This window comes from Chryseomicrobium imtechense, assembly GCF_041475995.1.
Lineage (GTDB): Bacteria > Bacillota > Bacilli > Bacillales_A > Planococcaceae > Chryseomicrobium > Chryseomicrobium aureum.
Genome location: NZ_JBGOBM010000004.1, coordinates 227,631 through 269,137, shown reverse-complemented (window position 1 = coordinate 269,137; position 41,507 = coordinate 227,631). Strand labels below are relative to the sequence as shown.

General features: G+C 42.5%; 38 protein-coding genes and 1 other annotated feature (1 of these 39 only partly in view). Of the genes, 11 read left to right on the top strand and 27 right to left on the bottom strand.

What is annotated here, in order from left to right; all coding sequences use genetic code 11:
- A partial coding sequence (locus tag AB5N96_RS06165; RefSeq protein ID WP_499704954.1) for a transposase occupies window positions 1–795 on the top strand: 795 nt, incomplete at its 5' end.
- 101 nt (window positions 796–896) lie between these two features.
- On the opposite strand, the gene AB5N96_RS06160 is transcribed toward AB5N96_RS06165, so the two are convergent.
- Window positions 897–2,204, bottom strand: a complete 1,308-nt coding sequence (locus AB5N96_RS06160) for a DRTGG domain-containing protein (protein WP_204590298.1) — start codon at window positions 2,202–2,204, stop codon at window positions 897–899.
- A gap of 48 nt (window positions 2,205–2,252) precedes the next feature.
- Window positions 2,253–2,930 carry a metal-dependent hydrolase gene (locus AB5N96_RS06155; RefSeq protein ID WP_499704953.1) on the bottom strand — a complete coding sequence of 226 codons (678 nt, stop codon included), beginning with the start codon at window positions 2,928–2,930 and terminating at the stop codon, window positions 2,253–2,255.
- A gap of 95 nt (window positions 2,931–3,025) precedes the next feature.
- Here AB5N96_RS06155 and AB5N96_RS06150 point away from each other — a divergent pair, with 95 nt between their 5' ends.
- The gene (locus tag AB5N96_RS06150; RefSeq protein ID WP_499704952.1) at window positions 3,026–4,111 is read left to right on the top strand and encodes a M24 family metallopeptidase; all 1,086 of its coding nucleotides are present in this window, start codon (window positions 3,026–3,028) and stop codon (window positions 4,109–4,111) included.
- Window positions 4,112–4,362: 251 nt separating this feature from the next.
- Here AB5N96_RS06150 and AB5N96_RS06145 read toward each other — a convergent pair whose 3' ends face one another.
- The 3 genes from AB5N96_RS06145 to ald are packed head-to-tail and all read right to left on the bottom strand — an operon-like array spanning window position 4,363 to window position 6,215.
- Window positions 4,363–4,683 (bottom strand): fluoride efflux transporter FluC, encoded by a 321-nt coding sequence (locus tag AB5N96_RS06145; protein WP_499704951.1) that lies wholly within the window; start codon window positions 4,681–4,683, stop codon window positions 4,363–4,365.
- On the bottom strand, window positions 4,680–5,036 hold the full coding sequence (locus AB5N96_RS06140) for a FluC/FEX family fluoride channel (RefSeq protein WP_499704950.1): 357 nt from the start codon (window positions 5,034–5,036) through the stop codon (window positions 4,680–4,682). Before AB5N96_RS06140 ends, AB5N96_RS06145 begins: the two co-directional genes overlap by 4 nt.
- Window positions 5,037–5,093: 57 nt before the next feature.
- A complete protein-coding gene (gene ald, locus AB5N96_RS06135) occupies window positions 5,094–6,215 on the bottom strand; it encodes an alanine dehydrogenase (RefSeq protein WP_392454057.1) in 1,122 nt (373 codons plus the stop codon).
- A gap of 168 nt (window positions 6,216–6,383) precedes the next feature.
- Here ald and AB5N96_RS06130 point away from each other — a divergent pair, with 168 nt between their 5' ends.
- Window positions 6,384–6,845, top strand: coding sequence for a universal stress protein (locus AB5N96_RS06130; RefSeq protein ID WP_204590461.1), 462 nt, complete (start codon window positions 6,384–6,386; stop codon window positions 6,843–6,845).
- 219 nt (window positions 6,846–7,064) lie between these two features.
- On the opposite strand, the gene AB5N96_RS06125 is transcribed toward AB5N96_RS06130, so the two are convergent.
- Genes AB5N96_RS06125 through sppA form a run of 5 tightly spaced genes read right to left on the bottom strand, consistent with a single transcriptional unit; the run spans window position 7,065 to window position 11,342 of the window.
- Complete coding sequence (locus tag AB5N96_RS06125; RefSeq protein WP_204590462.1) at window positions 7,065–8,258, bottom strand: acetate kinase; 1,194 nt, start codon at window positions 8,256–8,258, stop codon at window positions 7,065–7,067.
- 32 nt (window positions 8,259–8,290) lie between these two features.
- The gene (locus tag AB5N96_RS06120) at window positions 8,291–9,205 is read right to left on the bottom strand and encodes a class I SAM-dependent methyltransferase (RefSeq protein WP_499704949.1); all 915 of its coding nucleotides are present in this window, start codon (window positions 9,203–9,205) and stop codon (window positions 8,291–8,293) included.
- Window positions 9,206–9,262: 57 nt separating this feature from the next.
- Entirely contained in the window at window positions 9,263–9,772 is a 510-nt protein-coding gene (tpx, locus tag AB5N96_RS06115; protein WP_204590464.1) for a thiol peroxidase, read from the bottom strand.
- A gap of 35 nt (window positions 9,773–9,807) precedes the next feature.
- Complete coding sequence (locus tag AB5N96_RS06110; RefSeq protein ID WP_204590465.1) at window positions 9,808–10,317, bottom strand: RDD family protein; 510 nt, start codon at window positions 10,315–10,317, stop codon at window positions 9,808–9,810.
- A gap of 11 nt (window positions 10,318–10,328) precedes the next feature.
- A complete protein-coding gene (sppA, locus tag AB5N96_RS06105) occupies window positions 10,329–11,342 on the bottom strand; it encodes a signal peptide peptidase SppA (RefSeq protein WP_204590466.1) in 1,014 nt (337 codons plus the stop codon).
- Between the two features lie 108 nt (window positions 11,343–11,450).
- On the opposite strand from sppA, the gene AB5N96_RS06100 reads away from it, so the two are divergent.
- Window positions 11,451–12,257: an NAD kinase gene (locus AB5N96_RS06100; RefSeq protein ID WP_499704948.1), complete on the top strand. Its 807-nt coding sequence runs from the start codon at window positions 11,451–11,453 to the stop codon at window positions 12,255–12,257.
- Here the strand turns inward: AB5N96_RS06100 and rarD are convergent.
- The 5 genes from rarD to ezrA all read right to left on the bottom strand — a co-directional run bounded on the left by rarD (window position 12,252) and on the right by ezrA (window position 18,451).
- The gene (rarD, locus tag AB5N96_RS06095) at window positions 12,252–13,145 is read right to left on the bottom strand and encodes an EamA family transporter RarD (RefSeq protein ID WP_499704947.1); all 894 of its coding nucleotides are present in this window, start codon (window positions 13,143–13,145) and stop codon (window positions 12,252–12,254) included. The two genes, AB5N96_RS06100 and rarD, sit on opposite strands and share 6 nt — an antisense overlap.
- 934 nt (window positions 13,146–14,079) lie before the next feature.
- Window positions 14,080–14,283: an alpha/beta-type small acid-soluble spore protein gene (locus AB5N96_RS06090; RefSeq protein ID WP_499704946.1), complete on the bottom strand. Its 204-nt coding sequence runs from the start codon at window positions 14,281–14,283 to the stop codon at window positions 14,080–14,082.
- 79 nt (window positions 14,284–14,362) lie between these two features.
- Entirely contained in the window at window positions 14,363–15,568 is a 1,206-nt protein-coding gene (thiI, locus tag AB5N96_RS06085; protein ID WP_499704945.1) for a tRNA uracil 4-sulfurtransferase ThiI, read from the bottom strand.
- Window positions 15,565–16,707, bottom strand: coding sequence for a cysteine desulfurase family protein (locus AB5N96_RS06080; RefSeq protein WP_499704944.1), 1,143 nt, complete (start codon window positions 16,705–16,707; stop codon window positions 15,565–15,567). Before AB5N96_RS06080 ends, thiI begins: the two co-directional genes overlap by 4 nt.
- Before the next feature lie 43 nt (window positions 16,708–16,750).
- Window positions 16,751–18,451, bottom strand: a complete 1,701-nt coding sequence (ezrA, locus tag AB5N96_RS06075; protein ID WP_499704943.1) for a septation ring formation regulator EzrA — start codon at window positions 18,449–18,451, stop codon at window positions 16,751–16,753.
- Window positions 18,452–18,560: 109 nt separating this feature from the next.
- Between ezrA and hisJ the strand changes: the two genes are divergently transcribed.
- Together hisJ and AB5N96_RS06065 are read left to right on the top strand one after the other, a co-directional pair.
- Window positions 18,561–19,364, top strand: a complete 804-nt coding sequence (gene hisJ / locus AB5N96_RS06070; protein WP_204590473.1) for a histidinol-phosphatase HisJ — start codon at window positions 18,561–18,563, stop codon at window positions 19,362–19,364.
- A gap of 9 nt (window positions 19,365–19,373) precedes the next feature.
- Window positions 19,374–19,853 (top strand): free L-methionine (R)-S-oxide reductase MsrC, encoded by a 480-nt coding sequence (locus AB5N96_RS06065; RefSeq protein WP_204590474.1) that lies wholly within the window; start codon window positions 19,374–19,376, stop codon window positions 19,851–19,853.
- Between the two features lie 254 nt (window positions 19,854–20,107).
- Here AB5N96_RS06065 and megL read toward each other — a convergent pair whose 3' ends face one another.
- On the bottom strand, window positions 20,108–21,340 hold the full coding sequence (gene megL, locus AB5N96_RS06060) for a methionine gamma-lyase (RefSeq protein WP_499704942.1): 1,233 nt from the start codon (window positions 21,338–21,340) through the stop codon (window positions 20,108–20,110).
- A 303-nt stretch (window positions 21,341–21,643) separates the two neighbouring features.
- Between megL and rpsD the strand changes: the two genes are divergently transcribed.
- Window positions 21,644–22,246 carry a 30S ribosomal protein S4 gene (gene rpsD / locus AB5N96_RS06055; RefSeq protein ID WP_204590475.1) on the top strand — a complete coding sequence of 201 codons (603 nt, stop codon included), beginning with the start codon at window positions 21,644–21,646 and terminating at the stop codon, window positions 22,244–22,246.
- A gap of 378 nt (window positions 22,247–22,624) precedes the next feature.
- On the opposite strand, the gene AB5N96_RS06050 is transcribed toward rpsD, so the two are convergent.
- Together AB5N96_RS06050 and tyrS are read right to left on the bottom strand one after the other, a co-directional pair.
- Complete coding sequence (locus AB5N96_RS06050; RefSeq protein ID WP_204590476.1) at window positions 22,625–22,813, bottom strand: hypothetical protein; 189 nt, start codon at window positions 22,811–22,813, stop codon at window positions 22,625–22,627.
- A 102-nt stretch (window positions 22,814–22,915) separates the two neighbouring features.
- Entirely contained in the window at window positions 22,916–24,184 is a 1,269-nt protein-coding gene (tyrS, locus tag AB5N96_RS06045; protein ID WP_499704941.1) for a tyrosine--tRNA ligase, read from the bottom strand.
- A 53-nt stretch (window positions 24,185–24,237) separates the two neighbouring features.
- Window positions 24,238–24,431: a binding site (T-box leader), on the bottom strand.
- Window positions 24,432–24,531: 100 nt separating this feature from the next.
- Between tyrS and AB5N96_RS06040 the strand changes: the two genes are divergently transcribed.
- Window positions 24,532–27,489 (top strand): transglycosylase domain-containing protein, encoded by a 2,958-nt coding sequence (locus tag AB5N96_RS06040; RefSeq protein WP_499704940.1) that lies wholly within the window; start codon window positions 24,532–24,534, stop codon window positions 27,487–27,489.
- 86 nt (window positions 27,490–27,575) lie between these two features.
- Here AB5N96_RS06040 and acsA read toward each other — a convergent pair whose 3' ends face one another.
- Window positions 27,576–29,294 carry an acetate--CoA ligase gene (gene acsA, locus AB5N96_RS06035; RefSeq protein ID WP_499704939.1) on the bottom strand — a complete coding sequence of 573 codons (1,719 nt, stop codon included), beginning with the start codon at window positions 29,292–29,294 and terminating at the stop codon, window positions 27,576–27,578.
- Window positions 29,295–29,439: 145 nt separating this feature from the next.
- On the opposite strand from acsA, the gene AB5N96_RS06030 reads away from it, so the two are divergent.
- From AB5N96_RS06030 to AB5N96_RS06020, 3 genes are read left to right on the top strand one after another with little or no spacing between them, the layout of a single operon-like run.
- Window positions 29,440–30,072: a GNAT family N-acetyltransferase gene (locus tag AB5N96_RS06030; RefSeq protein WP_204590480.1), complete on the top strand. Its 633-nt coding sequence runs from the start codon at window positions 29,440–29,442 to the stop codon at window positions 30,070–30,072.
- 11 nt (window positions 30,073–30,083) lie between these two features.
- Window positions 30,084–30,725, top strand: coding sequence for an acetoin utilization AcuB family protein (locus AB5N96_RS06025; protein WP_392454090.1), 642 nt, complete (start codon window positions 30,084–30,086; stop codon window positions 30,723–30,725).
- Window positions 30,701–31,888 (top strand): acetoin utilization protein AcuC, encoded by a 1,188-nt coding sequence (locus AB5N96_RS06020; protein ID WP_204590482.1) that lies wholly within the window; start codon window positions 30,701–30,703, stop codon window positions 31,886–31,888. The genes AB5N96_RS06025 and AB5N96_RS06020 overlap by 25 nt, the downstream gene beginning before the upstream one ends.
- 912 nt (window positions 31,889–32,800) lie before the next feature.
- Here AB5N96_RS06020 and ccpA read toward each other — a convergent pair.
- From ccpA to AB5N96_RS05980, 8 genes are all read right to left on the bottom strand, one after another.
- Entirely contained in the window at window positions 32,801–33,799 is a 999-nt protein-coding gene (ccpA, locus tag AB5N96_RS06015) for a catabolite control protein A (RefSeq protein ID WP_499704938.1), read from the bottom strand.
- Window positions 33,800–33,939: 140 nt separating this feature from the next.
- Entirely contained in the window at window positions 33,940–35,025 is a 1,086-nt protein-coding gene (locus tag AB5N96_RS06010; protein WP_392454094.1) for a bifunctional 3-deoxy-7-phosphoheptulonate synthase/chorismate mutase, read from the bottom strand.
- Window positions 35,026–35,203: 178 nt separating this feature from the next.
- On the bottom strand, window positions 35,204–35,749 hold the full coding sequence (locus AB5N96_RS06005; RefSeq protein WP_204590485.1) for a YtxH domain-containing protein: 546 nt from the start codon (window positions 35,747–35,749) through the stop codon (window positions 35,204–35,206).
- An 11-nt stretch (window positions 35,750–35,760) separates the two neighbouring features.
- The gene (locus AB5N96_RS06000) at window positions 35,761–36,249 is read right to left on the bottom strand and encodes a DUF948 domain-containing protein (protein WP_204590486.1); all 489 of its coding nucleotides are present in this window, start codon (window positions 36,247–36,249) and stop codon (window positions 35,761–35,763) included.
- Between the two features lie 158 nt (window positions 36,250–36,407).
- Window positions 36,408–37,703 carry a UDP-N-acetylmuramate--L-alanine ligase gene (gene murC / locus AB5N96_RS05995; RefSeq protein ID WP_499704937.1) on the bottom strand — a complete coding sequence of 432 codons (1,296 nt, stop codon included), beginning with the start codon at window positions 37,701–37,703 and terminating at the stop codon, window positions 36,408–36,410.
- A gap of 12 nt (window positions 37,704–37,715) precedes the next feature.
- Window positions 37,716–39,986 carry a DNA translocase FtsK gene (locus AB5N96_RS05990; protein ID WP_499704936.1) on the bottom strand — a complete coding sequence of 757 codons (2,271 nt, stop codon included), beginning with the start codon at window positions 39,984–39,986 and terminating at the stop codon, window positions 37,716–37,718.
- Between the two features lie 130 nt (window positions 39,987–40,116).
- Window positions 40,117–40,734, bottom strand: a complete 618-nt coding sequence (ytpR, locus tag AB5N96_RS05985; RefSeq protein WP_499704935.1) for a YtpR family tRNA-binding protein — start codon at window positions 40,732–40,734, stop codon at window positions 40,117–40,119.
- A protein-coding gene (locus AB5N96_RS05980; protein ID WP_499704934.1) for a DUF1444 family protein crosses the window boundary here: on the bottom strand, window positions 40,735–41,507 show its 3' portion. The gene runs 37 nt beyond the window's last position; only the last 773 of its 810 coding nucleotides appear in the window; its start codon lies off the right edge, out of view; it ends in the stop codon at window positions 40,735–40,737.

The window sequence follows — 41,507 nt, the reverse complement described above, 5'->3', positions numbered from 1 at the left end:
GGTGAGCGAAACAGTTATTCCAAGACGGACAAGGACGCCACATTCATGCGGATGAAAGATGACTATATGAGGAACGGGCAATTGAAACCTGGCTACAACCTACAGATCGCAACAGAGAATCAGTACACTCTCGCTTACGCAGTATTCCCAAATCCCAGTGACTCGAAGACGATGATCCCTTTCCTAGACAAGATCGAAGAAGAGTTCTTCGAACTCCCTGAACATATCGTGGCCGATGCGGGATATGGCAGCGAGCCGAACTACAACGACATCTTAGTGAAACGCCAAAAGACACCACTCATCACCTATGGTCAGTATCTTCGAGAACAGAAGAGATCGTATAAAAACAACCCATTCCAGACAGCGAACTGGACCTATGACGAATCAACCGATTCTTATGAATGTCCAAACTCTAAACGACTCAACTTCTCCCATATGAGCGTCCGCAGAGACAAGACAGGCTTCGAACGCCATTTCAAAGTATATCGAGCAGAAGACTGTGGTGGTTGTCCATTCCGGTCGCAGTGTACAAGGGCATACGAGGGAACGAATCGCACGATGTCTGTAAATGTCACCTGGGAAGAGCAAAAAGAATATGTAAGAACAAAGCTTTCAGATGAAGAAACCGGTTCTATCTATCGTCGTCGCAAGACGGACGTGGAACCAGTTTTTGGATTCTTGAAGGCTAATTTGGGTTTCACTCGCGCCTCTGTCCGCACCCGACCGAAGGTCGAAAACGACATAGGGTTAGCGCTCATGGCGGTGAACCTAAGAAAATATGCGGTCAGAGTGTAAGAACTCTGACCGCATATTTGAAATTATCCATAAAAAATGGTCATCACTCAATCGCGATGACCATTTTTTATATTATTGGCCGAGTTTTGTCCCAGCCTCTTTTAATGGTCGAATATTTGATACGTAATAAGAGCTTTCCCTACAAGTTGTTTATCGTTATATGCCTCAACATCCACTTTCGCCATACGACGAGTAAAATCGAGAACTTTCGGATACAATTTGATATTCGCTTCTAGTGGAACCGGCTTGGTATGGTAAATCGTAATATTTTCAACAACACTTTCGATGCGCTTTTTCGTGCGCAATGCTTGAGATCCTGCTTCTGCCAAAACAGTAGTAAAAGCTCCATAGGACAAGGTTCCAAAATGATTCGTCATTTGAGGTGTCACCGTAAAAGCTGTTCCTGATTTTTCATCAGTTGCAGGCGTCATTTGAGACTTGATCAAATCATCAATCGTCTCTCCGTTTTGTGGCTGGCGTGAAGATGCTTGCAATGCTTTTAAAACATCTTGCCTACTGATGATACCTTTTAGTCGGTTCGAGTCATCAACGACCGGAAGAAGGTCAATACTCTCCCACACCATTCTGTGGCTCGCTGCTGCAACACTCGTCGTCAATGTGATAACAATCGGGTTTTTCGTCATCACCTTGTCGATTGTATCCATACTTTGTGCGTCCATTACATCTCGTGCCGTTACGACTCCTACAACTACATCTTTTGAATCAAGAACTGGATACCCTCCGTGGCTTGTTGTGCTGTTCAGTTCACGATATTTCTCAACCGTATCTGTGACATGCAGATATGCAGTCTGTTCTTTTGGTATAAAGATGTCTTCTATTAATAGCACATCTTTTTTGATCAATTGATCATCAATTGCGCGGTTAATCATTGTTGCTACAGTGAATGTATCGTAGCTTGTTGAAATTAAAGGCAGTTCTAGCTCGTCGGCTAAGCGTTTAGACGATTCCGGCACGTCAAATCCTCCGGTTACTAGCACAGCCGCTCCAGCTTTGAGCGCATGTTCATGAACTTTGTAGCGATTTCCGACAATCAACAAGTTTCCAGGATCCACATAGCGCATCATGTCATCGACTTGCATGGCACCGATCACAAATTTACTTAATGACTTATGTAAACCTGATTTCCCGCCAAATACTATTCCATCTACAATGTTCACAACTTCTGCGAAAGTTAAACGCTCGAAGTTTTCTTTGCGTTTCACTTCAATACGAATTGTCCCCACGCGTTCAATCGTTGAGACGAGTCTACGATTCTCCGCTTCTTTTATAGCGCGGTAAGCAGTTCCTTCACTAACTGTTAAATCCTTTGCAATTTGCCGAACCGAGATTTTATCTCCAATAGGTAACGACTCGATGTAACTCAAAATTTGCTCGTGCTTTGTTGCCACTGTCTTTCACGTCCTGTCTGATTGGTGCTCTTATCTTACCACAGTCTACTAAAAACGAACCTCTTCCCCGGCTTTAAGAATTTGAACATCAGCACTGTGTACAAGAGATTTGAAATGTTCAGGGTCTTGTTCGATTGGTGGAAAAGTATTGTAGTGCATAGGCACAACGATCTTTGGTTCAATAAATTCCACCGCGCGTGCAGCATCACGAGGTCCCATCGTAAAGTTATCACCAATTGGTAAGAAAGCAAGATCAATGCCGTGCTCCCCGATTAATTTCATGTCACTAAACAACCCTGTGTCTCCAGCATGGTAAATCGTTTTACCTTCAATCTTCAAGAGTAATCCCGCTGGCATACCGGTATAGTGTACTGTCCCCTCATTGTCTGTATAAGAAGAACTGTGGAAGGCTTGTGTAAACTTTACAGTTCCAAAATCAAACTCTCGGCTCCCGCCAATTCCCATGCCATGTGTGTCTGCACCTTGAGTAGCTAAATAATCCGCCAGTTCAAATGTTGCAATAACAAGTGCACCATGGTCTTTGGCCAGATGAATTGTATCGCCAACATGATCATTATGGCCATGAGTTAAGAGAATATGTGTAGGTTTTTCATTCTTCGCTTGCAAATCTGTCTGTCCGTTCCCCGTAAGAAATGGATCAATTAAAATTGTGTGGTCTCCAGTTTCAATTTTTACAACCGAATGTCCATGGTACGAAATTTTCATAGGAATCACTCCAATAGTCAGATTTTACTGCTAACTTTTATTCTACTATGTTAGGATGGAAAATAGGTAGTCATATACATAGGAGGTCTTTTCACATGCAGAAGATTACAGCTCTACAATATCAATTGAAAGAACATCAGGTCGACGCAGCTTTTATCACACATCCCGATAATGTTTTCTATTTCACAGGGTTTCGTAGCAATCCCCACGAACGATTACTCGGGGTATTCATTCCTGCTGATGGTGAAAGTTTTTTAATTTGCCCTCAAATGGAAGTACCAGATGCAAAAGAATTCTTTAGTGGCCAGTTGATAGGACATGTAGATACTGAAAACGCTTGGGATAAACTTGTCTCATCGTTTACAGTTCCTGTTGCAAAGCTTGCGATTGAGAAAAGCCACATGACGGTTGAACGGATGGAATTTTTAGAAAGTCGCATCCAAGGCGTGACATTCTCTGGTATTGATGACGTCGTGACGGAAATGCGTTTAATCAAAACGGAAGAAGAACTCGTCCATCTTCGTAAGGCAGCAGAACTTGCCGATTATGCGATTGAAGTTGGATGCTCACTGATTGCAGAAGGAAAAACAGAGATGGAAATTTTGTCTGAAGTGGAGACCGCAGTTAAAGCAAAAGGTGCGGATGGCATGTCCTTTAGTACGATGGTACTGAGCGGATTGAAAACAGCATCTCCTCATGGAACGCCCGGTAATCGAAAAATCCAAAAAGGCGACTTCATCCTCTTTGATTTAGGTGTTATCGTGAATGGCTATTGTTCGGATATCACGCGTACCGTAGCATTTGGTGAACCAACGGAAGAACAGCGAACGATTTATGAAACAGTGAAAGAAGCGGAAGAAAAAGCCGTATCACTTGTTAAAGCTGGAGTGCTCGCGAAAGATTTGGATAAAGCAGCACGCGACATTATTACGTTGGCAGGATACGGAGAGTATTTCACACATCGTCTTGGACATGGTCTTGGCATTTCGGTTCACGAATTCCCATCGATTCACGGGGAAAATGATATGGCTTTACGCGAAGGAATGGTCTTCACAATTGAGCCAGGTATTTACCACCCAGAAGTAACGGGTGTGCGAATTGAAGATGACGTTGTGGTTACGGCAGATGGTGTGGAAGTTTTGACGAAGTTTACGAAGGAATTACTAGTTTTAGATGTGTAGAACGGCACTCTAGCTGGCCTCAATCTCTGGCGCTGCGGCAGGCACCAAATAGGAAATGCTGGTAATTGGTGACAGGCACCTATTTTAGATAGAACGCCACTCGTAATTTTGCGGGTGGCGTTTTTATGGTTATTCACCAATTGTGTCGGGAGATTCGCTGGATAAGTGGAAAGATTCGCTGCCTAAGTCGAAAGATTCGATGGCTATTTGCTGACGTTCACCACTTCCTGCTATTATGGAAACTATTTGATTTAAATGATGGTGATGAAATACCCCAAACTTACAGCAATAAGTGTCGAAGCCCATGTGACTAGGCCGTAGCGAAGCGGTCGATCACTTGTAGCTGCTTCTAGCGCAAATGTTGAAACCGTACTCAGTGCGCCGCAAAACCCGACAACAAAAAATGCCAGTCCCTCCCCCGATTGGGTAGAAGGAATGCATATGCCGATAGAAAAAGAAGCAAGGAGATTTGCTAGGAGTGTTCCAAATGGGAAACTTCTATTAAAACGACTGAACGCGTAACGAACACCCGCCCCAAGACCTCCTCCGATTGCAAGAAATACGATAATCATGCCGCTCGCCCCCTCTTTAACACGAAGCGCGCAACAAGCACACTACCATGCAGTGTTAATCCCACATAGACGGCGTACACTAGAAACTCCCCTTGCTGAATCATTTGCAATGCTTCCCAATTAAAAATGGACATCGTTGTAAAACCACCGAGCACACCCGTCATCCAAAATTTCCGCCAATTGTCTTGAAGCATTTCAAAACGAACAAGAGAAATTCGTGCCATCATCGCACTCCCGAGAAGGTTCGCAATCAATGTGGCAATGGGAATCCCGAACAGTCCAAACGGAATACAATACGACAAACCTGCTCGCAACAAAGTGCCAACAGCCCCACCTAGCATGACAAATAGCACTCGAACCCCTCCTTCCAAAAAAGAAAAGCTGATTCACTAAGAATCAGCTCTACATCATTAGATAACTGCAAGTACATCATTTACATCGCGGTACTCAATGCCTTGTGCATCTGCTACTGCTTTATAGACACATACTCCGTTTAATGTATTTAATCCTTTTAATAGAGAAGGATTGTCTAAACATGCTTGCTTGTAGCCTTTGTTTGCGATTTGTAGTGCATAAGGAACTGTTGTATTCGTCAAAGCAATTGTTGACGTACGTGGTACAGCTCCAGGCATATTTGCTACTGCATAGTGAACGACTCCGTGTTTACTATACGTAGGCTCATCATGTGTAGTAATGCGGTCAGATGTTTCAAAAATACCACCTTGGTCGATTGCGATATCAATCACAACAGAACCTGGTGTCATTGACTTAATCATTTCTTCTGATACTAATTTCGGTGCTTTCGCCCCCGGAATTAGAACAGCTCCGATCACTAAATCTGCATTTTTTACAGACTCCGCGATATTGTAAGGATTTGAAATCAATGTATGAACAGTCGCTCCAAACATTTCATCTAATTGACGAAGACGCTCTGGGCTAAGGTCGATAATTGTTACGTTTGCTCCAAGGCCGACTGCCATCTTCGCAGCGTTCGTTCCTGCAATTCCGCCACCGATGATTGTTACATTTGCACGCTCAACGCCTGGAACCCCACCTAAAAGAATCCCTTTTCCGCCGTTGATTTTTTCAAGGTATTGGGCACCTAATTGTGTTGCCATACGACCAGCTACTTCACTCATCGGAGTTAGGAGTGGAAGTGAGTTGTTTGGTAATTGAACCGTCTCATAAGCAATAGCTGTAACATTTTTCTCAAGTAACACTTTTGTTAATTCTGGTTCTGGAGCAAGGTGAAGGTATGTAAACAGAACTTGATCCTTTTGAATCAATTCATATTCAGACGCAACCGGTTCTTTTACTTTCATCACCATTTCTTGTTGCCATGCTTCTTGCGCAGTCGCTACGATATGTGCACCTGCTTTTGTGTAATCTTCATCTGTAAAACTAGAACCAAGTCCAGCACCTGCTTGAATATATACTTCGTGACCGCTTGAAACTAGAGTTACGACTCCAGCTGGTGTCATCGCGACACGGTTTTCATTGTTTTTTACTTCTGTTGGAACGCCAATTTTCATTCGAACTGCCTCCCTTTCTTCAAATCAAATCCATTTTAGCAAATTGTATAAAAAAAAGCTCTAGTTATTTTTTTAGTAGTTTCTTAAATTGTTCACAAATTAAAAAAGGAGATTTGGAAAGTCTTGTCGAAAGGTATAAGTGAATTCAATTATAAGGAGGATTTTCAAATGACACTAACGTACAACGAAATTTTAGTAGCAGTGGATGGTTCAAAAGAAGCGGAGCTTGCCTTTAAGAAATCAGTAGCGATTGCTTCCCGAAACAATGCAACACTTCACCTCGTGAACATTATTGATACACGTTCATTTGCGGCAATTGAAGCGTATGACCGTTCGATTGCAGAACGTGCACAAAATTTTGCAGAAGAGCTACTAGATGGATACAAGAAAGAAGCAGAAAAACATGGTGTGGCGAATGTTCACGTTATGGTTGAGTACGGTTCACCGAAAACGATGATTTCGAAAGATCTTGCGAAGAAAGTGAACGCAGACTTAATCATTGTGGGTGCTACTGGTTTGAATACAGTAGAACGTTTCTTGATCGGTAGTGTTTCTGAAAATATTGTTCGCTCTGCGAAGTGTGACGTATTGGTAGTACGAACAGATTCTCAGTTTGATGATGTAGAATAAGTAAAGTTAAAAAACAGCGCCATCTCTGGAGTAATTTCTAGAGATGGTGCTGTTTTTGGTTGGATAAATAAACTTGAGTTCCATTGCGGGTCTGCTTTCCGAGGGCGCGCGTGAGTCTCCTCGGCGGAAGAACGCGCCTGTGGGGTCTCACGTTCCGCTTTTTGATCCCTCCGGAGTCAGCCCCTCCACTCCACTCAACTTCATTTTAATAAAACTAGTTTAATCTAAATCTGCAACACGCACGGTGTCACGGACAATCATGATTTCTTCGTTTGTAGGGATGACAAGCACTTTAACCGGTGAGTGCGGATAATTGATTGGTGTTTCTTTACCAATCTGCTCGTTCAACTCTGGGTCCATGTAGACACCCATGAACTGAAGACCTTCGAGTACTTTGGCACGAATGATTGAACTGTTTTCTCCAATACCTGCCGTGAAAATAATTGCGTCTACACCATTCAAGCGGGCAGCATACGAGCCAATGTACTTATGAATACGATCCGCGAAAACATCTAGTGCAAGCTGCGCACGGTCATTGCCTTTTTCAGCTTGTTCGACGATATCGCGCAAATCACTAGAGAACCCTGAGACGCCAAGCATCCCAGACTTTTTATTTAATACATCCAGTACTTGCTCCGCACTTTTTCCTGTCTTCTCCATCAAAAATGGAATGAGTGACGGATCGATATTCCCTGAACGCGTTCCCATTGTTACACCAGCAAGTGGTGTGAACCCCATTGATGTATCAATAGATTTTCCATATTGAATCGCCGCAATACTTGCTCCATTCCCGAGGTGACATGAAATAAATCGTGTCGTCTCAATCGGGCGGTTTAATAGTTCAGCCGCTCGCTCTGAAACATATTTATGCGACGTGCCGTGGAAGCCATATTTCCGAATGCCGTAGTTTTCATAATACGAATACGGGATTGAATACAAAAATGAGCTTTCTGGCATTGTTTGATGGAAAGCTGTATCAAATACAGCAACAGCCGGCACATCTGGCAACGCTTTTTTAAAGCTTTGAATGCCTGTAATATTCGCAGGATTATGAAGAGGTGCAAGTTCTGAAAGTTCCACGAGCTTGTCAATAATCTCATCTGTAATCATGACCGAATCACTATACACTTCCCCGCCATGGACGACGCGGTGGCCGATTCCATGAATATCATGTAAGGAAGAAATAGCGCCTGTTTCAATCAAAGCGGCCATCAATAAATCTACAGCTACTTCATGATTAGGGATCAGCTCTTCTTTTTTCACTTTGTTACTGCCAACAGAGACTGTAATGTAGGAATCAGCGAGTCCGATTCGCTCAATCAAACCTTTCGCTACAATTTCTTCGTCTGGAGTGCGAACAAGCTGAAATTTTAAACTAGAGCTTCCTGCATTAATGGCTAAAATATTTTTCATAAGATCTTCCTCTCCACACCATTTCTTTTAGTTTACTTCCACTGACGCACTTTTTCAAAGAACAACTCCATGCCTTTTTTATTGGACAGGGTTGGAACTTGCGCAAGTAAAACATCACGTTTCGGTCGCGTTTTCTCCCTGTCTTTTCGTAGCACGATCAGTGCTTTAGCAGAAGCCTCTGATTTGAAAAGCTCTTTTGGTAGTTGGAAGACAGCCTCTAACTGGCCTACTTTTGAAATGAACGTATGCAGATTTTGTGCTTCTTTAGACGAGAACAAATTGGTTGGTACAAAAAATATCAATGTTCCCCCGTCTTTTGTGTAGTTCATAGATTGTTCAAGAAAGAGGTGATGGGCGTAGGCATGTTGTTCAGACCCACGCAGCTCGAAAGTTTCTGCGTGCTCATCGTCTGGATAATAGCCAACAGGTAAATCACTGACAACAACATCAACAGGATCAAGTAACAATGGACGCAGTGAATCCTGTAAAAACAGCTCAACAGGCTGATAGAGAAGCTCGGCTGTCTGGGAAGCCAGTTGAATGAGTAGTTCGTCAATCTCACTGCCATAAAGGCCAACTTCTTTTCCTTCTAGATGATTCGCGACTGTAAATAACAGATTGCCTGTTCCAATGGCGGGATCAAAAATGCGGACTGAAGATTGTTGTTCGGTTAGTTCTTGTACTAGAAATGCAACGAGCATCCCAAGAGCATCAGGTGTCATCTGGTGATTCGGTTGTGATGATTTGCGCATACCCTTTAATATAGCTAACTGGATGGCACGGCGTTTTTCCTCACGAGATGCCTCGATGCCGGTAAATTCTTCACTTCCAAGTAACCAGCGTTCAAGACCAAAGACAACACCTTCTAAATACGTGCCTTGTCCTGAGTTCTCAATTTGTTCAGCTGCTGTATTGAGTTTTGTAAAATACTGTTCTACTGCGTTCATAGTCTACTCCTTTTCGTAACGTAAAAGATGCCCACTTCGAGGAAGTGGGCACGTCTATTATTTCCCTGCTGCTTCTTTCACAGCTTCAATTGCTTTTTCATAATCCGGGTGGTCTGTTCCTTCAGGCACATACTCGACATATGTGACTGTGTCGTTTGCATCCACAACGAAGATTGAACGTGCTAGTAAGCGAAGTTCCTTCATCGTAACACCGTATGCTTCACCGAACGATAAATCGCGGTGATCAGACAATGTACGCACTGCATCGACTTCGTTTGCTCCACACCAGCGCTTTTGTGCAAATGGAAGGTCGTTTGAAATCGTTAAGATTTCTACATTGTCTCCCATGCTTGCTGCTTCACTGTTGAACTTATTCGTTTGTGTTGAGCAGACGCCTGTATCTAAAGAAGGTACTACACTAATCAAGCGTACTTTTCCTGCTGAATCAGCTAGTGTCACTTCAGATAAATCGTTTGCAAGTACTTTAAAGTCTGGTGCTTTGTCTCCTACTTTTACCTCGTTTGCTGGTAATGTCATAGGATTTCCTTTAAATGTTACTGATGCCATCTATGAACCGCCTCCTTTTTCACTCTGCTATCATCTTACTGTACAGGGTTCGGTTGGTGCAACTGATTCGGTTGTTCCACCGGTTTTGGAAGCTGAAGTTTCGCGTAATCTTCTTCATGTAGGACAATGGTATCTGCAATGAAGTCGTGGATTGCCTGCTTTTTCGGTGTAAATCCGACAATAATGTACGGCAAATTGAACGGAATGACCGACAAAATTCGCCCAACAGTCTCACGGAATAGCACGGTCACAAAGTTTGGTTTTTCATATGTTACGGTAGATACCCGAATTCCCATAATCATTTTTCCAAGCGTTTGTTGCAGGAAGAATGTCATCAATGTGAAGTAGGTATAAAAGATGATTACCGAGACAATCGTAATCGGCGCATACCAGAGCGATTCGTTTAAATCGAGTCCTGTTAAACGAAATATCGGACGCACAACAAGCCAGCCAATACTTGCAACGATCAATAAGTCAAAAAGATACGCCCAAAAACGCGTCCAGAATCCTGCATATTTTGGTCGAAAATCTGTGATTGTTTCCATCAGCGGCCTCCTTACTGCTCACCGTATAAGTACATCATGCGAGGAGCTTGATTGTCTGTGATCAACTTTGAGATTAATTGTGTTTCAATATCTAGACCTAGGAATGAACGGGCTTTGACACCAAATAATGCGCTCAAGCTTTGATCTTGTGTAAATTCGAACACTTCTGCATTTGGAATATCTAAGTCTTCTTTGAGTGCTGCGATGACATCTTCTTCGAATCCATAATCATCTGCAAGGTTCGCTTCAATTGCTTGACGACCATTTAGAATTCGCCCATCTGCGACTGCACGGACCTCTTCTTCTGTCATATTACGTCCTTCTGCAATGATACGGACAAACTCTTCGTACGAATCATTGATCATTTCTTGAAGCATTTCTTCTTCTTCCGGAAGCATTTCACGTGTTGGACTTAAAATATCTTTGTAAGGACCTGTTTTAATTGTCACGAAGTCCACGCCATAACGTTCTGCAAGTTCTCCATAATTGATGCTTTGTAAAATAACACCGAGTGAACCTGTCATCGTTTCGCGCATCACGAAAATCTTATCAGCAGGTGCTGAAATGTAATAGCCGCCTGAAGCTGCCATACCACCCATTGACACATAAATCGGCTTTTCAGTTTCATCTTTAATTTTCATAAGTTCTTTATAGATTTCAGCTGATTCCACCACGCCACCGCCTGGAGAGTCTACAGATAGTACAATTCCTTTTACAGACGGATCATTTTTCGCCTCTTCCAGTTGTGCTAAGAAAAATCCGTGGTTATAGCCAGTTGTTCCTAATAGGCTTGATGCAGATCCCGTGTCTTGAATGACTCCTTCCACACGTAACACTGCGATCCGGTCTGTCACGTCTCCAGGTTCAATGACCGATGTTGTCATTGAATTCATGAGTGTCGCCTCATAATCATCTAACCAAGATGAAAAATCTGTAGAAAAAGCTGCGGATACTGAGTTGACGATGATGGATACAGCGACGAGTAGTGTCGCAATTCCTAGTGCGACCCAACGTTTTACATTCATAGTTGATTCCTCCTTGTTGTCTATTCCTTACTGTTTACGTAAAACATGCAGAAATGTTTCATTCCGTGGTAAATTAAATATAGAAACCTCATGAAAGGGGCGAATAGAGTGAAAAAACGTAACGCTCTTTATATTTATGCCAAAAACGACAAAGCTTCACAACAACTTCGACAAGAATTAGGAACTGCGATTGATGCTCAAGGGTTACAAGTAGTGCTATCTCCTGAGGAAGCGTCGATCATTGTAAGCGTCGGTTCAGACGGAAGCTTCCTTCAAGCTGTGCGGAAAACAGGGTTTCGCCAAGACGTATTATATGCAGGTATCTCCACTTCTGGAACACTTGCGATGTACTGTGATTTTTTATTAGAAGAACTGCACTTCCCGAATATGGCAGATGCGATTATCCAAGACCGCGTCGAAGTGCGTAAATATCCAGTCATCGAAATATCCGTTAACGGAGAACCGCATTTTTATTGTTTAAATGAATTTGCGATTCGTTCAAACATCATGAAGACTATTGCGATGGATGTTAAGATTGACGACATACTTTTAGAAACGTACCGTGGTGACGGAATTGTAGTTTCAACACCTACGGGAAGCTCTTCTTATAATAAATCATTAGGCGGTGCTGTTGTGGATCCTCAGCTTCCATGCTTCCAGGTGACTGAAGTAGCTTCTATGAACAACAATGAATACCGTTCATTAGGTTCGCCATTTATTTTAAGTGGCAATCGCACACTGCGTCTAGAACTTCACGACGATTGGAACGACTATCCGACGATGTCTACAGACAATGAAGCACTCAGTATTCAGCACGTGAACACGATTGACATTCGATTGAGTGAGCGCGTTGTGAAAACGGTGAAATTGAAAGACAATAGCTACTGGGAAAAAGTAAAACGCTCATTTTTATAACGAGCGTTTTATTTGTATAAATTTGGATACCGAAAACAAAACAAGCGCTACCCAGATAAAACTAAAGCCCGTCCATTCCATGTTTGAGAACGGTTCATTGTAAAGAACAACACCGAGCACCAACATGATGGTCGGAGCAATGTATTGAATAAAGCCTGATAAATACAGGGGAATTCGCTTTGTTCCGCTTGCATAGAGTAGCAGCGGTAATGCAGTAGCTACGCCAGAGAACATTAACAAAAGCATTGTAATCGGCTCGCTTTCAACGAATTGAAGAGAGTCTTGCGTGAATAAGTAGGCTAAATAAATGAAGGCAAACGGTAAAACAAAAAATGTTTCAATGGCAAGGCCTGTAATCGCTCCTACTTTTGCTTGTTTTTTAATCAATCCGTAAAATGCAAAACTCCCTGCAAGCACTAGGGAAATCCAAGGCAACTCTCCATATGTATAGGTTAAAATCATAACTCCAGCAGCTGCAATTCCTACGGCTGCTTTTTGTGCGTCACTTAATTTTTCTCCAAGAAAAACGATTCCTAGTAACACAGAAATCAATGGATTGATGTAGTAACCTAGACTGGTCTGCACAAGTTCCCCACTGTTCACAGCGAAGATAAATGTGAACCAGTTCGCCGTCACTAAATAAGATGCAATCATCAAGCTAAAAAATGCTTTTTTGTCTGCCCACAGATTCGTCAAGTCCGTCTTTAGTTTCGGAATATCACGAAGTACAGTGATTAAGAGGACTGTAAATATGAATGACCAGACGATGCGGCTTGCTAAAATTTCATCACTAGAAATGTGCTGTACAGTCTTCCAGTAGATCGGCATGAGTCCCCAAAGAAGGTAGGCTAGAAAAACCTGTGCGATGCCTTTTTGTTCAGTTGTCATGATGAGTACCTCGTATTTATTTTTAGTTTCGAAATAATGGTTTCAGTGTATCACTTCAGTTTGTTGAAGTAAACGACAGAATTTCAGGATTATTTATGGTGGCTCTTTTGTGGTGACAGGTACGTTTTGGGAACTGCTGGTAAACCACAATGTTGTTAAATGGGGATTTTCAATAAATATCGAGGCAAAATGGTGCCTGTCAACGAGTTTAGATTTGACGTGCAATTTTTGAGTTTTAGTGATGCACTTTTGTGATTTGCTGCTGGCATTTGTTTTTTGTGTGCAACTTTCCGCGTTTTGTGTGCAACTTTTGAAATTTAGTGATGCACTTTTGTGATTTGCTGCTGGAAATTGTTTTTTGTGTGCAACTTTTTGCGTTTTGTGTGCAACTTTTGAATTTTAGTGATGCACTTTTCGGATTTGCTGCTGGAAATTGTTTTTTGTGTGCAACTTTCCGCGCTTTGTGTGCAACTTTTGAATTTTAGTGATGCACTTTTGTGATTTGCTGCTGAATTTGCTTGTGGGGGCAACGCTTGGTTGCTATATGCTTTTCTTCATTGCTGAAATGGTGACAGGATCCAAAGAAACTCCCGGAAGTCAGGGCGCTATTTCCCGGGCCGTTGGAGTTTTCACGAGACCCGGCAACGAAGATGAAAGTGCTGTTCTTTCATCTTACGTGGGGAGGCTCGGGGAAACTCCCCCAGGAAATGGCGTCCTGGGTGGAGGGAGTTTCTTGAGTGGCGTTCCCCACATCTAAAATGTAATCGAGTTGCGAACGCCAGAAACACGCTCCGGAATCAGCCGCACTCGCAAAGGCTGAAGAGCGCCTTCACGGGCACGTCTGATTTCTTCGGAGTTTCTTGAGTGGCGTTCTCCACATCTAAAAAATAAAAAAATCCGAACAACTCACAGTGTGAGTCATTCGGATTCTCCGTTAGCTTTGACGACCGTTGTTTAATTGTTGCTCAGCCATCTGAACCAAACGTTTCGTAATTCCGCCACCAACTGAACCATTCGCACGTGAAGTGGCATCTGGACCTAACTGTACGCCAAACTCTTGAGCGGTCTCATACTTCATTTGATCAAGCGCTTGTTTTACACCAGGTACCGCAAGCTTATTTGAGTTGTTGTTTGCCATGTGTGTGTCACCTCCTTGTGCAAATAGAATGAACCGAATTCGCGAATTCATACATTTTGCTACAAGGAAATTTTTTCATTTATAATAACTCGTCAAACTCTGGCTTTTGTTCTTTTTGTGGGAAGCGGAACACTTCACGATTCGCCACTGCTTTTTCGATACGCGCATCGAATGTTTCAAAGCTTTCGTAGAACGTCACTTTTTCAAGTTTTGGTTTTGTTTTCGGTGCACTTGGCACAAAAATGGTACAGCAATCTTCGTATGGTAAAATCGACGTTTCATATGTGCCAATCTGTTCAGCAAGTTGAATAATCGTCGATTTATCTTCTGCAATCAATGGACGTAAAACAGGAGTCGCCGTAACTTCATTGATAGCTGTTAATGATTCCAATGTCTGACTCGCCACTTGACCAAGGCTTTCCCCAGTAACAATTGCAAGAGCTCCAATGTCTGCACGCACTTGATCCGCAATTTTTAACATCATGCGTCGGGTAGTGGTCATTGATACATTTTTTGGAATTTGCTGTTGAATCGCTTCTTGAATTTCAGTAAATGGAATGACATGGAGACGCACAGTCGCACCGAAGTGACTTAACTTTTCGGCTAAGTCCTTCACCTTATCTAATGATCGCTCACTCGTATATGGCGGACTATGAAAATGGATGGCATCCAAACGCACGCCACGTTTTAACATCATATATCCTGCTACTGGACTATCGATTCCACCAGACAACATAAGTAACGAGCGACCATTTGAGCCAACTGGCATTCCACCAGCACCTGCAATAGTTTGTGCAGAGATATACGCTGCATCTTGCAAAATTTCAATTTTAATCGTGTAATCTGGATTTTTCATCTTTGCCGTTAATCCATCAAAATGACGCAGTACTTGACTCGCAACTAGATGCTGAATCTCATTCGTTTCATGCGGGAAGCTCTTATCCGAACGCTTAACTGTTACTTTGCATGTCTTCCCTGCTGTTTCTAATTCCTCTAAAATTGCAATTGCAGTTGCTGCCATTGCATCAATTGTTTTCTCAGTTTTCGCGACGGGACTGAATGATTGAATTCCAAATACTGCTGGAAGTCGAGTTAACAGCTTTTGCATGTCTGCATCTGTATCTGTCATTAAAAACATTCTGTCGCGCTCTGCTTGCAAGCGAAGCGTTGGAATATCCTCAAATGAAAAACGAATATTGTCTCGTAGTCGATTCGTAAATTGACGACGATTACGTCCTTTTGTTGAAAGTTCCCCGTAGCGAACTATAATTCGATCCCAATTCATACTTTTAAATTCCTTTCTAATTGCCGGAGGATTTCGTTCATCACATCTTGAAGCGTCTGAACATCCTGCTCGGTCGTGTCCTTCCCCATACTAATCCGAATCACACCATCAATCAACTCTTTTGAAAGTCCAATGGCTTCGAGCACATGACTTCTTGTCGTTTTTTTCGATGAACATGCACTGCTTGTTGAAACATAAATCCCCTTCTTTTCTAGTGCATTGACAAGTACTTCTCCCGTCACGCCTTTCACTGCAATCGTTACAATATGTGGGGCAGAACTGGCAGGTGTCAAAACAGTGACAAATGGGTGGTCATGAAAAAAAGTCACCAGAGACGCTTTTAACCTTGCTAAATGGGTGGAAGTTTGTTCTAAAGATTCCACAGCTATACGAAAAGCTTTAGCAGTCGAGACAGCTTGTGCGACAGCAGTAGTGCCGCTTCTTAAGCCGAACTCTTGTCCACCTCCATGAATGAGTGGTTCTAAATGGATGTTTGAATGACATGCCACTATGCCAGTACCTTTTATCCCGTGAAATTTATGCGCGGATAGTGTGATCCAATCTACCGGAAGACTATCAAAATCTACAACTACCTTTCCAACGCTTTGTACGGCATCTACATGAAACACTGCTCGAGAACGTGCTCGTGCCACTTTCACTAAATCACGAATAGGCTGTAATGTGCCCAATTCATTGTTTATATGTTGAACAGAGATGACGGACGTATCCTTTCGAATCTTGCGCTCGAGCTCTTCTACAAGCACCATACCGTCAGTGTTCACTTCTAACCATTCCACTTCAAATCCTCTAGTAGATAAATACTTCCCCACTTCTAAAACAGACGGGTGCTCTACTGCGGAAATGAGGATGTGCTTTCCTATAGATTCACGGTCCACAGCCGCTTGTTTCAATACAAAGTTCGCGCCTTCTGTTCCTCCCGAAGTAAATAGAACAGATTTGGAGTCTGTTTTTAAAAGACTGGAAATTTGCGTTCGGGCTGATTCCAATAATTTGTTTGCCTTTTCTCCACCTTCATGAATAGAAGATGGATTAAACCAAAATTCTTCATTGACCTTTAGAAATGCAGCTAAAACTTTTGGGTCCGGTTTTGTTGTAGCACTATTATCTAAATAAATCATCGTGTTCCACCTCCATAACAAAAAGCTGCCAAAGCGGCAGCTTTTAGTGATTCCATTGTTGTTCTTTCATCATCTTTTGAATCTTTTTTAGTGCCCCAGGTTCTGCTTGTTCCACCGCAATTCCAGCTTCTTCAAGAGCCTTTGAGTAGCGTTTTTGACGGAAGGCATGTTCCGCTTCAAGTAGCTTCACATTGACAGCCGTATTTGTAGTCCGGTATCGATTTCCGTATTGAATGATGCGCTCAACTAGTAAGGCATTTTCAAGCATTTCATCTGCTTTCGCAACTGCTTCTTGAACAGCGCCTTCTGCCTTTTTCATATTCGTGTCAACAGTGGTCATATTAAGAGGTACCTCTTGCAAGTTCTGCTCAACGACAAAGATGTTTTCATCCGCTTCTTCAAAGCGTGCATCGATTTCTTCTGGAACGCCTGGTAAGTTCGCCTTTTGCAGGCTGCGTTCTTTTACGTGCAACGTCCGCTTAAGTTCGACAATTTTCGCACGAGCGGTATTCTCATCAATTCGTAAGTTCTTTAAACGGTTGTGGAATTCGCTTTGAATTTCATCTTGTTCACCTGTTAATTGGTCGAGTTCACGCAATTCTTCTTCTAAAGAAGAGTAAGCCGAACGCTCTTCACTCAATCGTGTTTGAATAAGTGTCATTTTTGATTCAGCTGTCGCTAATTTTTCTAAACACTTCACAGGAATCGCTAGTTGCTCGTCTGTTAGATGATAGCTCTGACGGACATAATTCGCTTCTTCTTGTGCTGTGAGTGTTTGTTGTTTTGTTTGATCTAAACGCTCTGCAATTGCAAGGTGATGGTGATCGACATAAGCTTTTGCTTTCACTTCTTTTTCAAGCAAATCATATACTGATTCCAATTCATCTTTCATTTCTTCGACCCGGCGTTTAACTGGCCCAACCGTCAGCTCTGCAATTTGTAGCTTTAGCTGAACTAATTCTGATTCCATCGCATCAAGTTTATGTGAGATTTCTAGATGATCTAAGAAGTACCCTTGTGACTCCATTTCATTTTTACCTGAGCGCAGTTCATGCAGGGTTGCAGGAATCTTTGTGGACACTTCCGAAAACAATGTTGGAATGTCATGAAGTTTCGGGAATAATTGATCGCCTTTTTCACGTAAACGCATCACGACTTCACGTGCACTCATGTAATTCCCTTTCGATGTCAGCTCGTTGTATTCTGCCATCTCAGGTTGGAAGCTTTCAAGTTCTTTTTCAAGCGCTGGAAGAGCCTCTCCAAATGAATATTGATGGGCAAGTACATTTTTACGAGCACTTCGATATTGTTCTTGGATTTGTTCCATCTCAATTCGGTTCTTTTCTTCACTGCCAATCAGGTTATGTAATTCTTCCAAGATGGAATTCATTTTCTGTTCCGCTTTATGTAAACGGTCTCGAATATCTTGTTCGGTTTTCGATGCTTTTCCGAAACGCATTTTGTCGACAAACTCTTCTGTATCAAAAAGTAGGGAGTCGACTTCAGGAATGTCGTGGTCCATTACTTCATTCCAAAGGTTGCGCCAACGCTCAAACATCTCTTCTGTCTGCCCGTTCATATTGAGTTGCTTCACTTTTGTCATCTCTTCAAGTATCGGTTTGTGTTGAATCTGTTGTTTTTTATTGTCCAACTCATTGATTGTGGCGTTATGTTTTCTTCGAAATACAAGAATAACGACAATGGCCACAAGGATGACAATGAGTAGTGGGATAAGATATTCCATTAGAAGCCCCCTGTTCCTTTGTTCCAAACGCTTGTTGTTCTTCTAGTTTACCATGTTATGTTAAGATTGTTTCAATCTATTGTAACTATTTTTTGAGAGGATTTTCAAGATGAGACGTGACGGACATATTCATACACCGTTTTGCCCACATGGCTCTAAGGATAGTTTTGCCTTATATTGTGAACGAGCCATAGAGCTTGGCATCAAAGAAATCAGTTTTACCGAGCATGCCCCCCTTCCAGAAGGCTTCGTCGACACAACGCCAACTCGTGATAGTGGAATGGACTTACGAAATTTAGAATCCTATGTTACAGCTGTACGTTATGTGCAAAAAGCCTACTCTACTGACTTGGTCGTGAATGTGGGCTTAGAGGTAGATTATATCGAAGGATTTGAACGTGAGACAACCAGCTTTTTAAACACGTACGGTCCTGAGCTTGACGATAGTATTCTATCTGTACATTTCTTAAAGCTTCCTATGAATGAGTATGTTTGCATTGACTACTCAAAGGAGCTTTATTTAGAGACAGTCGCGCAACTGGGTTCTGCCGATCAGTTCTATTCACTTTATTACGCTACTGTGCTAAAATCTATTACAACTTCTCTCGGAAACTGGAAACCCAAAAGAATCGGACACTTTTCACTCATCCATAAATTCCAACACGCTCTGCCATCCTTCCCTGATGACACTGAGCAGTTGTTGCGCATTGTCGAAGCAATTAAGGACGCGAATTTAGAGATAGATCTGAATAGTGCAGGCTATGCAAAATCATTTTGTAAAGAGCCTTATCCTCCTCTACATATAGCACGCATTGCGAAATCTAAAGGAATCCCACTTATCTTTGGGTCCGACGCTCACATTGCACGTGATCTTCACCAGTTTTCGGAGCACTTTACTGAATTAGAGAAATGAGGAATGATGATGTTCACACAACAAGCTTATTCGGCTTCATTAGAAGAAAATTACGCACTTCTTGCTAAACAATTGGATGCGCTACTAGACGGTGAAACGAATCAAATCGCAAACTTGAGCAATGCTTCTGCTTTGTTAAATCAATTTTTGGATGATACGAATTGGGTTGGCTTTTATTTGATGCAAGACGGTGAACTGGTCCTCGGGCCTTTCCAAGGACTTCCGGCTTGTGTACGAATCGCAGTTGGACGCGGAGTTTGTGGAACAGCTGTAGAGAAAAACGAAACACTTCGTATTGAGGACGTTCATGCCTTCCCTGGACATATTGCATGTGACGCGGCTTCGAACTCTGAAATCGTTATTCCGCTTGTGAAAGACGGCGAAGTCATCGGTGTATTAGATATCGATAGTCCTTCAAAAGCACGTTTTACGGAAGTGGATCAAGCTGGTCTTGAAACGTTTGTTGATCATCTGATGAAACATATCTAATTTTAAGTATAATTCGGAAAACCCTACAGCCAGAACGGCATTTCCTGGGTGAGTTTCCCCGAGCCTCCCCACGTAAGCTGAAAGAAGAGCACTTTCATCTTCGTTGCCGGGTCTCGAGAAAACTCAGATGGCCCGGGAAATGCCGTTCTGGCCTCCGTGTTTAATCAAAACAAAAAGCCTTACTCATATAAACTATTGAAAAGGGAGTTTCTCATGATAATTGAGAGACTCCCTTTGTGCGTGTTTTTTTTAAATTAGAATTGACTGGTGCCTTCTTTCGTAATAGCTTGAAAAGCTTTTTGTAAATCTTCGATGATATCATCCATGTCTTCAAGACCGACTGATAAGCGCAGCATGCCATTGTCGATTCCCATCGCAATTCGATCGTTTTCTGGTACTACAGAATGTGTCATCGTAGCAGGGTGTTGAATCAAAGTCTCCGCGTCGCCTAAACTTACTGCTACGTGGATTAGCTGCAACTGATTTAAAAATCGCTGGGCCGACTCGGTTCCTCCTTCTACTACAAAAGAAATCAAACCTCCCCCAGCAGTCATTTGTTTTCTCGCAATTTCCACTTGTGGATGGGCATCATCAAATGGATAGAATATCTTGGTGACACTCGGCTCAGTTTTCAAATACGCGAGCAATTTCTCAGCATTTTTCACATGGCGATCCATACGTACGTGAAGAGTTTTCAAACCACGCAAAATGAGCCAAGCATCAAATGGTGAAATAATTCCGCCGTAATCTTTTTGAACGGACATTCGAATTTGCTGCATCTCGTCTGCATCTTTTCCAACTAAAATACCTGCAATGACATCCCCATGACCATTCAAGTATTTCGTTGCACTGTGCAATACGAAGTCTGCGCCAAGTTCAAGCGGCTGTTGTAAGTACGGTGAGCAAAATGTATTATCCACAACCACCCGTATTCCACGTTCAATTGCCACTTCACACACCAGCGCTAAGTCCACGATTTCCATCGTTGGATTGATTGGTGACTCTACATAAATTACTGTCGTATTCTCTTGGATCGCCGCTTCGATTTGCTCACGTGAAGCTAGTGCTGATAGTGAATGTGTAATAGCGTATTTCGTTTCAAAAATACCGAGCAGTCCAAATGTGCATCCATAAAGACCTTTTGAACAAAGTATATGATCTCCCGTCTTTGTGAGATGAACAAGAATGGTACTAACTGCTGCCATTCCTGAACCGAATGCTAGTGCGCCTCCACCTTGCTCAAGCGCCATCATACGTTTTTCCAATACATCGACTGTCGGGTTACCAAGGCGTGAGTAAATCCCCCCTGTTTCTTCCCCTGCAAATCTTCGTTGTCCTTGTTCAGCACTGTGAAAAGTAAATGTTGACGTTTGGTAGAGCGGCACTGTCAAACTGTCTTGGTGGTTGGCAGGATCCATCCCCTCATGGATCAAGCGTGTATCTTTTCTCATATGTTCAAGCACCCCTTTGAATGTAAACGCTTTCATTATTAGTTTACTCCGATAGAGGAAGTTCTGGCAATGGTTTTCCAAGAAGTCAGACCAGTAAAACTTGCTTGTCTAGCGAATCCTCTTGACAGTCAACAGTGGAAGTTATACAATGGTCTTTGTGTAAAATAAACGCAGCAGTTGTATGGCCATGAGCCGCTAGTTTGTCCCACTCTATGTGGATGTGATACGTAACCCTTCGGCTGCATGGGCGAAATCACCAGATGACAAAATAGCCTTTTGACTGAATACAATTGGTTTTTATTTTACAACAAAATAAAACCAACAGAGGAGGAGACTACTATGTCTCGTTATACAGGTCCATCATGGAAACTGTCTCGTCGCCTTGGAATTTCTCTAAGCGGCACAGGTAAAGAATTAGAAAAGCGTCCTTACGCACCAGGTCAACACGGCCCGAACCAACGCAAAAAAATCTCTGAGTACGGCTTACAGCTTCAAGAGAAGCAAAAACTTCGTCACTCTTACGGATTAAACGAGCGTCAGTTCAAAACTTTATTCAACAAAGCTGCTAAGTTACAAGGTAAGCAAGGTGAGAACTTCATGATTCTTCTTGAAACTCGCTTAGACAACTTAGTTTACCGTTTAGGTCTTGCTCGCACTCGTCGTGGAGCTCGTCAACTAGTAAACCACGGTCACGTTATGGTCGATGGCGCACGCGTTGATATTCCTTCATATTTAGTAAAACCAGGTCAAGAGATCTCACTTCGTGAAAAATCTCAAAACCTTACTGCTGTAAATGAAGCGATTGAAGTAAATAACTTCGTACCTGAATACTTAGAGTTTGACGCTGACAAAAAAGTTGGTAAATTCACTCGTCTTCCAGAGCGTAGCGAATTATCTGCTGAAATCAACGAAGCTCTTATCGTTGAGTTCTACTCTCGTTAATCTGAGTAACTGCCTCCCTTTATGGGGGGTTTTTTTTATTTATCTTGTAAGTCGTCCACCTATCGAAACTGACCGAACAGTAACAAGCACATGAAAAATTCATTTTCACTGATTGCTCAAGGTTTTATAAATGGTTGGTAAATGGTGACAGGTACCAAATGGGAGCTGCTGGTAAATGGTGACAGGCACCAAAGGCTAAATGGTTGGTAAATGGTGACAGGTACCAAATGGGAGCTGCTGGTAAATGGTGACAGGCACCAAAGGCTAAAGAAACCCTCCCAGGAAATGGCGACCTGGGTGGAGGGATTTCGTAACTAAAAGCACCAGAACGAAATACAAAAACCCTGCCGCTCAAAATTTGAGCGACAGGGTTTTCAATTACATAATTTCTTTAAAGATATAGCCATTCAAACGCTCATCACGTGTTACTTCGAGCTCGTCTCCAGGCTTTGCTTTGATCGTAAATTTATCCTTAGGAATAAAAATTCGTTCATTTGTTTCTTTCTCATTTAAAATGACAAAGAAATCATCAATTAGATTAACTACACAAATTTTTGTTTGAGACATACCGGTACTCCTTGCATAGGTTCATATATACTGTAAGTGTACCACATATACATCACAAAAAATTAGTCAATTTTGATTTTTTTCACTAATTATTACTACCATCTACTGTAAGAAATGTATCATCTTATAGTTTTTCTTTCCTCTTCTTACAATTAGGAATTGATCGTCTAGACGATCTGAACCACTCACCATATATGCAACATCCGTTACTTTTTCCCCATTTAGTGAGATAGCCCCATTTGATACATCTTCACGTGCTTGACGTTTCGATGGGGAGACCCCTGCTTCAATCAGCAAATCCACAATGTTTTTCTCTTCTTTTGTAACTTCTGCGGACGGTACATCTTTGAATGCATCTTTCATTTCCGCGACAGATAGTTCTTTCAGGTTTCCACTAAACAATGCTTGTGAAATACGAACAGCCTGCTCGTGTGCATCCACCCCATGAATCAATTCTGTCATCTCTTTTGCAAGGCGCTTTTGTGCTTCTCGAAGATGTGGCTGCTCTTCTACTGCTTTCTCAAGTTCTTCAATTTCAGTACGCTCGATAAACGTAAAGATTTTCAAGTATTTAATCACATCTGCGTCTGCAGTGTTGATCCAGAATTGGAAGAATTCATATGGAGAAGTTTTAGAGGCATCTAACCAAACTGCTCCTCCTGCTGTTTTTCCAAATTTTGTCCCATCTGCTTTTGTTACTAGTGGAATCGTGATACCGAATGCTTTTGCTTCTTCATCATGTGTTTTACGAATCATTTCAAGTCCTGTCGTAATATTCCCCCACTGATCGGATCCACCAATCTGCACACGACAGTTGTGGTGATTGTACAAATGATTAAAGTCAATTCCTTGAATAAGTGTGTATGCAAATTCAGTGAAAGAAAGACCAGAATCTAAACGAGATGAAATCGAATCTTTTGCAAGCAAGTAATTGATATTCACAAGTTTACCGTAATCGCGTAAGAAGTCGATGATCGTCATCGAGCTGATCCAGTCTTTGTTGTTGACCATCTTGGCACCGTTGTCTGTGTCAAAATCAAAAATTCGTTTCATTTGTTCAGCAATCGCTGCGACATTTTGATCGACTTGTTCCATCGTCTGCAGTTGGCGTTCCTCAGAGCGTCCAGATGGATCTCCGATTGTTCCTGTTGCTCCACCCACTAACAGGATAGGTTGATGCCCATGCATTTGAAAGCGACGCAACGTAAGTAGTGGCACAATGTGGCCGATATGCATACTGTCAGCTGTAGGATCAACTCCACAGTAAAGGGCTACTTTCTCTTTCTCAAGAAGAGCGGCCATTCCCTCTTCATCCGTTTGTTGATATAACAAGCCTCTCCAGCTTAAATCGTCTAGTAATTGTTTTGACATTGTTTTTCCTCCTTTTTGCGATTCTCAACAAAAAAGTCCCTGCATCAAAAAGATGCAGGGACGCTTGTTTGCGCGGTACCACCCAGTTTAGAAAGGAGCTATCTCCTTCTCACTCGAATGACGTTAACGCCGTCATACGTCAAGCTCCTAAACTGTACTTCACTTATGGGAATGTCTGGTTTGCAGCACCCACCAGATTTCTAATGGCATCATCCAAAAGCTACTCGCATTTATTCATCGCTTAAATATACCCCTATTTTACCGATTTCCATAGAGTTGTCAATAACTATCGAAATTTACTTGCTAAATATGGTATAATGAAGTGATTTTTTAGGGGGTGCACGACCTTGAGTTTGAAGGAACGATTAGATAACTGGACCCGTTCGAAATGGGCCAAAGCATTACGTATCACTGGAAGTGTTTTTTGGAATCTGGCATTGATTGTTCTCGTTCTGTTTCTAGTACTTGGTGCGTTTGGTGCATCTGTTGGTGCAGGTTATTTTGCAGCTCTTGTCAAAGACGAGCCGTTGCGATCACCTGAACAGATGAAAAACGCCGTATTTACGTATGAAGAGACATCTGAAATCTATTTCAAAGATAATAATTATTTTGGGAAGATGCGAACGGATCTCGAGCGAACAGAAACAAAGCTCGATGCCGTCTCTGAGAATGTCTTAAATGCAGTATTTGCAACAGAAGATGAATATTTTGAAGTACACGATGGAATCGTGCCGAAAGCTGTTCTTCGCGGATTAGTACAAGATATTACAAATGCGGACACTCAGACAGGTGGATCCACACTGACGCAACAAATCATTAAAAACCAAATCCTCACTAATGAAGTTTCTTACTCTCGTAAAGCAAAAGAGCTACTATTGGCTATGCGCTTAGAAGAATATATGGGGAAAGATGAAATTTTAGAAGCATACTTGAACATCATTCCGTATGGTCGAAATTCAAGTGGACGCAATATTGCTGGGATCGAGACGGCTGCGCAAGGGATTTTTGGTGTAGAAGCAAAAGATTTGAACCTCGCCCAAGCCGCTTACATCGCAGGAATTCCACAAGCTCCTTATCGCTACACACCTTTCACTAGTAAAGGTGAGTTAAAAGATGCTGAAGGATTACAACCTGGAATCGACCGGATGAAGACGGTTCTCTTCCGTATGAATGAGACAGAGTATATTACGGATGCTGAGTATCAAGAGGCTCTAGCTTATGACATTACAAAAGACTTTAAACCACGTGAAGCTTCTACGTATGAAGACTTACCTTGGTTAACGATTGAAGTTGAAGAACGAGTCACGACAATCATGGCAAAAATCTTAGCCGAGCGTGACGGTCTTGATCCAGACCGCGTAGATGGCGACTCCTCTCTTCGAACAGAATATCGTCAACTAGCACGTCAAGAAATTGCTACTGGTGGATACCGCATCCACACAACGATTGACGAAGGCTTAATGCGAAAAATGGAAGAAATAAAAGACTCTTACGATATGTATGGGTATACACGTGTGAAAGAAGTAAAGAACGAAGAAACTGGTGAAATTGAAACAGTTGAAGAACCGGTTCAAGTTGGTGGAATGCTTTTAGAAAACCAAACGGGTCGTATTCTTGCCTTCATGGGTGGTCGTGACCATAACCTTGAAGCCTTGAATCACTCTACGACTGCCTTCCGTTCTCCTGGTTCCACATTCAAACCTTTAATGGTCTATGCTCCAGCCATTGAGTACGGACTTGTAGGTGCAGGTTCACCGGTGGTCGATGTAAAGTTCTCATTAACAGATGCATCGAATTCTGGTTGGGAACCGTCGAACTACAATCCGAACCAAGAAAAAGGAATCATTTCTGTACGTAGTGCTTTGACAACTTCTCAAAACTTAACTGCGGTTCGCTTGTATGATGAAGTCAAACAACGCCAACCGATTGATTTGCTACACAAAATGGGCTTTAGCAGTGTAGAAAAGAAAGAGAATGACTACCCTTCTATCTCTATTGGAGGAACAACGACAGGCGTCACTATTGAAGACAATACAAATGCATTTTCGATGTTTGCGAACAATGGATCATTTGTCGATGCTTACTTAATTGAAAAAATCGAAGATTTTGACGGCAACGTCGTATTTGAGCACAAAGCTGAGCCTGTTCAAGTATTTAGTCCAGCGACTTCTTACATCATGAACGATATGATGCGCGATGTATTTGATGAGGGAACAGCAACTGTTGCCAATTCTCGTCTAAAATTTAACTCAGACTTTGCTGGAAAAACTGGTACAACACAAGACCATAAAGATTCTTGGTTGATCGGCTACAATCCAAACGTGACATTGAGCGTATGGCTCGGATATGACAATTACAACTTTAAAGCAGGAGATAACACACTGTTCTATATGAACAACACGTATGGTCATCCTTCTGTTCGCTCGAATACTTTATGGGCGAATATTATGAACGGACTGTATGATGTAAATCCAGAATTGATTGCTGCACCGAATAAAACGTTCCAACGTCCTGAAGGTGTGGTAGAACGATCATTCTGTAGTATTTCTGGTCTTGCACCATCATCTGCTTGTTCTAATGCAGGACTTGTACGTTCCGACTTATTTAACGCAGCTGCTTTCTTACCAACTAAACCTGATGATAGTTTAGTGAGCTCATCGTATGTAACAATCAATGGCAATCGCTACCGTGCTCTTGACAGCACACCACAAGAGTTCGTTGTGAGAGGCGGATTTGGTGTAAGCGAGTCCTTCATTGAACGTATGCTTGGTCGCTTCGGTGGCAACGCGAGTAAGTTATTCCCTGAGAACTCAGGTTTTGCTTCAAATGTAGTTTCAGAAGATGTATTCCAAGCAGATGATGCAGCTCCATCTGGTGTAACAGCTTCCGTTTCAGGAGATGTTATGACATGGACAGATTCTGGTTCTGCTGATGTTGTCGGATACTATATTTATCAAGGCTCTACACGAATCGCAGCTGTTCCACAAGCTAGCGCAAACCGATACACACTTGGTGGATTTGGAGATTACTCTGTTCGTGCAGTCGATATTACAGGTAAACAATCTGCGCCATCAAATGCCGTTACGCGTGAGCGCCCTGAGCCAGAGCCTGCTCCAACTCCTACCCCAACAACTCCACCTGCAACTGGTGGCGGGGATGGCGGCGGAAATTCTGGTGGTGGTAACTCTGGCGGTGGCAACTCTGGCGGCGGGAATGGCGGAGGCACTGGCGGTGGAGATGACACGGATCCAGTCGACCCGGTAGAACCTGAAGAGCCAGAAGAACCCGAAGAAGGTACTGAATAGAATAAAAGTTAGAGCATAAGTGCATCATAGAACATACGAAAGGGAGTTTCTCAAAATTTGAGAAACTCCCTTTTTGCTTTACCTTTTTAATCTTCCATTGTCGATAAGTCACCCGTCGGTAGATTCAATTCCCACGCTTTTAAAACGCGACGCATGATCTTTCCACTTCGTGTTTTTGGAAGTTTGTCTTTGAATTCAATTTCACGAGGAGCAGCATGTGCAGCCAATCCTTTTTTCACGAACTGCTGAATCTCAGCGACCAGCTCATCCGATTGCTCATAGCCTTCGTTTAAAGCGATGAACGCCTTTATGATTTCACCGCGGACCGGATCTGGTTTTCCGATGACGCCAGCTTCCATAACAGCCGGATGTTCAATTAATTTACTTTCTACTTCGAACGGCCCTACTCGCTCACCTGACGTCATGATGACATCATCCACGCGCCCCTGGAACCAGAAATACCCGTCTTCATCCATATACGCCGAATCTCCCGAGAAATACCATTCATCGTTCATGAAATACGAGTCATACTTCTCTTTATTGTTCCATACTTCTCGCATCATCGATGGCCAACCTTTTTTAATGGCTAGATTCCCCATTGTTAGCGGTGGTACTTCATTTCCTTCGTTGTCGATGATAGCTGCATACACGCCTGGAATTGGTTTCCCCATCGAGCCTGGCTTGATTGCCATCGTCGGGTAATTACAAATCATCTGACCTCCTGTTTCAGTCATCCACCATGTGTCGTGGATACGAAGCCCAAATACTTGCATGCCCCATTTCACAACTTCTGGATTTAACGGCTCCCCAACCGATAACAAGTGGCGAAGAGTTGATAAGTCATACTCTTTTACAAGGTTGTCCCCTGCTCCCATCAACATGCGGAAAGCTGTCGGTGCACTATACCAAACTGTCACACCATAGTCTTGAATTGCTTTATACCACGCATCTGGTGAGAAACGTCCACCTAAAATAAGAGATGTTGTTCCTGTCAGCCAAGGACCAAAGATTCCGTATACAGTACCCGTAACCCAGCCTGGATCCGCAGTACACCAGTAAATATCATTCTCTTTCACATCCATGACCCACTTCATCGTGTGGTAGTGTTGAACCATCGCACCATGTACATGTAAGATTCCTTTTGGCTTACCAGTAGAACCCGATGTGTAATGAAGCACTAAACCATCTTCTTGATCAACCCACACCGTTTCAAACTTGTCACTTGCTTCTTGAAGGCCTGCTGTAAAATCAACATACTTCTCATCAAATGAATCATACTCCCCAACGAGGAAGATTGTTTCAAGTTTTGGAAGCTTGTCGACAGGTACGCGACTGAGAAGTTCTGGAGTAGTCACTAATACTTTCGCATCGCTGTCATCTAAACGGTCATACACCGCGCCTTCCATGAATGCTTCAAACAAAGGCCCTACAATTACTCCCATCTTTAATGCACCTAAAAGTGCAAAATACAACTCCGGTGAACGTGGCATGAAGATGAACATGCGGTCCCCTTTTTCAAGAGATGAATATTTAGAAAGCGTATTTGCCGCTCGGTTTACATTGCGCATCATTTCGTAAAACGTATAGCTTTCCTTACGATCATTGTCTTGATAAAAGAGCGCCACTTTATTCTTGTTTGAAGAATATGCATGACGGTCAATCGCCTCATGTACAATGTTCATTTTCCCCGTCTTGTGCCAGTCAAATACCTCAGATGCACTATCCCATGAGAAATCTTTTGAGAACGATTCATACTCCGAAAGATTATAGTTTCCTTGAACTGCTGCTAATGTTTCCAGTTTCATACTGTCACCCCTTCTATGTAAGTACCCCCTTATTTTACCTAAAGTTATTTCGTTTGTACAACTATTCTGAATGTTTCTTGAAAGCGCACACATTTTCTAGGGTATACGGTATAATGGATAAGAGTAAAATGAAGGTGGTGTGCATGTGATTCATAAAAAAACCTACAATGCCATTGAAGTGAAGACAAAACACGGAACTGTAATCGTAGAAGGTCCTGTGCCAAGTGAGGAAATTGCTTCTTTGCAGTTTCACGAGGATTTGACCTCTTTCCGTGTCCCCGATCAACAACATAAAGCAATTATCGATATTGCAAAGTTACCGGAAGGCCGTTTGATTATTGTTCGAGAGCAAACAACTATTGTCGGGTATGCGACATTCTTGCACCCAGACCCTCTTGAACGCTGGTCGAAAGGAAACATGGAAAATTTGATTGAACTCGGTGCAATCGAAGTGATTCCGAAATACCGAGGAAGCGGAGTAGGAAAAAGTCTTTTAAAGGTTTCGATGATGGACGATGCGATGAACGATTACATTGTCATCACAACGGAATATTATTGGCACTGGGATTTAAAAGGAACAGGTTTAAACGTATGGGAATACCGAAAAGTAATGGAAAAAATGATGAATGCGGGTGGACTTGAATATTTCGCTACAGATGACCCAGAAATTAGTTCGCACCCGGCAAACTGTTTAATGGCTCGCATCGGCTCACGCGTCGATAATGATTCTATCCAACAATTTGATCAGCTACGATTTATGAATCGTTTCATGTACTAGGAGGCTCGCTCATGATTATCGAAGAAATTATGAATACGGATGTGGCTACGCTCCTTCCCACGCAAACATTGAGAGAAGCGGCTGCCACACTTCGAGAAAAAAAAATACGCCACATTGCAGTTGTGAATGACGAACGCGAAGTACTCGGTGTCATTACTGATCGTGATATCAAACAAGCAACACCTTCAAATCTGTTGGATTCAGATGACTATAGCGTGCTTGATACACCGATTGAAAAAATCATGACTCCAAACCCTATTACTGGTCATCCTCTTGACTTTGTGGAAGAAACCGCTACCATTTTTTACGACAATCGTATCGGGTGCTTACCAATTGTCAGTAAAGGAAAACTTGTGGGAATGATTACAGAGTCCGACATGCTTTATAAATTCATTGAGTTAACAGGCGTTACGCAACCCGGTTCTCAAATTGAAATCCGTGTTCCAAATAAATCAGGTGTATTGTTTGAAGTCTCTAAAGTATTTTACGAACACCGTGTAAACGTCTTGTCTGTACTGGTCTATCCTGATAAAAAAGACGAGCTCTACAAGATTCTTGTAATTCGAGTAAAAACGATCAATCCCCTAAAGCTCGTTTCTGCTCTTGAAAAAGAAGGGTTTGACGTCATATGGCCAAGTCACCCGACACTGTAAACGAAGCTGTATTTGTCTATTCAGAAGACCAATTGGGGTACCGGTTTTCAGATACACATCCATTCAACCAGAAACGTTTGACACTGACGGTTGATTTATTAACAAAAATGAATGCGCTTTCAAAACAACATATAGTCGAACCTCGTATGGCCACTGACGAAGAACTCGCGTTGGCACACGACATGCGCTATATCGACGCTGTAAAAAAAGCGAGCGAGCCAGATTGCAATGCAGAGGAATTTGAAGCGTACGGCATTGGCACGGAAGATACGCCACTATTTGTTGGCATGCACGAAGCAAGTGCCCGTCTTGTCGGAAGTACATTGACTGCAGTCGACTATGTAATGGAAGGTAAAGCGAAACATGCGGTTAACTTGGGTGGTGGCCTGCATCATGGATTCCGAGGAAAAGCTTCAGGATTTTGTGTTTATAACGATAGCTCTGTAGCAATTCGGTATATGCAGCAAAAATACAATGCTCGCGTTCTGTATATCGATACGGATGCGCATCATGGGGACGGTGTACAATGGTGTTTTTACGATGACCCAAATGTATGCACAATCTCGATTCATGAGACAGGTCGCTACCTTTTCCCTGGAACGGGGAATATCACAGAGCGTGGTTCAGGTGAAGGCTATGGGACTTCGTTCAATTTCCCAATCGATGCCTTCACAGAAGACGAATCGTTTTTAGAGATTTACCGTGCTGCATTCCGGGAAATCGTAGAGCATTTTAAGCCAGATGTGATTTTGACGCAAAATGGTGCAGATGCTCATTACTTTGATCCTCTTACACATTTATATGGAACAATCGAAACCTACAAAGAGATTCCTAAACTAGCGCATGAACTTGCGCATGAATATTGTGGGGGGAAATGGATTGCGGTTGGCGGCGGCGGTTATGATATTTGGCGCGTAGTCCCTCGTGCATGGTCGCTGATCTGGTTGGAAATGTCGGATCAACCGGCACCTACTGGGGAGTTACCAAAAACGTGGTTAGAGCGATGGGAGCAAGAAAGCCCAGTCCCCCTCATACCGACATGGGAAGATCCGTCCCCTCTTTACGAAGCTATTCCTCGTAAAGCAGAAATCACAGAGAAGAATCAGCAGATGTTAGAGAAATCTTTGTACATTATTCGGAATGAGAAAAAGATGAGTCTTTAGATGTGGAGCCGACTGGTCAGAAATTGTGCGAGAAGACAGCGTGGACTGTGAAGCGCTTTTTGCTTCATAGGCCGCGATGGCTTCTTGCGGGATTTCTAGGAGGCGAAACTCGATTCCATTTAGATGTGGAGAACGCCACTCTAGAAACTCCGAGGAAATCAGACGTGCCCGTGAAGGCGCTCTTCAGCCTTTGCGGGTGCGGCTGATTCCGGAGCGTGTTTCTGGCGTTAGCAACTCGATTCCATTTAGATGTGGAGAACGCCACTCTAAAACGTTGAGTTCCACTGCGGGGCTGCTTTCCGTGGGCGCTGCGTGAGCTTCCTCGTCGCAAGCGCCTGCGGGATCTCACGGCAGACTGGAATCCCACTGGAGTCAACCCCTCCATTCCACTCAACTTTAGTTTTTATCACAGAATCTTTTAGAAGCTCTTTGACTTTAGTGCACTACTACGGTGATTACTACATTAATTCGGCTGATCGTGACGTTAGCAGCTTCCATTATGACGTTAGCGAAGCTCATTGTTACATTGCTCATATTATGGAAACTAATTGTACAGCTGCAAATGTATTTCAAACAAATACTACAAAAAAGGCCCCCACCAGAAAAGAAATTTCTGGTTGGAGGCCTTTTTTAGCGTCTAATTAAATATAGTTTAGGATAGCGAGTGCATGCTAATTAACTGGAGAGAAAAATTCTATGATCTTCTTCTTGAAGAAATGTTGAGATAAATTAAAATGACTTTTGTATACTAACTGAGCCCGTAAGCCAGGACGTCATTTCCCGGGCTATCGGAGTTTTCACGAGACCCGGCAACGAAGCTGAAAGTGCTCTTCTTTCAGCTTACGTGGGGAGGCTCGGGGAAATTCCCCCTGGAAATGGCGTTCTGGATGGAGGGCGACTTAAATTCAAGTATTATTTCACTGACTGACGTTCTTCGAGACGGTACGGCAAAATAACTGTACCCTCTTCGACTTTTTCATTGTTCATGTACTTCGTAAGTAAACGCATCGAAACCGCACCAATATCATATAGAGGCATTGCAATACTTGTTAATTGCGGGCGCACCATACGGGTTAATTTTGAATCTTCAAAACTGATGATTTCAATATCACCTGGGACATCTAGATTTGCATCTTTTGCGCCTTGCAAAATGCCGATTGCAATCTCATCATTTCCTGCAAAATAAGCAGTTGGAGGTTGCTTTAGGCTTTGGAGTTGTTCAAACGCACGAATCCCTTCCTCATATGTATTCTCGACCTCTACAATCAAGTCCGAGTCTACTTCAAGGTCTGCAGCATCCAAAGCTTTCTCGTATCCTGTGAGCTTGTGCAAACGATTAATGGATGACTTCAACGAACCGGTCACATAAGCAATTCGTTGATGACCGTTTTGAATTAGTCGTTCAACAGCTTGAACTGCCGCTTCATGATATTCGATATTCACAGAAGGCGTATCCGTCGCTTGATCTAAAGTCCCTGCAAGAACCATCGGGATAGATGAACGTTTCATTTCATCACGGAGCTCATTTGATAATTGATCACTCATCAACACTACGCCATCCACTTGTTTACTCAATAAAGTCGAGAGCAGTTGCGCTTCTTTTTGAGGCTGTTGGTCTGAGTTGGTCAGAATAATGTTATAGCGATACATTGTTGCGATATCTTCAATTCCACGCACAAGTTCTGCATAAAAGACATTCGAGATGTCGGGAATAATAACGCCAACAGTTTTTGTTTTTTTACTTGCTAATCCACGTGCTACTGCATTTGGACGATAATCAAGACGTTCAATGACGGCAAGAACTTTCTGGCGAGTTGCCGGCTTTACATTTTGGTTGCCATTTACTACACGTGAGACTGTAGCCATTGAGACATTTGCTTCACGTGCTACATCATAAATCGTGACTGTCATGGTTTTCTCCCCTTTGTCAGGTACTATTTAACTTAGTATACAATACTTTTGTATGAAAAACGTATAAAATCATGGCATTTCATGAAAGGAAATCATTTACTTTTAACAACGAAAAAAAGCACCCCGAAGGATGCTCAGTTTTATGCGTGAATCTCATGAGATTTCATGAAATTTTGTAATGAACTGTAGAACTCATCAAATTGCTTCAAGTTCATTTGTTGAGCTTGATCTGATAAAGCAACAGCTGGATCTGGATGAACCTCTGCCATCACTCCATCTGCTCCAATGGCAAGAGCAGCTTTTGCTGCTGGTAACAAGATATCACGACGCCCTGTTGAGTGCGTAACATCTACAAATACTGGCAAGTGCGTTTCTTGTTTCAAAATTGGCACCGCAGAAATATCTAATGTGTTGCGTGTTGCTTTTTCATACGTACGGATACCACGCTCACAAAGAATGATTTGATCATTTCCTTGCGACATGATGTATTCTGCAGCATGAACAAATTCGTCCAGTGTCGCTGAGATTCCACGTTTTAGAAGAACCGGTTTATCTATTGAACCAACTGCTTTTAATAGTTCGAAGTTCTGCATGTTGCGAGCACCCACTTGAATCACATCGATGTAATCAAGTGCTTCTTCTAAATGTCCAGGTGTAACAATTTCAGATACCACGCCCAAACCGAACTCATCTGAAATTTGTTTCAGGATTTTTAATCCATCTAGACCAAGTCCTTGGAAATCGTATGGAGACGTACGTGGCTTGTATGCTCCCCCACGGATAAGTTTTAACCCTTTGGATTGAATTGATGCGGCAACCTCTGCCACTTGTGTGTAGGATTCAACTGCACAAGGTCCAAATACGAATGATGGTTTTCCTTGTCCAATTGGCTCTCCGTTCACAGTAACAATTGTATCTTCTGCTTTCTTTTTACGGGATACCAATAAGGCTTTCTTTTGGTCGTCCACTTGTAGTTCTAAAGCAGTCTTAAAGATTTCTTTGAAAATATGTTCGACTGTAGATTGTGGGAGAGGCCCCTGATTGGATTCTTTTAAAAGATCCAGCATATTGCGCTCACGCAGAGGATCATAGCGATTCACACCTGATTTCTCTTTGACTTTACCGATTTCTTGAACAACTGTAGCGCGTTCATTAATAAGTTTGAGAATTTCGGTGTTCAGCTCGTCGACACGGCTGCGTAGTGTTTCTAATTCTGATTGACTCATTGTGTTGCTCCTCTCCTATGATGCGGTTGAATTTCTGAAAATTGTACTTCATTTTCGAGATACTGTCTATTATAAGGAAGTAGAGTTGAAAAGTCACGTAAAATAATTTAACGCTTCAACTCGTTAAAGTTATTTAGCAAAAAATACACCCCGCATTGCGAGGTGTTGGTGCCTATTACTATTTTTTTTCTTCTGAATCTTTTAATGCGTCTGAGAAAGCTTCGCCCACTGGAGAAGTTTCTGTATCTACATCTTCTACTGTATTTGATACAGTTTCCAGTACGTCCATTTCTTCTTCACCTTCAGATGAAGCAGTGCCATCATCCATCGGAGGAGTTTGGTTCTTCTTCACTTTACTTAATAACTGGTTAGAAGAATCCGAAACTTTTTTAGAGATTTCTGTCGTTTTTGTTTTAGCGTTTTGAGAAAGATCAGCTGACTTTTCTTTAATAGTTAAAGCTTGTTCAGAGATAGTACCACGTAGTTCAGTTCCACTTTTTGGTGCTAGTAACAAAGCAGTAGCTGCTCCGATGATTCCTCCTACTAATGCGCCTAACAAAAAGTCTTTGCTTGCAGATTCTTCACGGTAGATTTCATCATGACCCACATAATTTTGTGGTGCATAGAACGTCTCACCTTGTGACGCATAAGAAGCTTCGTGATCGTAATACTCTGTATTTTTGCGGCTATCGCCATAACTTGGTTTATTTGAGTAGTTTGTCATCGTAATTCCTCCTATAAAGTAGATTGATATGATGAATCTTCTTGCTTCGTTTGTTTTGCTTTATACGTATAGTAACCCGCTTCTTCTAATGATTTACGCTCTTTCCATTGATCGCGAATCCCTAATACTACATTGCTCCACTGCACAACTTGTGCAATTTTGTCTTCATTTTTTTCAACTTCATTCGTTACAGAGCTTGTAATACGCTGCATAGATGAATTGAACTGGTTAACAGTATCCCCAAATCCTTTAACAGATGTGACAAGACCGTTTAATTGAGAAGACTTGTATTGAATATCTTCTGTTAGAGCGTTTGTTTTGTGTAGTAATAGTGCCGTTTCTTTTGTCATGTCTTGCAGGTTGGAATCTAAGTGCTCGACTGTAACAGCAACGTTGGCCAATGTTTTCTTTACTGAAAACAAGGTAATCGCCATGCTGACACAGAGAACAAGGAATCCGACTGCTGCAATAACGGCAGCTATGTACAATAAGTTCTCCATCTACTGTTCCTCCTTTAGCTAACTTTCAATTGCTAGTTTTAGTATACCCTGTGACATCCAAGATAAACTCCACTGCTTCTTTTTTCCCATGTTCCTATTATGGCAATAGTGCTCCTTAGATTTCAAGTGAAAATAAAAAACCGCCCCGAGGCACGGTTTTAAATCAACTTCTCATAAGCCTGCTGGAATTTCTGGACGTCTCCTGCTCCCATGAACAGGAACACTGCGTCTTCGTGGACCAAAAGTGGTGACACATCACTTTCCGATAAAATTGCACTGTTTGGCGTCAATTTCTGAAGATCATGAATCGTTAACTCCCCTTGTGCTTCACGAGCAGATGCAAAAATCTCACAGAGATAGATCTTATCTGCTTTACTCAATGCGTCTGCAAACTCATCTAAGAATTTTGCAGTACGTGAGAACGTATGAGGTTGGAAGACAGCAATCACTTCTTTGTCTGGATACTTCTGACGAGCAGACTGAATTGTAGCTGTAATTTCAGTTGGATGGTGTGCATAATCATCGATTAGTACACGTGCGTCTTTAAACGTTTCTGTGAAACGACGTTTAACCCCTCCGAATGTTGATAGACCTTTGGCAATCGCTTCTGCTGGAATCTCTTCAAAATGACAAAGTGCGATGACTGCTAGTGCATTTTGAATCGTGTGATCGCCGTACATCGGGATATGGAATCGGTGATAAAACTCATCACGGATCATCACATCAAACGTAGTACCATCCGGGGTCTTCTCGATGGATGTCGCTTGGAAATCGTTGCCACTCTCAATCCCGTAATAGATAACCGGAACCGAAGCCGTGATTTTCAGTAAGTCATCGTCATCTCCACAAGCAAAGATTGCTTTTTTGACTTGAGACGCCATCTCTTGGAACGCAGAGAATACGTCTTCTTTACTAGTGAAATAATCTGGGTGATCAAAATCAATATTTGTCATCACAGCATAATCTGGATGATACGCTAGGAAATGTCGACGGTACTCACACGCTTCAAACACAAAGTTCTCAGCATCTGCTAAGCCGTTCCCCGTTCCGTCCCCAATTAAATAAGAGGTTGGTGAATACACGTTCAAAACGTGTGATAACAAACCAGTAGTTGAAGTCTTCCCATGTGCTCCTGTTACAGCAACAGATGTGAACTGACTCATATAATTCCCTAAGAAAGTATGATAGCGAATAATTTCTGCACCGGCAGTTCTTGCTTTTTCAAGCTCCGGATGAGAATCTGGATACGCATTTCCTGCAATCACAATCATCTCTGCGGTAATATCTGCTTGTTCGAATTCATAAACATTGATTCCTCGTTCATGAAGAGGTTTTTCAGTGAAAAAGAACTCTGATTTATCTGAGCCTTGAACGTGATGGCCCACGTCATGGAGGATTTGAGCGAGCGAACTCATCCCCGATCCTTTAATTCCTGTAAAATGATAGGTTGTCACTTGGGTTCCTCCTTACAAAATTTCCTGTAAAAACTCTTCGGATACGAGTACTTCACGTGGTTTACTTCCATTTTGGCCTGTGATGATGCCTGCTGTTTCCATAGCATCCATTAGCCGTGCTGCTCGATTATAGCCTAAGTGGAACTTTCTCTGCAATAGAGAAGTCGAAGCAGCGCCATGTTCAATAATAAAACGGCATGCTTCTTCAAATAGCTCATCCTGTTCTTCCACTTCGACTGCGCGCACAATTAAATCTTCTTGTTTGAAAATGTAGTCTGGTTCTCCTTGCGAACGAGCATGCGCAATGATTCTGTCGATTTCATCATCCGAAACATAAGTCCCCTGAATCCGGATTGGGCTTGCCATCCCACTTCCGAGGTATAACATGTCCCCTTTTCCTAACAGACGCTCAGCTCCTTGTTGGTCAAGAATCGTCCGGGAGTCGATCTGAGATGAAACAGAGAACGCAATACGCGTTGGAACATTAGATTTGATGAGACCCGTGATGACATCAACACTTGGTCGTTGCGTAGCTAGAACGAGATGGATACCACATGCACGCGCTTTTTGAGCGATTCGGCAAATCGAATCCTCTACGTCCTGTGGCGCGGCCATCATCATATCCGCAAGCTCATCAATGACAATTACGATGTATGGAAGTTTTTTCGAAAATTTGCGAGCTTCAATTGCATTCTGATTAAAGCGAGAAATGTCACGTACTGCTGCATGTGCGAACAACTGGTAGCGTCTTTCCATTTCCTCAACTGCCCATTTTAGTGCAGCAGCAGCAGCTTTCACATCTGTTATGACAGGGCTGATTAAATGAGGGATATGGTTAAATGGCGCTAATTCCACTACTTTTGGATCAATCAGTAACAGTTTGACATCGCTCGGTGAAGCTTTATATAACAAGCTAATGAGCAGTGAGTTAATAAAGACAGACTTTCCAGAACCAGTGGCACCAGCAATCAAGCCATGTGGCATTTTGCGCAAGTCCATTGTCACAGGTTGACCATGCAAGTCGAGCCCCATTGCCACTTCAAGTGGAGAATCTGCATTTTTAAAGGCAGGTGCTTCAATTACTTCCGATAATTGCACAGCACGTGACACACGGTTTGGAATTTCTATTCCGATTGAGCGGCGCCCAGGAATCGGTGCTTGGATACGAATGTCTTTAGCAGCAAGTGCTAATTTCAAGTCATCTGTTAAATTACGGATTTTACTTACTTTTGTCCCCTGCCCTACCGTTAACTCAAACTGAGTGACAGCTGGACCTTGGACAATAGAGATCACTTCAGACTGAATCTGGAAATGTGCGAGTGCCTCGACAAGATGCTCGGCTTGTTGATCCATCCACTCATTATCATCCGATTTATGTACAGGTGCATGTAGGAAGTTGGACGCTGGCATTGCATAGTTGGGTACAATAGGTTCTTCTTTTACTTCAGACTTCATATCGCGTGTCTCATCAAGAGGTACAGCTGGTTGCGCTGGCACTTGAATCGGCTCTTGTTTGAGCTGAGTAGGTACAGATACTTTTTGTTCAAGCTTACGTTTATCCGAAGAAAGCATCAATACATTGAAAGGTTTGATTTTTTCTTTCGGGCGCTCTGGCTCGGGTACAGTTTCTTCAACTACATTCTCCGCTTGTTCAAGGGCTACTTGCTCAATTGTTGCTGTTGCTTCTTCATTGTTTAGATTTACTGACTGTTCCACCACTTGCTCTTGAGGCGCAGGAATTTCATCCTTCATCTTATCTACTACAACTGGTTCTGTCCTTAAGGCTTCACCTTTAGTTGGAATATCGAGTTCAACAGCTTGCACTGGTAACTCTTCCTGTTGTTCAGCTGTCCAATCATAGTGAGATGTGCGCATTGTTCGTGTGATGCTAGCTGCTGATTCTTGCTCCGTCTTCAGCCCAAAGACTGGCGAAGGAACGACAGATGGCACGTAGCGCTTTTTTGACCGTACAATTTCTTTTTGCACAGGCTTATTTGAAACCGGATCTTGCTGGCGTTTCGGAGTACGCGGCTCTGAAGGAGCGTACGGCTTTTTCGGTGCCTGTGGCTCAGAAGGCGTATAGTGATTTTCATATGAATAACTTGAAGGCGTTGGCTCAAATGGAGCTGCCGTAGGTTTATTTACTAGATAGTTTTTTTCATCGTCCGAAATGAGCGGGAAGCGGAATGGTGGCTGCTTCTTCACCGGCACTTCTTCAAAGGATGATTGTTCTGGTATTTCTTCTTGTTGGTTTTGTCGGAATAATCGTTTTACCCATTCCATGGTGTTCTTCATCCTTTCTATCTCTCCATTTTACCAAGAAAAAGGCCTGACGTCTGTAGGAATTTCGTACACACGTCTAGGTAGAAGTGATGTTTTAGTAGGAATAAAAAAAGCACGCCAGATGGCATGCTTAGAAAGTAATAGATAACGTTTCAAAAGGTGTACCTGGAACGACTGAAGAGTCTACGACGAGAATACCTTTTTCTTGTGGTGCATTGGGAATTGCTAGCTCTTTTGCAGAACAAATCATCCCAGAAGAGGGAACGCCTCGAAGAACAGCATCTTTGATTTCAAGACCTGATGGCATTGTTGCGCCAACTTTCGCAACGACGACGTGTTGTCCTTGTTCGATATTCGAAGCTCCACATACAATTTGCAATTCTTCATCTCCAACATCCACTGTTGCAACGCGAAGTTTGTCTGCATCCGGGTGAGCTGTTAGTTCTTTCACATGCCCGACAACGAATTTTGGAGTGAAGTCAGCTTTTAATTCAAGTGGCACATCATTTTGATCTAGAATTTGTTGTAGTTTTGACACCAATTCAGGAGATAGTTCAACAACTCCGTCTCCAGGCAACTTTTCATATGTTGAAAAACAGAATAGATTACACGCTACTGTTTCATTTGTCACTGCATCTGTAACGAGGGTAACGTCGCCAAAGCGTTCAGTTGAAAGTTCATTAGTAGTAGAACCTAATTCGATTAATAAGACGTCACCGATTCCTTTTGTATTGTAATACACGCGCATTTAGTTGTTCTCCTTTTGATTAGCATGCTTTCCGAGAATAAAAATCGGTTCAAGCTCGCCTTCTTCGTATAAAAATGACAACGATGTGATTGGTACAATTCCCACTGTAAAGAAGTGCATCGTCATTTGGGCTAAAATATCGTATCCAGCATCATTTCGAATGTCTCCAATAATCAAAACATCCTGATGAGGAATAGCGAGTGTCATCTCACCTTCGACTTTGTCTTGCATCTCCTTCATCAACCGATCGTTTAAAATGCGACTCGCATCGTAGCCATCATTCGCGTTGAAAAAGTAGTACTTGTTTCCTGCAACTTCATCTACTTTATACGCAGTTGGTAAATTGCGCAATTGGAATAGTGCAGACTCTGTTACTTCTTGTTCAGTCATTTGCAATTTCCCTAGCAGGTCTTGATCGACTAAGCGGTACGTAGACCCTAAATCCAGTGCATAGAAAATACGTGTCTCTGCAGTGTGAGGTCTAGTGATGAACGGCACACCTTGCTTCGACTTTGTTGGGAATGAAGTCGCGCGAATAACAGGATAAATTGTTGGATTCAAGTAGCGTTCTGTTTGCTGCTCTTTTTCCATCGCGTCAAATGTTTCGTGAATCATATAGACGACTTCTTCGATCGCCTTTTCCTTCTTTTGTCCATACTTCGCAATCACTGGACCGAGTGACAATTCAATTGTTCGGTTCACACGTTTATGTGTGAGTTTGAGAATATTGGTTTCACGATTGTAGGAATACGTATAATCCTCTTCGAGTAATG

Excerpts from the sequence above, each read along its gene's own strand:
- AB5N96_RS06155 (WP_499704953.1), bottom strand. The coding sequence starts at position 2,930 with ATGAAAATTTCGTACCATGGACATTCGGTTGTAAAAATTGAAACTGGA.
- AB5N96_RS06150 (WP_499704952.1), top strand. The coding sequence starts at position 3,026 with ATGCAGAAGATTACAGCTCTACAATATCAATTGAAAGAACATCAGGTC.
- AB5N96_RS06145 (WP_499704951.1), bottom strand. The coding sequence starts at position 4,683 with ATGATTATCGTATTTCTTGCAATCGGAGGAGGTCTTGGGGCGGGTGTT.
- ald (WP_392454057.1), bottom strand. The coding sequence starts at position 6,215 with ATGAAAATTGGCGTTCCAACAGAAGTAAAAAACAATGAAAACCGTGTC.
- AB5N96_RS06130 (WP_204590461.1), top strand. The coding sequence starts at position 6,384 with ATGACACTAACGTACAACGAAATTTTAGTAGCAGTGGATGGTTCAAAA.
- AB5N96_RS06125 (WP_204590462.1), bottom strand. The coding sequence starts at position 8,258 with ATGAAAAATATTTTAGCCATTAATGCAGGAAGCTCTAGTTTAAAATTT.
- AB5N96_RS06120 (WP_499704949.1), bottom strand. The coding sequence starts at position 9,205 with ATGAACGCAGTAGAACAGTATTTTACAAAACTCAATACAGCAGCTGAA.
- tpx (WP_204590464.1), bottom strand. The coding sequence starts at position 9,772 with ATGGCATCAGTAACATTTAAAGGAAATCCTATGACATTACCAGCAAAC.
- AB5N96_RS06110 (WP_204590465.1), bottom strand. The coding sequence starts at position 10,317 with ATGGAAACAATCACAGATTTTCGACCAAAATATGCAGGATTCTGGACG.
- sppA (WP_204590466.1), bottom strand. The coding sequence starts at position 11,342 with ATGAATGTAAAACGTTGGGTCGCACTAGGAATTGCGACACTACTCGTC.
- rarD (WP_499704947.1), bottom strand. The coding sequence starts at position 13,145 with ATGACAACTGAACAAAAAGGCATCGCACAGGTTTTTCTAGCCTACCTT.
- AB5N96_RS06090 (WP_499704946.1), bottom strand. The coding sequence starts at position 14,283 with ATGGCAAACAACAACTCAAATAAGCTTGCGGTACCTGGTGTAAAACAA.
- thiI (WP_499704945.1), bottom strand. The coding sequence starts at position 15,568 with ATGAATTGGGATCGAATTATAGTTCGCTACGGGGAACTTTCAACAAAA.
- AB5N96_RS06080 (WP_499704944.1), bottom strand. The coding sequence starts at position 16,707 with ATGATTTATTTAGATAATAGTGCTACAACAAAACCGGACCCAAAAGTT.
- ezrA (WP_499704943.1), bottom strand. The coding sequence starts at position 18,451 with ATGGAATATCTTATCCCACTACTCATTGTCATCCTTGTGGCCATTGTC.
- hisJ (WP_204590473.1), top strand. The coding sequence starts at position 18,561 with ATGAGACGTGACGGACATATTCATACACCGTTTTGCCCACATGGCTCT.
- AB5N96_RS06065 (WP_204590474.1), top strand. The coding sequence starts at position 19,374 with ATGTTCACACAACAAGCTTATTCGGCTTCATTAGAAGAAAATTACGCA.
- megL (WP_499704942.1), bottom strand. The coding sequence starts at position 21,340 with ATGAAAGCGTTTACATTCAAAGGGGTGCTTGAACATATGAGAAAAGAT.
- rpsD (WP_204590475.1), top strand. The coding sequence starts at position 21,644 with ATGTCTCGTTATACAGGTCCATCATGGAAACTGTCTCGTCGCCTTGGA.
- AB5N96_RS06050 (WP_204590476.1), bottom strand. The coding sequence starts at position 22,813 with ATGTCTCAAACAAAAATTTGTGTAGTTAATCTAATTGATGATTTCTTT.
- tyrS (WP_499704941.1), bottom strand. The coding sequence starts at position 24,184 with ATGTCAAAACAATTACTAGACGATTTAAGCTGGAGAGGCTTGTTATAT.
- acsA (WP_499704939.1), bottom strand. The coding sequence starts at position 29,294 with ATGAAACTGGAAACATTAGCAGCAGTTCAAGGAAACTATAATCTTTCG.
- AB5N96_RS06025 (WP_392454090.1), top strand. The coding sequence starts at position 30,084 with ATGATTATCGAAGAAATTATGAATACGGATGTGGCTACGCTCCTTCCC.
- AB5N96_RS06020 (WP_204590482.1), top strand. The coding sequence starts at position 30,701 with ATGGCCAAGTCACCCGACACTGTAAACGAAGCTGTATTTGTCTATTCA.
- ccpA (WP_499704938.1), bottom strand. The coding sequence starts at position 33,799 with ATGACAGTCACGATTTATGATGTAGCACGTGAAGCAAATGTCTCAATG.
- AB5N96_RS06010 (WP_392454094.1), bottom strand. The coding sequence starts at position 35,025 with ATGAGTCAATCAGAATTAGAAACACTACGCAGCCGTGTCGACGAGCTG.
- AB5N96_RS06005 (WP_204590485.1), bottom strand. The coding sequence starts at position 35,749 with ATGACAAACTACTCAAATAAACCAAGTTATGGCGATAGCCGCAAAAAT.
- AB5N96_RS06000 (WP_204590486.1), bottom strand. The coding sequence starts at position 36,249 with ATGGAGAACTTATTGTACATAGCTGCCGTTATTGCAGCAGTCGGATTC.
- AB5N96_RS05990 (WP_499704936.1), bottom strand. The coding sequence starts at position 39,986 with ATGGAATGGGTAAAACGATTATTCCGACAAAACCAACAAGAAGAAATA.
- ytpR (WP_499704935.1), bottom strand. The coding sequence starts at position 40,734 with ATGCGCGTGTATTACAATACAAAAGGAATCGGTGACGTCTTATTAATC.